Annotated in this window: 53 protein-coding genes, 1 tRNA gene and 1 other annotated feature (1 of these 55 running past the window's edge); of the genes, 37 read left to right on the forward strand and 17 right to left on the reverse strand. The window is 60.2% G+C overall.

Going from position 1 to position 57,039, the window contains the following annotated elements; translation table 11 throughout:
* Positions 1 to 40: 40 nt before the first annotated feature.
* Both FUU19_RS02845 and FUU19_RS02850 read right to left on the reverse strand, forming a co-directional pair.
* Positions 41 to 127: transfer RNA gene (locus tag FUU19_RS02845), tRNA-Leu, on the reverse strand.
* 72 nt (positions 128 to 199) lie between these two features.
* On the reverse strand, positions 200 to 1,144 hold the full coding sequence (locus FUU19_RS02850; RefSeq protein WP_230489576.1) for a LysR family transcriptional regulator: 945 nt from the start codon (positions 1,142 to 1,144) through the stop codon (positions 200 to 202).
* Between the two features lie 118 nt (positions 1,145 to 1,262).
* Between FUU19_RS02850 and FUU19_RS02855 the strand changes: the two genes are divergently transcribed.
* Entirely contained in the window at positions 1,263 to 2,255 is a 993-nt protein-coding gene (locus tag FUU19_RS02855) for an aldo/keto reductase (RefSeq protein ID WP_230489577.1), read from the forward strand.
* 50 nt (positions 2,256 to 2,305) lie between these two features.
* On the opposite strand, the gene rsmC is transcribed toward FUU19_RS02855, so the two are convergent.
* Positions 2,306 to 3,346, reverse strand: coding sequence for a 16S rRNA (guanine(1207)-N(2))-methyltransferase RsmC (gene rsmC / locus FUU19_RS02860; RefSeq protein ID WP_230489578.1), 1,041 nt, complete (start codon positions 3,344 to 3,346; stop codon positions 2,306 to 2,308).
* Positions 3,347 to 3,492: 146 nt separating this feature from the next.
* Here rsmC and FUU19_RS02865 point away from each other — a divergent pair, with 146 nt between their 5' ends.
* From FUU19_RS02865 to yjjJ, 16 genes are all read left to right on the forward strand, one after another.
* Entirely contained in the window at positions 3,493 to 3,930 is a 438-nt protein-coding gene (locus FUU19_RS02865) for a DNA polymerase III subunit psi (RefSeq protein WP_141971082.1), read from the forward strand.
* Positions 3,875 to 4,318: a ribosomal protein S18-alanine N-acetyltransferase gene (rimI, locus tag FUU19_RS02870; RefSeq protein ID WP_202670072.1), complete on the forward strand. Its 444-nt coding sequence runs from the start codon at positions 3,875 to 3,877 to the stop codon at positions 4,316 to 4,318. The genes FUU19_RS02865 and rimI overlap by 56 nt, the downstream gene beginning before the upstream one ends.
* A gap of 154 nt (positions 4,319 to 4,472) precedes the next feature.
* Positions 4,473 to 4,778, forward strand: coding sequence for a helix-turn-helix domain-containing protein (locus FUU19_RS02875; RefSeq protein ID WP_185742328.1), 306 nt, complete (start codon positions 4,473 to 4,475; stop codon positions 4,776 to 4,778).
* Positions 4,779 to 4,781: 3 nt separating this feature from the next.
* Positions 4,782 to 6,047, forward strand: a complete 1,266-nt coding sequence (locus tag FUU19_RS02880; RefSeq protein ID WP_230489579.1) for a type II toxin-antitoxin system HipA family toxin — start codon at positions 4,782 to 4,784, stop codon at positions 6,045 to 6,047.
* Positions 6,048 to 6,193: 146 nt separating this feature from the next.
* Positions 6,194 to 7,783: a peptide chain release factor 3 gene (prfC, locus tag FUU19_RS02885; RefSeq protein ID WP_141971076.1), complete on the forward strand. Its 1,590-nt coding sequence runs from the start codon at positions 6,194 to 6,196 to the stop codon at positions 7,781 to 7,783.
* Between the two features lie 517 nt (positions 7,784 to 8,300).
* Positions 8,301 to 8,915 (forward strand): molecular chaperone OsmY, encoded by a 615-nt coding sequence (gene osmY / locus FUU19_RS02890; RefSeq protein ID WP_141971074.1) that lies wholly within the window; start codon positions 8,301 to 8,303, stop codon positions 8,913 to 8,915.
* Positions 8,916 to 9,076: 161 nt separating this feature from the next.
* Entirely contained in the window at positions 9,077 to 9,238 is a 162-nt protein-coding gene (locus FUU19_RS02895) for a DUF1328 domain-containing protein (RefSeq protein ID WP_004857650.1), read from the forward strand.
* Between the two features lie 68 nt (positions 9,239 to 9,306).
* Positions 9,307 to 9,492 (forward strand): CsbD family protein, encoded by a 186-nt coding sequence (locus FUU19_RS02900; RefSeq protein ID WP_060422311.1) that lies wholly within the window; start codon positions 9,307 to 9,309, stop codon positions 9,490 to 9,492.
* A 10-nt stretch (positions 9,493 to 9,502) separates the two neighbouring features.
* Entirely contained in the window at positions 9,503 to 10,621 is a 1,119-nt protein-coding gene (locus tag FUU19_RS02905; protein ID WP_202670069.1) for a patatin-like phospholipase family protein, read from the forward strand.
* Positions 10,618 to 11,400: a TatD family hydrolase gene (locus FUU19_RS02910; protein ID WP_230489580.1), complete on the forward strand. Its 783-nt coding sequence runs from the start codon at positions 10,618 to 10,620 to the stop codon at positions 11,398 to 11,400. Before FUU19_RS02905 ends, FUU19_RS02910 begins: the two co-directional genes overlap by 4 nt.
* 184 nt (positions 11,401 to 11,584) lie before the next feature.
* Positions 11,585 to 12,862 (forward strand): NupC/NupG family nucleoside CNT transporter, encoded by a 1,278-nt coding sequence (locus FUU19_RS02915; RefSeq protein WP_038630188.1) that lies wholly within the window; start codon positions 11,585 to 11,587, stop codon positions 12,860 to 12,862.
* Between the two features lie 370 nt (positions 12,863 to 13,232).
* Positions 13,233 to 14,012, forward strand: coding sequence for a deoxyribose-phosphate aldolase (gene deoC, locus FUU19_RS02920; protein ID WP_197833285.1), 780 nt, complete (start codon positions 13,233 to 13,235; stop codon positions 14,010 to 14,012).
* Positions 14,013 to 14,078: 66 nt separating this feature from the next.
* Positions 14,079 to 15,404 carry a thymidine phosphorylase gene (gene deoA / locus FUU19_RS02925; RefSeq protein ID WP_197769292.1) on the forward strand — a complete coding sequence of 442 codons (1,326 nt, stop codon included), beginning with the start codon at positions 14,079 to 14,081 and terminating at the stop codon, positions 15,402 to 15,404.
* A 193-nt stretch (positions 15,405 to 15,597) separates the two neighbouring features.
* Positions 15,598 to 16,821: a phosphopentomutase gene (gene deoB / locus FUU19_RS02930; protein WP_141971065.1), complete on the forward strand. Its 1,224-nt coding sequence runs from the start codon at positions 15,598 to 15,600 to the stop codon at positions 16,819 to 16,821.
* Positions 16,822 to 16,987: 166 nt separating this feature from the next.
* Entirely contained in the window at positions 16,988 to 17,719 is a 732-nt protein-coding gene (gene deoD, locus FUU19_RS02935) for a purine-nucleoside phosphorylase (protein WP_141971063.1), read from the forward strand.
* A 137-nt stretch (positions 17,720 to 17,856) separates the two neighbouring features.
* Complete coding sequence (gene yjjJ / locus FUU19_RS02940) at positions 17,857 to 19,200, forward strand: type II toxin-antitoxin system HipA family toxin YjjJ (protein WP_230507070.1); 1,344 nt, start codon at positions 17,857 to 17,859, stop codon at positions 19,198 to 19,200.
* Between the two features lies 1 nt (position 19,201).
* Here yjjJ and FUU19_RS02945 read toward each other — a convergent pair whose 3' ends face one another.
* Entirely contained in the window at positions 19,202 to 19,885 is a 684-nt protein-coding gene (locus tag FUU19_RS02945) for a YtjB family periplasmic protein (protein ID WP_197833287.1), read from the reverse strand.
* Positions 19,886 to 19,995: 110 nt separating this feature from the next.
* Between FUU19_RS02945 and serB the strand changes: the two genes are divergently transcribed.
* From serB to FUU19_RS02965, 4 genes are all read left to right on the forward strand, one after another.
* Positions 19,996 to 20,973: a phosphoserine phosphatase gene (gene serB, locus FUU19_RS02950; protein ID WP_016929162.1), complete on the forward strand. Its 978-nt coding sequence runs from the start codon at positions 19,996 to 19,998 to the stop codon at positions 20,971 to 20,973.
* 19 nt (positions 20,974 to 20,992) lie between these two features.
* Positions 20,993 to 22,378, forward strand: coding sequence for a DNA repair protein RadA (radA, locus tag FUU19_RS02955; RefSeq protein WP_230489582.1), 1,386 nt, complete (start codon positions 20,993 to 20,995; stop codon positions 22,376 to 22,378).
* Between the two features lie 58 nt (positions 22,379 to 22,436).
* A complete protein-coding gene (gene nadR / locus FUU19_RS02960; RefSeq protein WP_141971058.1) occupies positions 22,437 to 23,708 on the forward strand; it encodes a multifunctional transcriptional regulator/nicotinamide-nucleotide adenylyltransferase/ribosylnicotinamide kinase NadR in 1,272 nt (423 codons plus the stop codon).
* Between the two features lie 134 nt (positions 23,709 to 23,842).
* On the forward strand, positions 23,843 to 25,276 hold the full coding sequence (locus tag FUU19_RS02965; protein WP_141971057.1) for a glycosyltransferase family 39 protein: 1,434 nt from the start codon (positions 23,843 to 23,845) through the stop codon (positions 25,274 to 25,276).
* Positions 25,277 to 25,307: 31 nt separating this feature from the next.
* Here the strand turns inward: FUU19_RS02965 and FUU19_RS02970 are convergent, their stop codons facing one another.
* Complete coding sequence (locus tag FUU19_RS02970) at positions 25,308 to 26,309, reverse strand: zinc-binding alcohol dehydrogenase family protein (protein ID WP_202670067.1); 1,002 nt, start codon at positions 26,307 to 26,309, stop codon at positions 25,308 to 25,310.
* A 97-nt stretch (positions 26,310 to 26,406) separates the two neighbouring features.
* On the opposite strand from FUU19_RS02970, the gene FUU19_RS02975 reads away from it, so the two are divergent.
* Entirely contained in the window at positions 26,407 to 27,318 is a 912-nt protein-coding gene (locus FUU19_RS02975; protein ID WP_141971053.1) for a LysR family transcriptional regulator, read from the forward strand.
* Positions 27,319 to 27,344: 26 nt separating this feature from the next.
* Here the strand turns inward: FUU19_RS02975 and FUU19_RS02980 are convergent, their stop codons facing one another.
* Positions 27,345 to 28,352: an NADP-dependent oxidoreductase gene (locus FUU19_RS02980; protein WP_202670066.1), complete on the reverse strand. Its 1,008-nt coding sequence runs from the start codon at positions 28,350 to 28,352 to the stop codon at positions 27,345 to 27,347.
* A 14-nt stretch (positions 28,353 to 28,366) separates the two neighbouring features.
* Positions 28,367 to 29,335: an SDR family NAD(P)-dependent oxidoreductase gene (locus tag FUU19_RS02985; RefSeq protein ID WP_197833291.1), complete on the reverse strand. Its 969-nt coding sequence runs from the start codon at positions 29,333 to 29,335 to the stop codon at positions 28,367 to 28,369.
* A 162-nt stretch (positions 29,336 to 29,497) separates the two neighbouring features.
* Here FUU19_RS02985 and FUU19_RS02990 point away from each other — a divergent pair, with 162 nt between their 5' ends.
* A complete protein-coding gene (locus FUU19_RS02990; RefSeq protein WP_141971048.1) occupies positions 29,498 to 30,403 on the forward strand; it encodes an AraC family transcriptional regulator in 906 nt (301 codons plus the stop codon).
* Positions 30,404 to 30,433: 30 nt separating this feature from the next.
* Here the strand turns inward: FUU19_RS02990 and ettA are convergent, their stop codons facing one another.
* From ettA to yfiR, 4 genes are all read right to left on the reverse strand, one after another.
* Positions 30,434 to 32,101, reverse strand: coding sequence for an energy-dependent translational throttle protein EttA (gene ettA, locus FUU19_RS02995; RefSeq protein ID WP_063991457.1), 1,668 nt, complete (start codon positions 32,099 to 32,101; stop codon positions 30,434 to 30,436).
* A 142-nt stretch (positions 32,102 to 32,243) separates the two neighbouring features.
* Positions 32,244 to 32,741 (reverse strand): outer membrane lipoprotein YfiB, encoded by a 498-nt coding sequence (gene yfiB, locus FUU19_RS03000; RefSeq protein ID WP_019455003.1) that lies wholly within the window; start codon positions 32,739 to 32,741, stop codon positions 32,244 to 32,246.
* Between the two features lie 38 nt (positions 32,742 to 32,779).
* Positions 32,780 to 34,027, reverse strand: coding sequence for a diguanylate cyclase DgcN/YfiN (gene dgcN / locus FUU19_RS03005; protein ID WP_230489584.1), 1,248 nt, complete (start codon positions 34,025 to 34,027; stop codon positions 32,780 to 32,782).
* Positions 34,024 to 34,629 (reverse strand): regulatory sequestration protein YfiR, encoded by a 606-nt coding sequence (yfiR, locus tag FUU19_RS03010; RefSeq protein WP_141971042.1) that lies wholly within the window; start codon positions 34,627 to 34,629, stop codon positions 34,024 to 34,026. Before yfiR ends, dgcN begins: the two co-directional genes overlap by 4 nt.
* A 639-nt stretch (positions 34,630 to 35,268) precedes the next feature.
* Between yfiR and sltY the strand changes: the two genes are divergently transcribed.
* Both sltY and trpR read left to right on the forward strand, forming a co-directional pair.
* Positions 35,269 to 37,197: a murein transglycosylase gene (gene sltY / locus FUU19_RS03015; protein WP_237731038.1), complete on the forward strand. Its 1,929-nt coding sequence runs from the start codon at positions 35,269 to 35,271 to the stop codon at positions 37,195 to 37,197.
* 54 nt (positions 37,198 to 37,251) lie between these two features.
* Complete coding sequence (gene trpR, locus FUU19_RS03020) at positions 37,252 to 37,581, forward strand: trp operon repressor (protein ID WP_202670062.1); 330 nt, start codon at positions 37,252 to 37,254, stop codon at positions 37,579 to 37,581.
* Between the two features lie 10 nt (positions 37,582 to 37,591).
* Here trpR and yjjX read toward each other — a convergent pair whose 3' ends face one another.
* Positions 37,592 to 38,110 carry an inosine/xanthosine triphosphatase gene (gene yjjX, locus FUU19_RS03025; protein WP_230489585.1) on the reverse strand — a complete coding sequence of 173 codons (519 nt, stop codon included), beginning with the start codon at positions 38,108 to 38,110 and terminating at the stop codon, positions 37,592 to 37,594.
* Positions 38,111 to 38,211: 101 nt separating this feature from the next.
* Between yjjX and gpmB the strand changes: the two genes are divergently transcribed.
* A complete protein-coding gene (gene gpmB, locus FUU19_RS03030) occupies positions 38,212 to 38,859 on the forward strand; it encodes a 2,3-diphosphoglycerate-dependent phosphoglycerate mutase GpmB (RefSeq protein WP_038878534.1) in 648 nt (215 codons plus the stop codon).
* On the opposite strand, the gene robA is transcribed toward gpmB, so the two are convergent.
* The gene (gene robA / locus FUU19_RS03035) at positions 38,856 to 39,725 is read right to left on the reverse strand and encodes an MDR efflux pump AcrAB transcriptional activator RobA (RefSeq protein WP_126179571.1); all 870 of its coding nucleotides are present in this window, start codon (positions 39,723 to 39,725) and stop codon (positions 38,856 to 38,858) included. The genes gpmB and robA overlap by 4 nt on opposite strands.
* Before the next feature lie 340 nt (positions 39,726 to 40,065).
* Between robA and creA the strand changes: the two genes are divergently transcribed.
* Entirely contained in the window at positions 40,066 to 40,545 is a 480-nt protein-coding gene (gene creA / locus FUU19_RS03040; protein ID WP_141971039.1) for a protein CreA, read from the forward strand.
* A gap of 52 nt (positions 40,546 to 40,597) precedes the next feature.
* On the opposite strand, the gene arcA is transcribed toward creA, so the two are convergent.
* Positions 40,598 to 41,314, reverse strand: a complete 717-nt coding sequence (gene arcA / locus FUU19_RS03045) for a two-component system response regulator ArcA (RefSeq protein ID WP_004933003.1) — start codon at positions 41,312 to 41,314, stop codon at positions 40,598 to 40,600.
* Between the two features lie 629 nt (positions 41,315 to 41,943).
* Here arcA and FUU19_RS03050 point away from each other — a divergent pair.
* The 5 genes from FUU19_RS03050 to thrC all read left to right on the forward strand — a co-directional run bounded on the left by FUU19_RS03050 (position 41,944) and on the right by thrC (position 47,680).
* On the forward strand, positions 41,944 to 42,630 hold the full coding sequence (locus FUU19_RS03050; protein ID WP_230489586.1) for a tRNA/rRNA methyltransferase: 687 nt from the start codon (positions 41,944 to 41,946) through the stop codon (positions 42,628 to 42,630).
* A 212-nt stretch (positions 42,631 to 42,842) separates the two neighbouring features.
* Positions 42,843 to 42,911: a thr operon leader peptide gene (thrL, locus tag FUU19_RS03055; protein ID WP_099785730.1), complete on the forward strand. Its 69-nt coding sequence runs from the start codon at positions 42,843 to 42,845 to the stop codon at positions 42,909 to 42,911.
* Positions 42,850 to 42,967, forward strand: a sequence feature (Thr leader region). (Overlaps the previous gene by 62 nt.)
* Before the next feature lie 29 nt (positions 42,968 to 42,996).
* On the forward strand, positions 42,997 to 45,456 hold the full coding sequence (gene thrA / locus FUU19_RS03060) for a bifunctional aspartate kinase/homoserine dehydrogenase I (RefSeq protein WP_141971035.1): 2,460 nt from the start codon (positions 42,997 to 42,999) through the stop codon (positions 45,454 to 45,456).
* Position 45,457: 1 nt separating this feature from the next.
* Positions 45,458 to 46,387, forward strand: coding sequence for a homoserine kinase (thrB, locus tag FUU19_RS03065; RefSeq protein ID WP_230489587.1), 930 nt, complete (start codon positions 45,458 to 45,460; stop codon positions 46,385 to 46,387).
* Positions 46,388 to 46,390: 3 nt separating this feature from the next.
* Positions 46,391 to 47,680, forward strand: a complete 1,290-nt coding sequence (gene thrC / locus FUU19_RS03070; RefSeq protein WP_230489588.1) for a threonine synthase — start codon at positions 46,391 to 46,393, stop codon at positions 47,678 to 47,680.
* A gap of 46 nt (positions 47,681 to 47,726) precedes the next feature.
* Here thrC and yaaA read toward each other — a convergent pair whose 3' ends face one another.
* Together yaaA and FUU19_RS03080 are read right to left on the reverse strand one after the other, a co-directional pair.
* Complete coding sequence (gene yaaA, locus FUU19_RS03075) at positions 47,727 to 48,503, reverse strand: peroxide stress protein YaaA (RefSeq protein WP_230489589.1); 777 nt, start codon at positions 48,501 to 48,503, stop codon at positions 47,727 to 47,729.
* A gap of 106 nt (positions 48,504 to 48,609) precedes the next feature.
* Positions 48,610 to 50,046: an alanine/glycine:cation symporter family protein gene (locus tag FUU19_RS03080; protein WP_025301518.1), complete on the reverse strand. Its 1,437-nt coding sequence runs from the start codon at positions 50,044 to 50,046 to the stop codon at positions 48,610 to 48,612.
* Between the two features lie 382 nt (positions 50,047 to 50,428).
* Here FUU19_RS03080 and tal point away from each other — a divergent pair, with 382 nt between their 5' ends.
* The 3 genes from tal to FUU19_RS03095 all read left to right on the forward strand — a co-directional run bounded on the left by tal (position 50,429) and on the right by FUU19_RS03095 (position 53,553).
* Positions 50,429 to 51,382 (forward strand): transaldolase, encoded by a 954-nt coding sequence (gene tal, locus FUU19_RS03085; RefSeq protein ID WP_004932982.1) that lies wholly within the window; start codon positions 50,429 to 50,431, stop codon positions 51,380 to 51,382.
* 151 nt (positions 51,383 to 51,533) lie between these two features.
* The gene (mog, locus tag FUU19_RS03090) at positions 51,534 to 52,121 is read left to right on the forward strand and encodes a molybdopterin adenylyltransferase (RefSeq protein ID WP_141971032.1); all 588 of its coding nucleotides are present in this window, start codon (positions 51,534 to 51,536) and stop codon (positions 52,119 to 52,121) included.
* A 124-nt stretch (positions 52,122 to 52,245) separates the two neighbouring features.
* On the forward strand, positions 52,246 to 53,553 hold the full coding sequence (locus FUU19_RS03095; RefSeq protein WP_230489590.1) for an MFS transporter: 1,308 nt from the start codon (positions 52,246 to 52,248) through the stop codon (positions 53,551 to 53,553).
* Positions 53,554 to 53,597: 44 nt separating this feature from the next.
* Here the strand turns inward: FUU19_RS03095 and satP are convergent, their stop codons facing one another.
* Entirely contained in the window at positions 53,598 to 54,197 is a 600-nt protein-coding gene (gene satP / locus FUU19_RS03100) for an acetate uptake transporter (RefSeq protein WP_025301520.1), read from the reverse strand.
* 324 nt (positions 54,198 to 54,521) lie between these two features.
* Here satP and dnaK point away from each other — a divergent pair, with 324 nt between their 5' ends.
* Complete coding sequence (gene dnaK, locus FUU19_RS03105) at positions 54,522 to 56,435, forward strand: molecular chaperone DnaK (RefSeq protein ID WP_230489591.1); 1,914 nt, start codon at positions 54,522 to 54,524, stop codon at positions 56,433 to 56,435.
* A 106-nt stretch (positions 56,436 to 56,541) separates the two neighbouring features.
* Positions 56,542 to 57,039, forward strand: the start of a protein-coding gene (gene dnaJ / locus FUU19_RS03110; RefSeq protein WP_004932969.1) for a molecular chaperone DnaJ. 627 nt of this gene lie beyond the right edge of the window; 498 of the gene's 1,125 nt are visible here — the first part of the coding sequence; the start codon lies at positions 56,542 to 56,544; its stop codon lies beyond the right edge, outside the window.

Here is a 57,039-nt window from a genome sequence, read left to right on the forward strand (position 1 = left end):
AGTCGATGTTGTTGCTTTGATTTATATTACGTCGCCAGCTTGGTGCGAAGAGAGGGACTTGAACCCTCACGTCCGTAAGGACACTAACACCTGAAGCTAGCGCGTCTACCAATTCCGCCACCTTCGCGTACCAGAAACATTACCGGAGTAACGTTACCACGGAGGCGAATTCTAGAGATTTTGGCGGACACGTCAACAGTTATTTCCCCGCTTTGCGGGCGTTTGCTGGAAAAACAGCCATATCGCCGTTTTTCTGCTGGTCAAACAGCCAAATCAGCCAATCAATCAACACCCTGACCCGTGGCGCCAGGAAACGGCCGGGCGGATACATGATGTAAATCGGCATCGGCGGGGGCGGCGTGTCCGCCAACACTTCCACCAGTTCGCCCCGTTCCAGCCAGGGGGCAAGCGAATAGCGCGCCGCCTGAATCAATCCCATGCCGGCCCGCGCGCCGGCGATGTAGGCGTCGGCGCCGCTGACGCTCAGCCGGGCGGGGAGTTCGCGCCGTTCCACCTTGCCGCCGCGGCAGAATTCCAGCGGATAATCGCGGTTGCTGGCCAGGGAGAAATACCCCACCGCGCGATGCGGCTGCAGGCTATCGATGTCGAGCGGCGTGCCGCAGGCCTGCAGGTAAGCGGGGGAAGCGCAGGTGACCTGCGGCAACTGGACGATGCGCCGCGCCACCAGGCTGTCGTCTTCGGTTTCCCAGGCGCGCAGCACGCAGTCAACGCCTTCTCGCAGCAGATCGACGTGGGTGTCGTTGGCGCCCAGCGCCAGGGTGATGTCGGGGTAACGCCGGTAAAAGTCGCCCAATGCCGGAATGACGATCTGGCGCGCCAGCGAATGGGGCATATCGATGCGCACCTTGCCGGACGGCTGCAGCTTATGGTGGCTGAACAGCGTGTCCGCCTCCTCCAGCGCCCCCAGCAGCTGCACGCAGCGTTGATAGTAGAGGCTGCCTTCGCTGGTCACCTGCACCTGGCGGGTGGTGCGGATCAGCAGGCGCACGCCAAGCCGCTGCTCCAGCCGTTTTAACGCGTTGCTGACCGTGGCGCGCGGCAGCTGCAGGCGTTCGGCCGCCCGACTGAAGCTGCCCAGTTCGACGATGCGGGTAAAAATGCGCATGGCTTGAACCTGATCCATGTCCACTCCGGATTGTTGGTGATTTTTGAACAGTGATGTGCAATCTGCATTATTTATCTTTGTAGCGTAAACAACCAGACTTTGCTGCGTTATCCATTCACCGCATGAGGGCAGCACAATGCAACAACGTAAACTGGGTTCCCACGGTCCCGTCGTCTCCGCCCTGGGGCTGGGATGCATGGGCATGAGCGACTTCTACTCCACCGGTGCCGATCGGCAAGAAGCCATCGCCACGCTGCACCGGGCGCTGGAGCTGGGCGTCACGCTGCTCGACACCGCCGACATGTATGGCCCGCACACCAACGAAGAGCTGGTGGGGGAAGCGATCAAAGGCAAACGGCAACAGGTGTTCCTGGCCACCAAGTTCGGCATCCTGCGCGATCCGGCGGATCCTTCGGCGCGCGGCGTCAGCAGCCGCCCCGAGTATATCCGGCGCTCTGTCGAGGGCAGCCTGCGGCGCTTGGGCGTGGAGGAGATCGATCTTTATTATCAGCACCGGGTCGATCCGCAGGTGCCGATCGAAGACGTCATCGGCACGATGGCGGATCTGATCCGCGAAGGCAAGATCCGCCATATCGGCCTGAGCGAGGCGTCGGTGGCCACGCTGGAGCGGGCGCACAAGGTACATCCGATCACGGCGCTGCAGACCGAGTATTCGCTGTGGACGCGCGACGCCGAGCAGGGCGTGCTGGCGGCCTGTGAGCGACTGGGGATCGGCTTTGTGCCTTACAGCCCGTTAGGGCGCGGTTTCCTCACCGGCGCTATCCGGCGGCCGGAGGATCTGGCCGAGGACGATTTCCGCCGCGGCAACCCGCGTTTCCAGGGGGAAAACTTCGCCCGCAACCTGGCGCTGGTGGAGAAGGTGGGGGAGCTGGCGGCGCAGAAGGGCGTCAAGCCTTCACAGCTGGCGCTGGCCTGGGTGTTGGCGCAGGGTGCGCACATCGTGCCGATCCCCGGCACCAAACGCCGTCGCTATCTGGAAGAGAACGTCGCGGCGGCGGAGATAACGCTGAGCGCGGCCGAACTGGCGGCGATCGAAGCGGTGTTCCCACTGAGTGCGGCGGCCGGCGAACGCTACGGCGCCGAGTCGATGACCTATATCAACGGCTAAAAAAAAGCGCGGCCTCAGGCCGCGCTCTGTCGTTTTCCGCCAACGGCGAATTATTTCTTCTTCGGCGCGCGCGGCGGGCGGCCGACGGTGGCCTGATACACCTTGAAGCGGCCGTTCTGCGCCAGCACTTCGTGGCTGCCGAAGGTGGCGTCCAGAATGTCCGGGTACGGCAGGAAGGCGTTGGCGACGATGCGCAGCCGGCCGCCGATCGGCAGGTGCTTCACCGCGCCGCGGATCAGGGTCTCGGCGGCGGTCAGGCTGGTCTGCAGCCCGTCGTGGAACGGCGGGTTGGAGATGATCATGTCGAAACGGCCGGTGATGTCGGAGTAAACGTTGCTGACGATCACTTCGCCTTCGATGCCGTTGGCGGCCAGCGTCGCGCGGCTGGACTCCACCGCGGCGGCGTTGACGTCGCTGAGGGTCAGTTTTACCTTCGGCGACAGCTTGGCCATCACCGAGGCCATCACGCCGGCGCCGCAGCCGATGTCCAGCACCTTGCCTTTCATGTGTTTTTCCAGCGTCGACAGCAGCAGTGAGCTGCCGACGTCCAGGCCGTCGCGGCTGAACACGCCCGGCAGCGTTTTCACTTCCAGATCGTGCAGCTGATAGCTGTCCCACCAGTCGTTCAGGTCGAATTCGGTCTGCGCGTCCAGGCGGCCGTGATACAGGCCACAGCGGCGCGCGCTGTCGATTTTCACCAGCGTGGCATGGCCTTCCAGCGTTGGCTCGGCGCTGCGCACGCCGCTGCGGTTTTCACCGACCACGAACACGTCCACGGCTACCGGCAACAGTGCCAGGATGTTGCACAGCTGGAATTGCGCTTCCTGCTTGCTCTTCGGCCAGTAGTAAACCAGCGTGTCGCAGTCGGCGACGAAAGCGGGATCGACGGTCAAACCGAACTGCACGTTATCGCCCATCGTCCGGTTCAGTAACTGCCAGTGATGGTAATGCTGAGTGTGGACGCGCACGTCCGCGGCCTCGAATTGGGCCGGCAGGCTGTCCTGCAGGTCGCCGGCAAACAGCACGCGGCGTTCGATAAATTCATCACTGTGGCGCAGCATGACTTCACTGGCGGGGGTTAATGCAGACATCAGATATTGGCTCCTGGAAATGAGACCGGGGATTATAGAGCTTTGTGGCGATATGTTCGACGGGTTTGTTGGCGCGGGCTGCGCGGGTTTGTTAGCATAGCGCGGCGCATGGCAGGCATGGCGCACCACAACGGGTAGGAATCGGCATGGCATCAAAACGCGACTGGCTGTTACAACAACTGGGTATTACGCAGTGGACATTGCGCCGCCCGAGCGTGTTGCAGGGCGAAGTGGCGGTCAGTCTGCCGCCCGAGGCGCGCCTGCTGGTGGTGGCGCAGACGCTGCCCGCACCCGACGATCCGCTGTTTTGCGACGTGCTGCGCAGCCTGGGGCTGACGCCGGCGCAAACTTACAGCCTGACACCGGAACAGGCGGCGATGCTGTCTGAAGAGACCGCATGCAACAGTTGGCGGCTGGGCGTGGCGGAACCGCTTGCGGTCGCCGGCGCGCAGCTACACAGCCCGGCGCTGGCCGAGCTTTCCCAAGACGCGGGGGCCAAACGCGCCCTCTGGCAGCAGATTTGTCATCATGAACACGATTTCTACCCTGACGGCGGCCGATCTGGCCACGGCCTTCACCATTGAGCAAGCCAGCCACGCTTTTCCCTGGTCGGAAACCACCTTCGCCAGCAATCAGGGCGATCGCTACCTTAACCTGAAGCTGAGCGCCGACGGGGCGATGGCGGGGTTCGCCATCACGCAGATCGTGCTGGACGAAGCCACGCTGTTCAACATCGCCATTCATCCGCAGTACCAGCGCCGGGGCTTTGGCCGCCTGCTGCTCAACGCGGTGATCGAACAGCTGGAGAGCCGCGGCGTGGTTACGCTGTGGCTGGAGGTGCGCGCTTCCAACCAGGCGGCGATCGCACTGTATGAAGATCTCGGTTTCAACGAGGTCACCGTGCGCCGCAATTATTACCCGAGCGCCCACGGCCGCGAAGACGCGATCGTGATGGCGCTGCCGCTGGCGTAATCTAAAACATCCTGTTTATTGTTTGCATTCCCTTTTACAACTAAAAAGTTGTTTCTTCATTAATTTACATCAAAAAAGTTGTTTTTCACTGTCTCGACAACTAATTTGTTGTTTATTGCTGGTGAGACAATCAATGCGTTGTTTGGAGGCGCGGATGAGAAAATTATCCGAAGTATCAGCGTTGCTGAAAGAAAAACGCAGTGAGTTGGGTTGGAGTCAAAAAGACTTTTTAATGAAGATTGGCATGACCCAACAGCAATATCAGCGTATTGAAGCGGGGAGCGATATGCGGGTAAGCACGTTGCTACGCATATTGGCGGCGATGAATTTGGAATATGTCATCGTGCCAAAAAAGTCTGCCCGTGATGTGGAGTGCCTGCTGCAACAGGAAGTGAGTAGCGCACCGGAAGTCGGTAAGCCGCAGGGTTTTGAAAAAAAACTGAAAGATCTCGAGGACTAGCTGATGAAAGGGCTGCGACAGGTTGAATCGGTACAGGCATTAGCCTTGATATTGCATGGCGTGCGTGTTGGCGTGCTGGCGCATTACAGCGGCGGCAGAAACATCCTGACGTTTGATCCACACTACCTCGCTTTGCCGGAGCGTGTTCGTCCTTTGTTTACGCTCAGGCAGAAGGCGCACGCGGGGTATCTTGAGCAAGTTTTACAGTCATCGCAGCGTCTGCCGCCCGTTTTATCCAACTTGTTACCCGAAGGCGCACTGCGCGCTTGGGTGGCTCAGTCATTGAAAGCCCATGTGAATGAGGAGTTTCCTTTAATTGCCTGGGCCGGTGGAAACTTGCCGGGAGCGCTTGAAGCACGGCCGCTGGCTGCCAGTGACATACCCGCCTGGGCGTTAACGTCGCGCGGCGAGTTGGAAGCCGTGCAAATTGATGTTGGGATGGAGGCGCAAAAGTTTTCTCTGGCAGGGGTACAAATGAAATTTTCCTCTGTGCGTAAAGAGGGCCGCTTCAACATTTCTTCTCAGGTGGGCGCTGATAGCTGGATCATTAAAACGCCTTCAACGGTTCATCGTCATCTCCCTGAAAATGAATATACGGCAATGCGTTTGGCGCAAGCCATCGGCGTGGATATTCCTGATATTGAGCTGGTTGAACTGACAAGACTTGAACACTTGCCTGATATTCGCTTGGCGGATGAACCCTATGCTTATGCCATCCGTCGTTTTGACCGCAGCGAAAGCGGGCGAGTGCATACAGAAGATTTTGCCCAGATATTCGAGATTTACGCGCACGATAAATACCGCGGCAAAAATTACGATCAAATAGCGGCTTATCTCTATGAGTATGGCAGTGAATCTTTAGCGGATGTGCAGCAAATGGCGCGCCGTCTGTTGGCGAATATTTTGCTCGCCAATGGCGATGCGCACGTAAAAAATTGGTCCATGTTCTATCCAAACCAGACTGATATTCGGCTTTCTCCCGCTTATGACATCGTCACTACGTTGGCTTATATTCCTGGTGAGTCTGAGGCTGCGCTCAATATGGCGAAGGAAAAGCGCTGGGATAGGATCTCAATGCAAACCTTCGAGCGCTGGGCTGAGCGGGTCGATATTCCCTGGTCTGCGATACGGGTGCACCTGGTGGATGCCATCGACAAGGCGCGAAATTTGTGGCCGGCCTTATTGGAAGAGCTGCCGATGGCGGACGATCACAAATCGGTATTGCGCCGGCATTGGGCCGCTTTGTCTCCCGATTTCCGCCTGCGTTAGCGGGAAATCGGATCCATTGATTGTCACCGGTTGGCAAATCGGCGAAAATGCCCGGCTGTTATCTTTTATTCACCGCTTTGCCCGGCGCCGCGATCGGCGCGTTCTGATGATGTCGCAGGGCGGACTAACCGTAGAACCTGAAAACCATGTCTCCTAGTGAATTTGCCCGCGAAGTCTCCAAAAGAAGAACTTTCGCCATCATCTCGCACCCCGATGCCGGTAAAACCACCATTACCGAAAAAGTGCTGCTGTTCGGACAGGCGATCCAGACTGCCGGTACGGTAAAAGGCCGTGGCTCCAGCCAGCACGCCAAATCCGACTGGATGGAAATGGAAAAGCAGCGTGGGATCTCGATCACCACCTCCGTGATGCAGTTCCCGTACCGCGACAGCCTGGTCAACCTGCTGGACACCCCGGGGCACGAAGACTTCTCCGAAGATACTTATCGCACCCTGACCGCCGTCGACTGCTGTCTGATGGTGATCGACGCCGCCAAGGGCGTTGAGGATCGTACCCGTAAGCTGATGGAAGTTACCCGTCTGCGCGACACGCCGATCCTGACCTTCATGAACAAACTGGACCGCGACATCCGCGATCCGATGGAAGTGATGGATGAAGTCGAGCGCGAACTGAAGATCGCCTGCTCGCCTATCACCTGGCCGATCGGCTGCGGCAAGCTGTTCAAGGGCGTTTACCACCTGTACAAGGATGAAACTTACCTGTACCAGACCGGTAAAGGCCACACCATCCAGGAAGTGCGCATCGTCAAAGGCCTGAACAACCCGGAGCTGGATGCGGCGGTGGGTGAAGATCTGGCGGCGCAGCTGCGCGATGAGCTGGAGCTGGTGCAGGGCGCTTCCCACGAGTTCGATCAGGAGGCCTTCCTGAGCGGCGAGCTGACCCCGGTGTTCTTCGGTACCGCACTCGGTAACTTCGGCGTGGATCACATGCTGGACGGCCTGGTGGCCTGGGCGCCGGCGCCGATGCCGCGTAAAACCGACACCCGTGAAGTGACGGCGGCGGAAGAGAAATTCACCGGCTTCGTGTTCAAGATCCAGGCCAACATGGATCCGAAACACCGCGACCGCGTGGCCTTTATGCGCGTGGTGTCCGGCCGCTACGAGAAGGGCATGAAGCTGCGCCAGGTGCGCACCGGCAAAGACGTGGTGATCTCCGACGCGCTGACCTTTATGGCCGGCGACCGTTCGCACGTGGAAGAAGCCTACCCGGGCGACATCATCGGCCTGCACAACCACGGCACCATTCAGATCGGCGATACCTTCACCCAGGGTGAAGACATGAAGTTCACCGGCATCCCGAACTTCGCGCCGGAACTGTTCCGCCGCATTCGCCTGCGCGATCCGCTGAAGCAGAAACAGCTGCTGAAGGGGCTGGTACAGCTGTCCGAAGAGGGCGCGGTGCAGGTGTTCCGCCCGATTGCCAACAACGATCTGATCGTCGGCGCAGTCGGTGTGCTGCAGTTCGACGTGGTGGTGGCGCGGTTGAAGAGCGAGTACAACGTGGAAGCGTTGTACGAGTCGGTCAACGTGTCGACCGCGCGTTGGGTCGAGTGCGGCGATGTGAAGAAGTTCGAAGAGTTCAAGCGCAAGAACGAGCTCAACCTGGCACTGGACGGGGGGGACAACCTGTCCTACATCGCGCCGACCATGGTGAACCTCAACCTGACGCAGGAACGCTATCCTGACGTGACCTTCCGCAAAACCCGCGAACACTGATAATTCTGCAGGGCGCCCAGTGCGCCCTGCATGCTTCTCCTATCCTCACTGCGATAATTAATAAATCTTCCTCATATTTTATCCTGCAAACCGTTATCGCCAGGCGATGTTCGTTCGGCCTGCGTTTTCCGTCTGATGGTCTATCTTTAACGAGATGTCCGCACATTGCTTGAGAGTAAATCACTGTAATACGTTGCTTGTTTGGTGAGTTATTCTGATGTGTTGCCGATAGGAGACAGTCAGTATCTTTAAATATCAATGAGATAGCTATATTTCAGTTTTGTGTAACTTAGCCTGTCGCCAATAGACGACAGTTTTTTGGCTAAAAATCCGACTTCTGGATTTTTTTCTTTGATTTTTAAAGTGTTTTTTGAGTTGGCACGGCCGTTGCAATACTCCTGTCGTGAACGCTTAATCGTATAGCGATGATGAAGTATTTACCGAGAAGGCCGCGTGAAGGTGGCCGCAGGGTTCCGGCGCTCTGGCGCTGCGGGCCCCCAACAAAAGGAAGAGATCGATGAAAAAGACCAAATTTGCACACTCGCTGATGGCTGTCGTATTGGGTTCTGTTTTGGTAAGCGGCAGTGCGCTGGCCGAAGACAGCCTGCTCAACAAGGCGTCTAACGCCGCGGATAGTGCCGGTGCCAAAATCGATAGCTCCATGAAAAAAGTTGACGGTTACATGGATGACAGCGCGATAACGGCTAAAGTTAAAAGTGCGTTGGTGGACGATAAGAGCATCAAAAGCACTGACATTTCGGTGAAAACCGAAAAAGGCACCGTGACCCTGAGCGGGTTCGTCGGCAGCCAGGCGCAGGCGGAGCATGCGGTCGCGGTCGCCGGTAAGGTGGAAGGCGTCAAGACCGTCAGCGACAAGCTGCATGTGAAAGATGAAGCCAACCAATCGATCAAATCGTATGCAGGCGACACCGCCACCACCAGCGAGCTGAAAGCCAAGCTGCTGGCCGATGACATCGTGCCGTCGCGCAATGTGAAAGTGGAAACCACCGATGGTGTGGTGCAGCTTTCCGGTGAGGTGAAAACGCAGGCGCAGTCTGAACGTGCCGAAAGCATCGCCAAGGCCATCGACGGCGTGAAAAGCGTGAAAAACGACCTGGTGGTCAAGCAGTAATTCCGCCAGGCGCCCGTAACAAGCAACAACAAGCCGCATCTGTCGGGCCGTGAAGGCGGCCCGGCATGTAACACCAAAAAAAGAAACTGATTTGCCGTCGACGTCCCGTTGTTGGGGTGGTAGATGGCAGCGAATTTTTTCACAATGGTAAGGAGAAGCTTATGTTTCGTTGGGGCATTATCTTTTTAGTCATCGCGCTTATCGCTGCGGCGCTGGGGTTCGGTTCGTTGGCGGGCACCGCTGCCTGGGCGGCTAAAATCGTGTTCGTTGTCGGCATCATCCTGTTCCTGGTCAGCCTGTTCACCGGCCGCCGGCGCCCTTAGCCGGCAGGCATTTTCCCGTAAACTGTAACAAAGCTTAACTCCTTTTCTCACGTCGGGGAGGGCCGGCCATGAACAGCGACATCATCGTCGGGCGCTGGAAACAGCTGAAAGGCCAGGTATGGCAGGCGTGGGCAGAATGGTCCGGCAGCGATTATGCCTGGCTGGCCGGCAGCAATGATTTCCTCGCCGGCGTACTGCAAGAGGATTACGGAAGAGAGCGAGACGCGGTATCCTCGGAGAAAACGTCTCACTGAGGATGCCAAGTTGGGATACAGAATACCCATCACGCTCGGCAATATAGAACCGCTGTCGTCTAAACCCTTTCGGCCAGGCAAGATGGCGCTGGTCTGCGAAGGTGGCGGCCAGCGCGGCATTTTCACCGCCGGCGTGCTGGACGAGTTTCAGCGTGCGGGCTTTAACCCTTTCGATCTGCTGATCGGCACGTCGGCCGGTGCCCAGAATCTGTCCGCCTATATCTGCGGGCAGGTGGGTTACGCACGTCGGGTGATCACCCGTTACACCACTTCTGCCCAATTCTTCAATCCGCTGCGCTTTGTGCGCGGCGGGCATCTCATCGATCTCGATTGGTTGGTCGATACGGCAGCGGCGCAGATGCCGCTGGCGATGGACGTGGCGGAACAGCACTTTACCGACGGGCGAGAATTCCTGCTGTGCGCCTGCCGCAGCGATGACTTTGAGCCGACCTATCTGCCGGCGCAGCGCGAACGCTGGCTGCCGGCCATTAAAGCGTCCAGCGCCATTCCCGGTTTTTATCGCCAGGGCGTAGAGTTGGACGGCGTCAGCTATCAGGACGGCGGCATCAGCGATGCTATTCCGGTGGAAGAGGCCTATCGCCGTGGCGCCGACACCATCGTGGTGATCCGCACCGTGCCTTCGCAGATGTACTACACCCCGCAGTGGATGAAGCGCATGGAGCACTGGCTGAGCGACAGCAGCCTGCAGCAGATGGTGCGCATCCTGCAGCATCACGAGCAAAGCTATCACCGCATCCAGCGCTTTATCGAGAAGCCGCCGGGCAAGCTGCGGATCTTCGAAATCTTTCCGCCGAAGCCGCTGGCCAGCAATGCGCTGGGCAGCCGACTGGGGTCGCTCAATCAGGATTATCACCTGGGACGCCGCTGCGGCCGCTACTTCCTGGCCACCGTCGGCCAGTGGATGGCGCAGCCGGAGCCGGACGGCATGAAGGTGAAAAAAGCGCTGTCGCGCCGTCTGATCCAGCCGGAGAACGTCAGAATGCCTTCGCCGATCGTGACCGATATCGCCATGCCGCCCGAGCTGGGTGCGCAGCCGGAGGCCGCGGTGGCGGCGCCGAAGATCATTCTGCCGGGCGATTTGCCGCCGGGTGAAGGGGGCGCGCTGTGAGTTACGCCTTTACCGATACTCACTGCCATTTCGATTTTCCACCTTTTACCGGGCATGAGGCCGAGAGCCTGACGCGGGCGGCAAGCGCCGGCGTACAGCGCATCATCGTCCCGACGGTCACCGCCGATCACTTCGCCCGGGTGCTGCGGCTGGCGCAGGATCACGCGCCGCTGTTCGCCGCGCTGGGTCTGCACCCGCTGTATATCGCGCAGCATCATGAGCCGCAGCTGGAACAGCTGGCGGCGCTGTTGGCCGAACGGCCGCACAAGCTGGTGGCGGTGGGGGAGATCGGGCTCGATCTGTATATGGACAACCCACAGTTCGAGCGCCAGCAAAGCGTGCTGCTGGCCCAGCTGAAGCTGGCGAAACGGCATGACCTGCCGGTGATCCTGCATTCGCGCCGCACCCACGATCAGCTGGCCGCGGCGCTGCGGCGCATGCAGCTGCCGCGTCGCGGCGTGGTGCACGGCTTCGCCGGCAGCCTGTCGCAGGCGCAGGCCTTTATCCGCCTCGGCTATTACATCGGCGTGGGCGGCACCATCACCTATGAGCGGGCGCAGAAAACGCGCGGCGTGATGGCGCAGTTGCCGCTCGAGGCGCTGCTGCTGGAGACCGATGCGCCGGACATGCCGCTGGCCGGCTATCAGGGGCAGCCGAATCGCCCCGAACGCGCCGCCGAGGTGTTTCAAACGCTGTGTGAACTGCGGCCGGAACCGGCCGACGAGATCGCCGCCCACCTGCAACGCAATACCCAAACGCTGTTCGCCATGCCAAATTGAGGTCAACATAACGTGACTTACGTCACGTTATAAGATTTTCATTTGCGTCTCGTTGTATACATTTGTGACATAAATCGGTGCGAGGGTGACCTCGCTCAGTATAATCCCCCCCGAAACACTCCAATAGCAGACCTCTCTTCATGAGCAGGGATGTACTTTATTTTTTGCAACAGGGAAACTTTGCATGCAACTCATCATGAGTCTGGTCGGCATGGCGGTGCTGATCGCCATTGCGGTGCTGCTCTCCAGCAACCGCCGGGCCATCAAACTGCGCACCGTCGTGTGGGCGTTCATCATTCAGATCGGCATCGGCGCGCTGGTACTGTATGTGCCGCTGGGCCGCAGCATCCTCGGCAGTATGTCTAACGGTGTGGCAAACGTTATCGCCTACGGCAATCAGGGCATTTCGTTCATTTTTGGCGGGCTGGTGTCCGACAAGATGTTCGAGGTGTTCGGCGGCGGCGGCTTCGTGTTCGCGCTGCGCGTTCTGCCGGTGATCGTGTTCTTCTCCTCGCTGATTGCGGTGCTGTACTACCTCGGCATCATGCAATTGGTGATCCGCGTTCTGGGTGGCGGCTTGCACAAGCTGCTGGGCACCTCGCGCACCGAATCGCTGTCGGCGACCGCCAACATTTTCGTTGGCCAGACCGAAGCGCCGCTGGTGGTGCGCCCGTATATCGCCACCATGAGCCAGTCAGAATTGTTCGCCGTGATGTGCGGCGGCCTGGCCTCGGTAGCCGGTTCGGTATTGGCGGGGTACGCGCAGATGGGCGTGCCGCTGGAATACCTGATCGCCGCGTCCTTCATGGCCGCGCCGGGCGGGCTGCTGTTCGCCAAGCTGATGGTGCCGGAAACCGAGCAGACCCACGATAAAGACGATGCGATGAAACTGATCGCCGAAGAAGAGCGTCCGGCCAACGTGATCGACGCGGCGGCTTCCGGGGCAGCCTCCGGCATGCAGCTGGCGCTGAACGTCGGTGCGATGCTGTTGGCGTTTATCGCGCTGATCGCCTTGCTTAACGGCATTCTCGGCGGTATCGGCGGCTGGTTCGATTATCCGCAGCTGTCGCTTGAACTGATCCTCGGTTGGGTGTTCTCACCGATCGCCTTCCTGATCGGCGTGCCGTGGAGCGAAGCGATGACCGCCGGTTCGTTTATCGGCCAGAAGATCATCGTCAACGAGTTCGTCGCCTACATGAACTTCGGCGCCTATCTGCGCCCGGACGACGTGGTGGCGGCGGAAGGCCTGCAGGTGCTGTCGACGCACACCAAGGCGATCATCTCCTTTGCGCTGTGCGGCTTCGCCAACCTCTCTTCGGTGGCGATCCTGCTGGGCGGTTTGGGGAGCATGGCGCCCAACCGTCGCCATGACATCGCGCGCTTCGGTCTGAAGGCCGTGGCGGCGGGCACGCTGTCCAACCTGATGAGCGCCACCATCGCCGGTTTCTTCCTGGCGCTGTAAGCCATCCCTGAGCCCGCGACGGCGCGACCGATCGCGGGACTCTGCCTATACTCTAAGCAACGCGGGTGCTTGCCGCACCCGCGATCTTCAGCCGCTTCTTTAGCGAATTTGTGAACGATATCGCGTTATTTTGTGATGCTCTTCACATATAATTCCGGTCTGTTACAGTGCTATTTCATATAGTGTGATGATGAACGCGAATCGCCCTCGGCATTCGTGTTCAAATAGCTATTACTGGCCGGCCGCAAGGCGGGTGGCCATGTGCGGTGAGAAGGATCTCAGTTGCCGCCGCGGGAACGGCGTTCCCCAGCGCTATCTTCATGGAACCAAGTCCGCTCGCCAACACCCAGGTACTCAGTTGGAGAGTTTTATGACCGAATTAACCGCAGCAGCGCAACGTGCGCTGAACCTGATGGATTTAACCACGCTGAATGATGATGACACCGACGAGAAAGTGATCGCCCTCTGTCGTCAGGCCAACAGCCCGGCCGGCCACACGGCGGCCATCTGCATCTATCCGCGTTTTATCCCGGTAGCGCGCAAGGCGTTGCGTGAGCAAGGCACGCCGGACATCCGTATCGCCACCGTGACCAACTTCCCGCATGGCAACGACGATATCGACATCGCGCTGGCGGAAACCCGCGCGGCCATCGCCTATGGTGCGGATGAAGTGGACGTGGTGTTCCCTTACCGCGCGCTGATCGCCGGCAACGAACAGATCGGCTTCGAACTGGTGAAACAGTGCAAGCAGGCTTGTCAGGCGGCCAACGTGCTGCTGAAAGTGATTATCGAAACCGGTGAGCTGAAGCAGGCCGACCTGATCCGCAAAGCGTCCGAGATCGCCATCAAGGCTGGTGCGGACTTTATCAAGACCTCCACCGGCAAGGTGCCGGTCAACGCCACCTTGGAGAGCGCCGAGCTGATGATGTCGGTGATCCGCGATATGGGCGTGGCGAAGACGGTGGGCTTCAAGCCGGCCGGCGGCGTGCGCACTGCGGAAGACGCGCTGCATTATCTGCAACTTGCCGATCGTATTCTGGGCGAAGGCTGGGCCGACGCGCGGCATTTCCGCTTTGGCGCTTCCAGCCTGTTGGCCAGCTTGCTGACCACGCTGGGCCACCAGACCCAGACCGCCGGCGGCGGCTACTGATCGATTTCGTTGGCGGGCGCCAGGCGCGCCCGTCTGCACCGACTCTCGGCGACACAGGGGGATGCCTTGTTCCTGGCTCAAGAAATTATTCGTAAGAAACGCGACGGCCAGCCGTTAAGCGAAGCGGAAATCCGCTTTTTCATCAACGGCATTCGCGACAACGTGGTGTCGGAAGGGCAGATCGCCGCGCTGGCGATGACCATTTATTTCCATGACATGAGCATGCCGGAGCGCGTGGCGCTCACCATGGCGATGCGCGATTCCGGCACCGTGCTGGACTGGAAGAGTCTGGCGCTGAACGGCCCGATCGTCGACAAACATTCGACCGGCGGCGTGGGCGACGTGACCTCGCTGATGCTTGGCCCGATGGTGGCGGCCTGCGGCGGCTATGTGCCGATGATCTCCGGCCGCGGCCTGGGGCATACCGGCGGTACGTTGGACAAGCTGGAAGCCATTCCGGGCTTCAATATTTTCCCGGACGATAACGCCTTCCGCAAAATCATTCAGGACGTCGGCGTGGCGATCATCGGCCAGACCAGCTCGCTGGCGCCGGCGGACAAACGTTTCTACGCCACCCGCGACATCACCGCCACCGTGGATTCGATCCCGCTGATCACCGCCTCTATTCTGGCCAAGAAGCTGGCGGAAGGGCTGGATGCGCTGGTGATGGACGTGAAGGTTGGCTCCGGCGCCTTTATGCCGACCTATGCCCTGTCGCAAGATTTGGCGCAGGCGATCGTCGGCGTGGCCAACGGCGCGGGCTGCAAGACCACCGCGCTGCTGACCGACATGAACCAGGTGCTGGCCTCCAGCGCCGGCAACGCGGTGGAAGTGCGCGAAGCGGTGCGCTTCCTGACCGGCGAATACCGCAACCCGCGCTTGCTGGAAGTGACGCTGGCGCTGTGCGTGGAGATGCTGCTGTCCGGCGGCCTGGCGCAAGACGAGGCCGACGCGCGCGCCAAACTGCAGGCGGTGCTGGACAACGGCAAGGCGGCGGAGGTGTTTGGCCGCATGGTGGCGGCGCAGCAAGGGCCGATAGACTTCGTCGAACGCTACGATAGCTATCTGCCGGCGGCAACGCTGAGCAAGCCGGTGTATGCTGAAACCCCGGGCATCATCAGCGCTATGGATACCCGCGCGCTGGGCATGGCGGTGGTTTCGCTGGGCGGCGGCCGCCGCCGGGCGAGCGACACCATCGATTACAGCGTTGGCCTGACCGAGGTGGCGCGCCTGGGCGATAAGGTGGATACCCAGCAACCGCTGGCGATGATCCACGCCAACGATGAAGAGAGCTGGCAGCTGGCGGCCGATGCGGTGCGCAGCGCAATGACGCTGAGCGACAAGGCGCCGGAAGCGACGCCGGTGGTGTATAAGCGCATCACTCAAGCGTGATGACCCTCGTCTTTCAAGCCGTAGCGTTGTTGGCTGCACGCGTGCACCCCAGTCACTTACTTGAGTAAGCTCCTGGGGATACACGCACTAGCCGCCTAGCTACAATTTGAAATCCATTGGGTATAAATTTAGAGAATAAGGGCGATTGCAGTTTTGCGGTCGCAATAGCGTGAGAACACGCAGGAGAGCACAAATGAAACGTACATTTATTATGGTATTGGACTCCTTCGGTATCGGTGCCAGCGAAGACGCCGAACGTTTTGGCGACCAGGGTTCCGACACCCTGGGCCACATTGCCGAAGTTTGCGCGCGCGGTGAGGCCAACGTGGGCCGCCAGGGCCCGCTGACGCTGCCTAACCTGAGCCGTCTGGGCCTCGGCAAAGCGGCGGAAGAGTCCACCGGCAACTTCCCGCAGGGGCTGGATCGCAATGCAGACATCATCGGCGCTTACGCTTACGCCAGCGAGCTCTCTTCCGGTAAAGACACGCCGTCGGGCCACTGGGAAATCGCCGGCGTGCCGGTGCTGTTCGACTGGGGCTACTTCACGGAAGAGCACAACAGCTTCCCGCAGGCGCTGCTGGACAAGCTGGTCGAGCGCGCCAAGCTGCCGGGTTACCTGGGCAACTGCCACTCGTCCGGCACCGTGATCCTCGATCAGTTGGGTGAAGAGCACATGAAAACCGGCAAGCCGATTTTCTACACCTCCGCCGACTCGGTGTTCCAGATCGCCTGCCATGAAGAAACCTTCGGCCTGGATCGCCTGTATGAGCTGTGCGAAATCGCACGTGAAGAGCTGACCGAAGGCGGTTACAACATCGGTCGCGTGATTGCGCGTCCGTTCGTCGGCGATAAGCCGGGCAACTTCCAGCGCACCGGCAACCGTCACGATCTGGCGGTAGAGCCGCCGGCGCCGACCGTGCTGAAAAAGCTGGTGGACGAGAAGGGCGGCGAAGTGGTGTCGATCGGTAAAATCGCCGACATCTACGCCAACGTCGGCATCACCAAGAAGGTGAAGGCGACCGGTATCGATGCGCTGTTCGACGCGACCCTGATTGAAATGGAAAAGGCCGGCGACAACACCATTGTGTTCACCAACTTCGTGGACTTCGACTCCTCCTATGGTCACCGCCGTGACGTGGCCGGCTACGCCGCCGCGCTGGAGCTGTTCGATCGCCGCCTGCCGGAGCTGCTGAAGCTGGTGAAAGACGAAGACATCATCATCTTCACCGCCGACCACGGCTGCGACCCGACCTGGCCGGGCACCGACCATACCCGCGAGCACATCCCGGTGCTGGTTTACGGCCCGAAAGTGAAGCCGGGCTCGCTGGGCCACCGCGAGACTTTCGCCGACATCGGCCAGACCGTCGCCAATTACTTTGGCCTGTCGCCGATGGATTACGGTAAGACCCTGTTCTAAGCCCTGTCTTTCAAGCCGCAGCGTTGTTAGCTTCACGCGTGAACCCCAGTCACTTACTCAAGTAAGCTCCTGGGGATTCACCCGCTAGCTGCCTGGCTGCAACTCGACATTCAAGGCTTAGATGTTTGACGTTTTTATTAAATAAGATTTCTAAAGGAAGAAAATTATGGCTACGCCGCACATTAATGCTGAGATGGGTGATTTCGCTGACGTAGTACTGATGCCGGGCGATCCGCTGCGTGCAAAATACATCGCCGAAACCTTCCTGGAAGGCGCGGTGGAAGTGAACAACGTGCGCGGCATGTTGGGCTTCACCGGCACCTACAAAGGCCGTCGCATCTCCGTAATGGGCCACGGCATGGGCATCCCGTCCTGCTCCATCTATGCGCGCGAGCTGATTGCCGAATTCGGCGTGAAGAAGATCATTCGCGTCGGTTCCTGCGGCGCGGTGCGTGACGATATCAAACTGCGTGACGTGGTGATCGGCATGGGCGCGTGCACCGACTCCAAGGTGAACCGCCTGCGCTTCAAGGACAACGACTTCGCGGCAATCGCCGACTTCGACATGGTGCGCAACGCGGTCGACGCGGCGGCGGCGCAGGGCATCCCGGCGCGCGTGGGCAACATCTTCTCCGCCGATCTGTTCTACACCCCGGATCCGGACATGTTCCAGGTGATGAAGAAGTACGGCATCCTGGGCGTGGAAATGGAAGCGGCCGGCATCTACGGCGTGGCGGCGGAGCTGTACGAAGAGTTCGGCTGCAAGGCGCTGACCATCTGCACCGTGTCCGACCACATCCTGCGTCACGAAGCGACCACGGCGGCGGAACGCCAGACCACCTTTAACGAAATGATCGTTATCGCGCTGGAATCCGTGCTGCTGGGCGACAAAGCGTAATACCCCGGCGGGCGTCATCATGGCGCCCGCCCGTCAATCTATTCATTCCGCTTGGCCAGTTTTGGCTAACGCTTTACCTTTCTGCCGTTTAACGCTATTACTTCCTCTATCAATCTATTCACCAATCTATTCATCTGATGATCACCGTTGAACAAGTTTTGCGCCATGGGCCGGCTACGGCTCGTCAACTGACAGAAGCGTTAGGCATCAGCCAGCCGACGCTATCGCGCCGTATCCGCGAACTGGCGGGCGCGGTATTGATCCTTGGTAAAGGTAAGGCGACGCGCTATGTATTGCGGCGCGGGATCGGCGGTGAGAGGCAGTTTCCGATGTATCGGGTTGATGAACGGGGTAAGGCGCACCTGTTTGCCACGCTTTGCCCGCTGTATCCTGCCGATAACTGTGCGGTGTGCGATGAGCGCAGCGGAGAGTGGCAGCTCTATGATGGTATGCCATGGTATTTGAACGACCTGCGGCCGATTGGCTTTCTCGGGCGAGCCTGGGGAAAAGCAGCGGCGCGCGAGTTGAATTTGCCGGAGGATGTGCGGCGATGGGATGAAGGCCAACGCTTGTTGGCGCTCTGCCGTTATGGCGAAGACATGACCGGCGATCTGCTGCCTGGTGCCGATAGCTATCAGCGCTGGTTAATGCGGGATACTGCCCTCGCCATCACGGTGGAAGATAAAGCCGAGCGTTACGCCGCATTGTCTGTCCAGGCGCTGGCCGGGGAACTGGTGGGCTCTTCCGCCGGTGGCGAGCAGCCCAAATTTGCCGCCTATGCTGAGCTGGCGTCTGGGCGCCGCGCGCATGTTTTGGTGAAGTTCAGCCTGGCGCCGACGCATGTCATTGCACAGCGCTGGAGCGATTTGCTGATCGCCGAGTCGCTGGCGTTGCAGACGGTCGCCGCTGCGGGATTGCCTGCCGCATCGGCGCAAATCCTGTTCGGTGCCGACCGGCAATGCTTTTTAGAGATTGAGCGCTTTGATCGCATCGCTGAAGAAGGGCGGGTAGCGATGGTGTCGCTGGAGGCGTTGGATGCCGAGTTCAGCGGCAGCGGCCATGCCAACTGGGTCGTGGCCGCCGAGAGGCTATTACAGCAAGGGGTGATCAATCACTCTGCCTACCAACGGATTGCCCTGTATTGGGCCTTTGGCCGGTTGATCGCCAATAGCGATATGCACCAAGGCAACCTGTCGTTCTTGCGGATAACCCAGCGGCCGGTCATGTTGGCGCCTTTGTATGATATGTTGCCGATGGCTTTTGCCCCGGCAAGCAGCGGTAATCTGCGCCACGACGCGGTGGAGATCCGTTTGAGCAACGAGGTGAGCGGCGCCGTCTGGCGGCAAGCGGAGCGATTGGCTCTCGAGTTCTGGCGGCAAACGGCGCAACATGACGACATCAGCGAGGCGTTCCGGGCGATTGCCGAGCAAATGTTGGTGCAACTGCAGAAGCTGCACGAGCGCATTCAGCGCCTGGCCTGAGTTACTCCTTCTTCGGCGCTTCCTGTTTTTTCTCCGGCGCATCCTCTTCGTCATCTTCCACCGTATTGCCTTCTGCCAAGGGCGTGTTGGCGGTCAACAGGTACGGCGACTGCTGCCAGCGGCTGCGGCGGTGTTGCAGCAGGGTGCGCGCCAGAATGATGCCGATCGCCAGCGCCAGCAGGATCATCAGGCGCAGCAGGTTGGTGGTGTTGTCCACCTGCTTGGATTCGGTCGCCAGCACGTGGGTGTCGAGGGTGATGCGGATAAAGCCGATCGGGCCGTCTTTGCCCTGAATGGATTCGACCAACTGATGGTTGAAATAGCTGCCGGCGCGCTTGCCGTCGAGCGACAGGCGATCGCGTATACTTATCTGTTCCCCGGCGTGGGAGACCAGCGTGCCATCCTGCTGATACACGCTGACGTCGAGAATGCGGCTGTGATCGGTGAGCTGCTTGAGGATGGCGTCGATGCGCGGGGTGTTGCCGTCGTCGTCCAGCAGCGGCGCCAGGCTGTAGGCGACCTGTTTGGTCAGCGTCTGCGCCAGCTCTTCAACCTGCTCGGATCGCGCCATTTGGTGACTCAGGCTAAAATAAGAGGCGCCCTGCATCAGCAGCACCAGCAAAGCCAGGCAAATCAGGATAATAGCGGTGCGGTGCAGGCGAAATTTCAGTTTAGCGCGAGCCATGCAGGTTCCTTGGGCATCGGGGACACTTTATGTTGCCAGAACCGCTGGCGATAGGATAGCTTGATGCGTCGTTTTATCATGCAGCGTTTTTGTCCATTCAGGAGTCAATGATGTCAAACAGTCTGACCTATTGCGATCTTCCGGCGGAGATCTCTCAATGGCCGGGTCTTCCCCTTTCGCTCAGCGGCGACGAAGTGATGCCGCTGGACTACCGGGCGGGCAATACCGGGTGGCTGTTATATGGCAGGAAGCTGGACAAGGCGCGCATTACGCAATTCCAACGCAAGCTGGGCGCGGCGATGGTGATCGTCACCGCCTGGGGCGTGGACGACTATCAGGTGGTGCGCCTGGCGGGCACGTTGACGCCGCGCGCCAAGCTGCTGGCGGCGGAGAGCGGACTGGACGTGGCGCCGCTCGGCAAGATCCCGCACCTGCGCACGCCGGGGCTGCTGGTGATGGACATGGATTCGACGGCGATCGAGATCGAGTGCATCGATGAGATCGCCAAGCTGGCGGGCGTCGGCGAACAGGTGGCGGAAGTCACCGAACGCGCGATGCGCGGCGAACTGGACTTTACCGCCAGCCTGCGCCAGCGCGTCGGCACGCTGAAAGGGGCCGACGCCAACATCCTCAAGCAGGTGCGCGACGAGCTGCCGCTGATGCCGGGGCTGACCAGCCTGGTGGGCAAGCTGCAGGCGATGGGTTGGCATGTGGCGATCGCCTCCGGCGGTTTCACCTACTACGCCGAATACCTGCGCAACCGGCTGCGGCTGGTGGCGGCGGCAGCCAATGAGCTGGAGATCCGCGACGGCAAGCTGACCGGCGAAGTGCTGGGGCCGGTGGTGGACGCGCAGTTCAAAGCCGATACGCTGCTGCGGCTGGCGGAGAAGCTGGAGATCCCGCTGGCGCAGACCGTGGCCATCGGCGACGGCGCCAACGATTTGAAAATGATGCAGGCGGCGGGGTTGGGCATCGCCTACCACGCCAAGCCGAAAGTGTATGAAAAAGCGCAGGTGGCGATCCGGCATGCGGATCTGATGGGCGTGCTGTGTATTCTCACCGGCAGCCTGAAACACGAAGTGCGATAACGAAAGATTGAGGTAAGACGTGGCAAAAGCGGCAAAACGGGCATTTGTGTGCAATGAGTGCGGGGCGGACTATCCGCGTTGGCAGGGGCAGTGCAGCGCCTGTCATGCCTGGAACACCATCACGGAAGTGCGTTTGGCCGCGTCGCCGGCCGCGGCGCGCAACGATCGCCTCAGCGGCTATGCCGGCAACGCCGGCGTCAGCAAAGTACAGAAGCTGTCGGAAATCAGCCTTGAGGCGCTGCCGCGCTTTACCACCGGCTTTCTCGAGTTCGACCGCGTGTTGGGCGGTGGCGTGGTGCCCGGCAGCGCCATTCTGATCGGCGGCAACCCCGGCGCCGGCAAGAGCACCCTGTTGCTGCAGGTGCTGTGCAAACTGTCTGAACAGATGAAAACCCTGTACGTCACCGGCGAGGAGTCGCTGCAGCAGGTGGCGATGCGCGCTCACCGTTTGGGGCTGCCGACCGGCGGCCTGAACATGCTGTCGGAAACCAGCATCGAGCAGATCTGCCTGATCGCCGAGCAGGAGCAGCCGAAGCTGATGGTGATCGACTCGATTCAGGTGATGCACATGGCGGACATTCAGTCTTCGCCGGGCAGCGTGGCGCAGGTGCGGGAAACCGCCGCCTACCTTACGCGCTTCGCCAAGACGCGCGGCGTGGCGATCGTCATGGTCGGCCACGTTACCAAAGACGGCTCGCTGGCCGGGCCAAAAGTGCTGGAACACTGCATCGACTGTTCGGTGCTGTTGGACGGCGACGCCGATTCCCGCTTCCGTACCCTGCGCAGCCACAAGAACCGCTTCGGCGCGGTCAACGAGCTGGGCGTGTTCGCCATGACCGAACAGGGGCTGCGCGAAGTCAGCAACCCTTCGGCAATCTTCCTTAGCCGCGGTGATGAAGTCACTTCCGGCAGCTCGGTGATGGTGGTGTGGGAAGGTACCCGGCCGCTGCTGGTGGAGATCCAGGCGCTGGTGGATCACTCGATGATGTCCAACCCGCGCCGCGTGGCGGTGGGCCTGGAGCAGAATCGGTTGGCAATCCTGCTGGCGGTGCTGCACCGGCATGGCGGGCTGCAGATGTCGGATCAGGACGTGTTCGTCAACGTGGTCGGCGGGGTAAAGGTCAGCGAGACCAGCGCCGATCTGGCGCTGCTGATGTCGCTGGTCTCGAGCCTGCGCGATCGCCCGCTGCCGAACGATCTGGTGGTGTTCGGCGAAGTGGGGTTGGCGGGGGAGATTCGCCCGGTGCCGAGCGGCCAGGAGCGCATCTCCGAAGCGGCCAAGCACGGCTTCAAGCGCGCCATCGTGCCGCACGGCAACATGCCGAAGAAGCCGCCGGCCAACATGCAGGTGTTCGGGGTCAAGAAGCTGGCGGACGCGCTGGACGTGCTGGAAGAGTTTTATTAATGTCGCCGACGGCGAGAAAGATATGCTATTTTGTTTAGCATACTAAACGGAGGTGGCCATGCCGCAATTTGATTATCTGAAGACGTCCATCAAGCAAAAGGGCTGTACTTTGCAGCAGGTGGCGGATGCCAGCGGCATGACCAAAGGCTATCTCAGCCAGCTGTTGAACGACAAGATCAAAAGCCCGAGCGCGCAAAAGCTCGAGGCGCTGCACCGTTTTCTCGGGCTGGAGTTCCCGCGTAAAGAGGTTAAAGTCGGCGTGGTGTTTGGTAAATTTTACCCGCTGCACACCGGCCACATCTATCTGATCCAGCGCGCCTGCAGCCAGGTGGACGAGCTGCACGTTATCTTGTGCCATGACGAGCCGCGCGATCGCGAGCTGTTCGAGAACAGTTCGATGTCGCAACAGCCGACGGTCAGCGATCGCCTGCGCTGGCTGCTGCAGACCTTCAAGTACCAGAAAAACATCCATATCCACTCGTTCGACGAGCAGGGCATCGAGCCCTATCCGCACGGCTGGAACGTGTGGAGCGATGGCATGAAGGCCTTTATGGAGCAGAAGGGCATCGTGCCGAGCTTCATCTATTCCAGCGAAGCGCAGGACGCGCCGCGGTATCGCGAGCATCTGGGCATCGAAACCATTTTGGTCGACCCCGAGCGTTCGTTCATGAACATCAGCGGCAATCAGATCCGTCAGGATCCGTTCCGTTATTGGGACTACATCCCGACCGAGGTGAAGCCGTTCTTCGTGCGTACCGTGGCGATCCTCGGCGGTGAGTCGAGCGGCAAGTCGACGCTGGTCAACAAGCTGGCCAACATCTTCAACACCACCAGCGCCTGGGAATATGGCCGCGATTACGTGTTCTCGCACCTGGGCGGCGACGAGATGGCGCTGCAGTATTCCGATTACGACAAAATTGCCCTCGGGCAGGCGCAATACGTGGATTTCGCGGTCAAGTACGCCAACAAGGTGGCGTTTATCGATACCGATTTCGTGACTACGCAGGCGTTTTGCAAAAAGTACGAAGGGCGTGAACACCCCTTCGTGCAGGCGCTGATCGACGAATACCGTTTCGATCTGGTGATCCTGCTGGAAAACAACACGCCGTGGGTGGCGGACGGCCTGCGCAGCCTCGGCAGCAGCGCCGATCGCCTGGCGTTCCAGCGCCTGCTGGAGGAGATGCTGCGCGCCAACAACATCGAGTACGTGCATGTTGAATCCAGCGATTACGAAGAGCGTTTCCTGCGCTGCGTCGAGCTGGTGCAACAGCTGCTGGCGGCGGATGCCGGCAGGTTGAGCGCGCCCGCCCATCGCCACGCCGCAGGCTGAGGGAAATTAGCGTAATGTGCGATCGCGGCGGCAGAAACGGCCGCCCTGGCGCACATTTAACGGCTTGTTTAAACATGGTTCATTCGAGAACGACTACGTTAAGGTTTTCTTTACAATAACGCTCAGAAGAAGACATGTCTTATCGCTTACTTGCTCTCTGGTTGGTCTGCTATGCCGCAGCCTGGACGCTGCTGACTGTTCATCTCGATCCTACCCTGCCTTACGACGCCGTCGAGGCGCTCAACTGGGGCCTCAACGGCGAATGGGGCTCACCGAAAAATCCGTGGCTGGTCGGTGCGGCGATGCATCCGGCGATCTGGCTCTCGTGGCTGCCGCTGAACGTTTACTGGTATGGCGGGCACTTCATCGCCATCGCCATCGGCATGTTGGGCGTCTGGCTGTTGGCGCGGCGCCTGAGCGGCAGCACCTCGCTGGCCTGGATGGCGCTGCTGACGCTCAACCTGTCCGGCATCATCAATTTCGACATTATTCCCTACAACGACAACTACCTGTTGGTGATGCTGTGGCCGTGGATGGCGCTGTTCTTCCACATGGCTATCTCGCGTTCGGCCAACTGGTGGCCGGCCTTCGCGTTGGTGGCCGGCCTGGCGATGATGGCGAAATACTCGACCTTCGCCTTCGTCTATTTCGTGGCGCTGTCGACGCTGTTCGTGCCGCAGGTTCGGCGCTGCTATCGGCAGCCGCAGTTCTATCTGGCGGTAGCGATCTGGCTGGCGCTGGTGCTGCCGAACGTGTTCTGGCTGTGGAATCACGACTTTGCCGCCTTCAAATGGGTGGATTCGCAGATCAAGATGCAGCTCAACCTCGACATGCTGCAGTCGCTGCTGCTGGTGTTCTATCCGTCGCTGGTGTTGTGGGCGATCCTGCGGCGCAGCGGGGCGGTGCTGGCCTGGCCATCGGCGTTGCCGATGCGGGTGCTGCTGTGGATCTATCTGTTGCCGCTTGGCATTATCACTTTCTGGTTCTCCTTCAACGTCGGCGGCCGGTTGACCGAATGGCTGCAGCCGTTCTTCATGCTGGCGCCCGCGCTGCTGGTTGGCTGCGTGCGTCAGCCGCCGGTGCGTTCACTGCGCGCGGCGACCCTCGGGCTGATGTGCGCAGCGCTGGCGGTCTATCTGGGGTATGCCGCGGTGATGTTGGGCAACGTGCGCAACGCCGGCCAGAAGATGGTGGGTATCAAGGCGTTCAGCGCCGGGGTGGAGCGGCTGTGGCAGGAGCGGTATGGCGTCGACCTACGCTACGTCGGCGGCGAATACCTGTCGCAGTGGATGACGGTGTACGCCGATTCACGGCCGCAGACCATTACGCGCTGGTCCAATCATACGCGGCCGAATATCTACAACGTCAACATCAGCTATCCGCAGATTGCCCAGCACGGCGTCGCCCTGTTTGGGCGGTTGGGTGAAGACTGCGCGCACAGCGACTTCGGCGGTGAGTTGGCCCACTGGCCGAAGATGCGCCTCGATTGGCAGCAGACGCTGACCTTCCGCGCCGATCCGCATGCCGACGAGCAGACGCTGTGCGTCGGCTTCGTTCGTCCGCAGTAACGGCGGCGCAGGGCGCCGCCGCGATTCAGACTTAGTAAGCGATAACCAGCTTGCCTTGCATATGGCCGCCGAGCAGCTGTCGATGCGCGGCGGTCAGCGTGTCTACCGACAGCCCGTGCAGGGTTTCGCTCAGCGTGGTGCTCAGCTTGCCCTCGTCCAGCAACTGCGCCATCTGCTGCAGGATCTTGCCCTGTTGCGCGATGTCCGGGGTGGTGAACATGCTGCGGGTGAACATGAATTCCCAGTGCAGCGCGGCGCTTTTCAGCTTCAGCGCGTTTTGATCCAACGGCTGCGCGTTCTCGACGATGGTGCAGATATGGCCCAGCGGCGCGACCAGCTCGGCCATCGCCGGCCAGTGACCGTCGGTATCGTTCAGGCATAGGATGTAATCCACCTGCTCGATGCCGTGCTGCGCCAGGTTGCCTTTCAGATCGCGGTAGTCCACCACCAGGTCGGCGCCGCGTTCACGGCACCAGGCGGCGGACTCCGGCCTTGAGGCGGTGGCGATCACTTTCACCTTGCTGCGCAATGCGGCCAGCGGAATGGCCAGCGAGCCGACCCCGCCGGCGCCGCCGATGATCAGCAGCGTCTTGTGCTCGGGCGCGTCCTGAATGTTCAAGTGTTCGAACAGTGCCTCCCAGGCGGTGAGGGCGGTGAGCGGCAGGGCGGCGGACTCGGCCCAGTTCAGGCTGCGCGGTTTGTGCGCGGCGATGCGTGAGTCGATCAGCTGATGGCTGCTGTTGCTACCCGGACGGGTGATGTCGCCGGCGTACCACACCTCATCGCCGGGCTTGAAGCCGCTGACGCCGCAGCCCACGCTCACCACGATGCCGCTGGCGTCCCAGCCGAGGACGCGTGGCTGCTGCAGGCCGCTTTTCTGCAGACCGGCGTGCACTTTGGTGTCCACTGGATTGACCGACGCCGCTTTCACTTCCACCAGCAGATCGTACTGGCCGGGAACCGGCATCTCCGGTGAGATTTCGATGAAACCGGCGGGGTTCTGCGGGTCTACGGCAATGGCTTTTATCGACATGATTGTACTCCTTTCAAATGATGCTCCCAGTGTAGACCCGCGGCAGTAGGGTGATAAGATGGACAATATCTAACTGAGTGTTCGTTTAAGGTGAACAATGGAATTCAAACAGCTGCAGGACATGGCGCTGTTCGCGCTGGTGGCGGAGTGCGGCAGCTTCACCGCCGCCGCGCAGCGCGTCGGGCTGCCGAAGTCCAGCGTCAGCCAGCGCATCAGCCAGCTTGAACAGACGCTGGGGCTGCGCTTGCTCAATCGCACTACGCGCCAGTTGAACCTGACCTTCGCCGGTGAGCGCTATCTGGAACATTGTCAGGCGATGATGTCCGCCGCCGAGCGGGCCGATCTGGCGCTGCAGCGGCTGCGCGATAACCCGAGCGGCCGCCTGCGCATCTCGACGCCCGCCGGGCTGGGGGCGACCCTGGTGGCGCGGCTGGCGGCGGATTTTCAGCGCCAGTATCCGGACGTTTCGCTGGAGGTGTCGGTGTCCGATGCCATGGTGGATCTGGTGCAGGAAGGCTTCGACGCCGCGTTGCGCACCGGCAAGCCGCAGGATTCTTCGCTGATCGGTCGCCGTCTCGGGTATGCGCCGCGCTATTTGTTGGCGGCGCCGTCCTATCTGGCGCAGCATCCGCCGATCGAACATCCGCAGCAGTTGCAGCAGCACCGCTGCATTGCCCACCGCGCCTGGACGGCCTGGAACCTGCGCTGCGGTGACGACTATTACCGCTGGCAGCTGCCGCTGGCGCACACCACCGACAACCTGCTGTATGCGCGCGAATGCGCCATCGCCGGTGCCGGCATCACGCTGCTGCCGGCGTTTCTCAGCCGTGAGGTGGTGGCGCAGAAACTGTTGGTGGAAGTGTTGCCGACATGGCGCGCGGAAGGGAACGAGCTGTATCTGGTCTACCCGAGCCGCAAGCTGAATTCCCCGGCGCTGGCCTGTTTCATCGATGTGGTGCTGCAGCACCCGGCGTTCGACGACTATGCGCGCGAGCTGGCGCGGGAATGATGGCCGGGGCGCGCAGAGCCTTCTCTTCAGGCGGAGGGCCGCGCCACCTGAACGATGCGCTTCCCTCTATTTTTGCCCGCCAGCAGGCCGACCAGCGCAGCGGGCAGCAGCTCGAAACCGGTGATCAGGTCTTCGATGACCGCAAGTTTTCCTTCAGCGATCCAGACCGTGAGCGCCGCCAGCGCCTGTTCTTGGCGGTGAAGGAAATCGGCCAACAGGAACCCACGCATCGTCAAGCTGTTGACGATCAACACACCGGGGATCCCGGCAGGTGCTGCCGGCGGAGAGGCCGTATCGTACTGCGATACCGCGCCGCAGCAAACGATGCGCCCCTGTTTTGCCATGTGCCGCAGACTGGTCGCCAAAATATTGCCGCCGACGTTGTCGAACAGCACATCGATGCCGTTGGGGCACGAGCGGCGCAGGGCGTCATGCAGATTTTCCGCTTTATAATCTATCGCCGCGTCGAACCCCAGCCTGTCCGTCAGCAGCGCCGTTTTGGCGCCGCCGCCGGCAATGCCCACCGTGCGGCAGCCGTGAAGCCGGGCGATTTGTCCGGCGAACATGCCTACCGCCCCCGCGGCGGCGGATACGACGACGGTTTCACCGGCCTTGGGGCGTCCGCATTCCAGCAGGCCGAAGTAAGCGGTGAGTCCAGGCACGCCGTAAACGCTGAGCAAGTGCGTATGCGGAACGATATCCGACTGCTTGAGCGCGCCTGCCGCCGGTACGACTGCGAAGGTTTGCCAGCCGGTTTCTGCCAGCACTAAATCTCCGGCGGCCAGCAGGGGAGAGCGCGACTCGACGACTTCGGCCAGCACGGTCGCAGCCATGACGTCTCCCGCCTGCAGTCCGGAACGATAGGTGACGCCCTGCATCCAGGCTCGGCTGGCCGCATCCAGAGGCACGTAAAGCGTGCGCAACAAAACCTCTTCAGGGCCGGGGATCGGCATGGGGGCCTCCCGAGTCTGAAAACAATCGACGGTCAGTTTTCCTTGCGGGAGTTTGACGAGGATGATTTGGCGATTCTGCATCGGTGGGCTCCTGATTAAATCTTGCCGAAGGCATCGACGCCGGTGAGTTGCGCCGAGAGTTTCCACAGGCGTTGGGCCTGTTCAGGATTGACGGCGTAGCTTTTTACGCCGCTGAAGGAAAAGCCGGTGTCATCGTTGCGCCGGGCGACATCGCAATCTTCGCAATACAATCCGCCAAGGCCATTGAGTTGGGGCGATGTCGCCGCCCAGACCTGGGTTGCCGCTCCTTGTTGCGGGGTCTTCAGCATTTCCGGGTGGGCGGGTTTGCCGTTGGCGTCGATCCAGTCCAATGCGAGCATCTCTTCCTGCGAGAGATAGCGCTGTAGCGGCGTTGGGATCATGCCGGGATGCAGCGAGAAGGCGCGCACGCCGGCGTTTTTCCCCAGCTTGTCAAGCTGGAGGGCGAAGAGCGCGTTAGCGGTTTTCGATTGGCCATAGGCCAGCCACTTGTCATAGCCGCTGTGAAACTGAACGTCATTCCAGCGTATGGCGCTGGCATGGTGACCGGAAGAGGAGATGACGACAACGCGGGCGCCGCCCGCCAATGCCGGCCAGAGGTGGCTCACCAGTGCGTAATGCCCCAGGTGGTTGATCGCGAATTGTGCCTCCCAGCCTGGGCCGATACGGGTTTCAGGACAGGCCATAATGCCGGCACCGCAGATCAACATATCGAGGTGGACGCCGGTCGCCAGAAGTTGTTGCGTGAACTTTCTGATGTTGCTCAGATCGGCCAAATCAAGCTCATAAATGTCGATGTTGCTGATACCGGCGATGGCCAGACGGGTACGGGCGATGACGGGATCGCGGGCGGCGACGATCACCTGTGCTCCCGCTTGCGTCAATGCGCGAGTCGTTTCCAATCCCAGGCCGGAATGACCGCCGGTTATCAGCGCCGTCATGCCGGCCAGTTGCCGATCTTTGAGCACGTCGGCGGCGGTGGTGGTGGCGTTAAAGCTGGTGTTGAGGGGCATTTGTCGGTTCATTGGGCGTTCCTCGCTGCGGTTGGCTGTGACACTGGGAGTGTAAGTCGGCTCTATCAGCGGCTGAATGCAACAAAAACCTAATTTCTGTCGCCATCGTCCTAAGGCCTTTGGCTGGAACATCGCACGGGCTATGCTCTTGAAAGGGCCTTGGGGGGAGAGGGTATGGATCCTTTATCGGAAGTGCTGGCGCCACTGAACAGCCAGAATGCGTTTTTCGGCGGCCTGAAGGCCGGCGGCGACTGGGCCGTTCATTTTCCCGCTCCGCAAGGCGGGAAGTTCAACGCGGTGGTGCGCGGCGGCTGTTGGCTGGCGGCGGAAGGGCTGGCCGAACCGCTGTGGCTGGCGGCCGGCGACTGTTTATTGCTGACTCGCAGCCTGCCGCTGACCGTCGGCAGCGACTTGTCACTACCGGCGCTCGACGCCGACGCGCTCTATCTGCAGGCGAAAAACGGCATGGCGAGCTGCGGCGAGGGGGAAACGTGCCTGTTTATAGGCGGCCGCTTTAGCTTCGGCCAGGAAGTGGAACGGCTGTTTGGCAGCCTGCCCGCGCTGATGGTGATCCGCGGGGGCACGGAAGAGGCAGCCGTGCTGCAATGGGCGTTGCAACGGCTGGCGGATGAGTTGGTTAGGCCTTCGCCGGGCAGTACGCTGATGACGCATCATCTGGGGCAAATCATGTTGACCCAGGCACTGCGGATTTACCTGATGGGGGAGGAGAGTGCGGCGTCGGGTTGGCTGCCCGCCTTGTTCGATCCGCGCATCGGCGCCGCGATGCTGGCGGTGCACGCCGATCCCGCCCGGCGCTGGACGGTGGCGGCGTTGGCCGACGCGGCGAGCGTTTCCCGTTCGACGTTGGCGCTGCGCTTCAAGCAGAAGGCCGGCATGGCACCGCTTGAATACGTGTCGCGCTGGCGCATGTTACTGGCGGCGCGGGCTTTGCGTACCGGCAGCGAACCGGTGTCCGTCATCGCGCAGCGTTTGGGATACGACTCAGACAGCGCGTTCAGCCACGCCTTTAAGCGCATGATGGCATGCTCGCCGCGCGACTATCGGCGGGCGCGGGCATAAAAAAAGGCGCCGCATGCGGCGCCTTTCGTATTACTTGGCGATCTTCTTGTACTTGATGCGGTGCGGCTCGAGCGCATCGGCGCCCAGCGTACGCTTCTTGTACTCTTCGTACTCGGTGAAGTTGCCTTCGAAGAATTCCACCTTGCCCTCGTCCTGGTAATCCAGGATGTGGGTGGCGATGCGGTCGAGGAACCAACGGTCGTGCGAGATCACCATGGCGCAGCCAGGGAATTCCAGCAGGGCGTTTTCCAGCGCGCGCAGGGTTTCGATATCCAGGTCGTTGGTCGGTTCATCGAGCAGCAGTACGTTGCCGCCAACCTGCAGCAGCTTGGCCAGGTGCAGACGGCCACGCTCACCGCCCGACAGCTCGCCCACGCGTTTGCCCTGATCGACACCTTTGAAGTTGAAGCGGCCGACATAGGCACGGCTCGGCATCTCGGTGTTGCCGATGCGCATGATGTCCTGCCCGCCGGAGACTTCTTCCCACACGGTTTTCGAGCCGTCCATGCTGTCGCGGAACTGATCGACGGACGCCAGCTTGACGGTATCGCCCAGCACGATGCTGCCGGAATCAGGCTGTTCCTGACCGGACATCATGCGGAACAGCGTGGATTTACCCGCGCCGTTCGGGCCGATGATGCCGACGATTGCCCCTTTCGGCACCGAGAACGACAGATCGTCGATCAGCAGGCGGTCGCCGTAGGACTTGCGCAGGTTGCTGACTTCGACCACTTTATCGCCCAGGCGTGCGCCAGGTGGAATGAACAGTTCGTTGGTTTCGTTACGTTTTTGGTATTCGGTGTTGTTCAGCTCTTCGAAGCGGGCCAAACGGGCCTTGCCTTTGGACTGACGACCTTTGGCACCCTGACGCACCCACTCCAGCTCTTTCTCGATCGACTTGCGGCGAGCGGCTTCGGCGGACGCTTCCTGCGCCAGACGCGCGTCTTTCTGCTCCAGCCAGGAAGAGTAGTTGCCTTCCCATGGAATGCCTTCGCCGCGGTCCAGTTCGAGGATCCAGCCGGCTACGTTATCCAGGAAGTAACGGTCGTGGGTGATCGCCACCACGGTGCCTTCGAAGTCGTGCAGGAAGCGTTCCAGCCAGGCCACGGACTCGGCGTCCAGGTGGTTGGTCGGTTCGTCCAGCAGCAGCATGTCCGGCTTTTCGAGCAGCAGGCGGCACAGCGCTACGCGGCGGCGCTCACCCCCGGACAGATGGGCGATTTTGGCGTCCCAGTCCGGCAGGCGCAACGCATCGGCGGCGCGTTCCAGCTGCGTATTGAGGTTGTGACCGTCGTGCGCCTGAATGATCTCTTCCAGGCGGCCCTGTTCGGCGGCCAGCTTGTCGAAGTCTGCGCCTTCTTCCGCGTACAGCGCGTACACTTCGTCCAGGCGTTTCAGCGCGCCGACCACTTCCGCCAGCGCTTCTTCCACCGACTCACGCACGGTGTGTTCAAGGTTAAGCTGCGGCTCCTGCGGCAGGTAACCGATCTTGATGCCCGGCTGCGGGCGCGCTTCCCCTTCGATATCGGTATCGATGCCGGCCATGATGCGCAGCAGGGTGGACTTACCGGCGCCGTTCAGGCCCAGTACGCCGATTTTGGCCCCAGGGAAGAAGCTCAGGGAGATGTTTTTCAAAATATGACGCTTCGGCGGTACGACCTTGCCGACGCGGTGCATGGTATAGACGTATTGAGCCACGTTGCTCTAAGCCTCTCTATATCAGTATTTATAGGATGTCTGGCGGCATGAGTGTAGCCCGTTTCGATCTCGGATCCCAGACATCGCTCAGCGATCGCTAAGTATAACCGTTTATGCGCCGATAAAGGCGCATATTGGTGGCTTATGGCGTGACGACGATCGCGACGCGGCGGTTTTCCGCGCGGCCGCTGGAGGTGCGGTTGTCGGCAACGGGATCGCGCTTGCCCATGCCGCGGGTTTCGATATTGGCGCGCGGAATGCCGACGCTGGCCAGCAGATCGGCCACCGCATCGGCGCGGCGCAGGGAGAGCTGGTCGTTATAGCTGTCTTCACCGTAGTTGTCGGTATGGCCGTCCAGGCGGAACTTGGTGATGCCGACGCTCAGCAACGCACGGCCCATCTTCTGCACCGTCTCGGTGCTTTCCGGGTTCAGCTTGCCGATGTTGTTGCCGAACAGCACTTTATCCGACAGACCGAACTCCCAGCCGTTGTCAGTCAGTTTGAAGCCCTGCGATTGCAGCAGCGCAACCTGCTCGGGTGTCAGGCCCTGCGGCTTGCTCTGGCAGCCGGCGAGCGCCAGCAGGGCGACGAACACCATCGTCAGCAGTGAAAAACGACCTTTAAACAGTTGCTGTATCATAGTCAAAATCCCTAGTTCAAGTGTTATAGCCGGGGCTCTTATTTATGTATAGCCAGCCGCCAGCCTCCGTTATAACGATGCTTTGCCTGATACATCGCATCGTCAGCTTCGTGCAAAAGACCCTGAGGCGTTGACGCGTGATCAGGGTACAGCGCAATACCGATACTCAGAGAGGTAATGACCGCCTCGTCGTTCGGCAAAATGACCGGTTGTGTCATGCAGTCGATGATGTTGTCGGCGATCTGCAGAACATCTTCCGTGCCGTGAACCGGCGCCAGCAGCACGGCGAATTCATCCCCGCCCAGACGCGCGACCAGATCGGTCTCGCGCAGCTGCGCGCGAATGCGTCCGGCAATGGTGGTCAGCACCGCATCGCCTGCGGCGTGGCCGTAACTGTCGTTCACCTCCTTGAAGCGATCGCCGTCGATAAACAGCACCGCCAATTTTGCCGGTGGCGCGATATCGCCCAGGGCGCGGCTCAGCCGTCCTTCGAAGAAGGCGCGATTCGGCAAGCCGGTCAGGCTGTCGTGCGTCGCTCGGTGGGGCAGCGAGTCGTTCTCCTGCTTCAGGTGGGCCTGCCAGGCTTCCAACTCGTCGAGCAAGCCGTTGAAATCGTTGCTGAGCTCATGCAGCTCGGCGATGGGCGCCGACGGCACTCGCAGGCCGAAGGTGCGATCGCGACGCACCGCGTGCGCCACGTTGGCGATATCGTCCAACGAACGGACGATGCCGGCCAGCATGCGGCGCGATAACACCAGGGCGCATAGGGTACTGAGCACCATGCAGGCGATCATGCCGACCAGGCCGCGCAACAGGAAACGCAGCAGGCTGCCACCGTTGCCGCTCAACCAGACCTGGCCGACCTGTTTGCCCTCGTGAGAGATAGGCAAGATGACCGGCTCGGGCAGCGCCCAGTGAGCAACGATTTGTTCCAGACCGTGCAGCGGGCCGTCGGTGGGATGACGCCAACAGGCCAACATCTTGCCTTTATTATCCAGAATGCGCGCCTCCAGGATCTCTTCGTTGGAGGAGATCAACATCAGCGCCTCACGCGCGGCGGTGCGGTCTTCAAACACCACGGCGGCCTCGACGGTATAGCTGATGGAGCGCGCGATCAGGTGCAGGTTGTGGTTGGCGTAAGCCCGCAGCGCAAACAGCGCCACCAGCGTCAGAAAGATGCCGGCGGTGCCGACGGCGATCAGCGCCAGTCCAAGATGCACCCGCTGCAGCACCCGGCCCAATGTCGGGCGCGCATTGCCGGAACGGTTTCTACGCAACAGCCTCATAGCGGCGGCGCCTGTTTGCGTGCCAGCTGCAGCACGTTGGGGTGAACGCGCACGCCGCTGCGTGCCAGAGCGTCCAGGTTGACCTTGAAACTGGCCTGATCCCCATCGATAAGCAGGCAAAATGCGCTGCCGGCGGAGCATTCGCTATCGTTCTCGCTGATGCTGAGAATGGAGTTGCCGGAAATGCGCTGCATGAAATTTTGTCTCTGCGCGGCGTTGATGTTCCCTAAATAGATGACATCACAGCCGGTACTCAACGTCGGGCTGTCGAACGGCACGCGTTCGGTTTTAATCGGACGCGGCGCGCTGAGCAGGATCGGATCGAACAGCCCTTCGGCATACTGGGTGGGTGCGGTCACGCACAACCGGATCGGATTGGGTTCACGCGACCAGCGGGCGTAGCTGATGATGCCGACCACTACGGTCGTCACGGCATGCGTGCGCTTTTGATAGGGATCATCGGCGGCGCGCGCAGGCCCGGGCAACGTCAGCAGCACCAACAAAACGATCAGCAACAGGCGGCCGATATTCAGGCGTGCGGCATGGAAGCCCGGTACGGGGCTTTTTGCGCAACGCATCGCTATCGCGGTCTTACTCGCCATTTTCACCCGCCATTCCGGCCTGATCTACCGCCCGCAGGCCGTGGCCTGACAAGGAAAAATCCGGTCCGCTTGAAGGGACAATCGTTTTGCTGAAAGCTGTCAGTCGCACTGCCTAATGAACACTATCTAACCCATAATTGGCGCGGATTGTATTATAAGATGTCTTCGTTGGGCGCTTTATGTGCTGTTTTCTCGGAATTATCCTACTTATTTTTGATAGTATAAAAATGCCTACCCGGGTTTGCCACCGCTTTTCTGCAAAGTTGGCGCGTTTGGCCAGCTGTCAGGCGATTTGCGCAACGGCTGTACCCTCTATCAAATGAAATAATGTGATAGCTAATAATTAAAAGGTATTTTACTTCTCCAATAAACGCCGCTGCGGCTAATAAAAATCCGGTGGCCGTAAATATCCCGTCGGCCTGATTTGTCAGCCAAAGTAAACGTTTTTTACCTGACTCCGGTCATGGCGATACACTTCTTCTTCTACAGTATTGAATGGATAAGCGATTGCGCTGTCTATGGTAGATATCTGCGTCCGGGCCGTGTGCCCGGCTTTATTTTGTCCCGCGGCGCCGTGGCGCGGCGGTCACCGGGGAGCTGGGCGGCTCCTGCGGTATAACCAGTGAGGAAAGAGCGAGGATGGTCAAGGTGGACAAGCGACGGCTGTTGGCGATGGGGCTGTGCCTGACGGCGTTTTCAGGCGCGGCGCTGGCGGATTCTCTGGATGCGCAACGTCAGCGCTACCAGCAGATCAAACAGGCGTGGGACGGCAATCAGATGGACGTGGTGGCGCAGCTGATGCCGACACTGCGCGATTACCCGCTTTATCCTTACCTGGAATACCGCGAGCTGACTCAGGATCTGAGTCAGGCGGGGTTCTCCGAGGTGAACGACTTTATCAAACGCAACCCGACGCTGCCGCCGGCGAAATCACTGGCGCCGCGCTTCGTCAATGAGTTGGCGCGTCGCGAGGACTGGCGCACCCTGCTGGCCTTCAGCCCGCAGCCGCCCAAACCGGTGGCGGCGCGCTGCAACTATTACTATGCCAAGTGGGCCACCGGCGATCAGCAGGCGGCCTGGAGCGGCGCTGACGAGCTGTGGCTGAACGGCAAAACGCTGCCGGGTGCCTGCGATCGGCTGTTCAGCGTCTGGCGCGGCGCAGGCAAGCAGACGCCGCTGGATATTCTGGCGCGCATGAAGCTGGCGCTGAAAGAGGGCAACAGCTCGCTGGTCAGCAACCTTTACAGCCAGCTGCCGGCCGACTACCAGACCATGGGCAACGCACTGGTGCGTTTGCAAAACGATCCGACCACCGTGGAAGCCTTCGCCCGCAGCGTGGGGCCGACCGACTTTACCCGCGCCGCCACCGGCATCGCCTTTGAGCGCCTGGCGCGGCAGGATGTGGAAAACGCGCGGGCGATGATCCCGACGCTGGCGCGGCTGCAAAAAATGAGCGACGACGAGCGGCTGGGGCTGGAAGAGGCGGTGGCCTGGCGCCTGATGGGCAGCGATGCCACCCTTGAACAGGCGCAGTGGCGCGATCAGGTGATTCTGCGCAGTCGTTCGCCGTCGCTGCTGGAGCGCCGGGTGCGCATGGCGCTGGGCAACGGCGATCGGCAGGGCGTGGCGACCTGGCTGGCGCGCCTGCCGGAAGCGTCGCGCAACAAGGATGAGTGGCGCTATTGGCGCGCCAGCCAGCTGATGGACGAGGGCAAACGCGCCGAAGGCGAGGAGATGTTGCGCAACCTGATGACCGAGCGCGGCTTCTACCCGATGGTGGCGGCGCAGAAGCTGAACGCCACCTACCCGGTGATGGTGGCGGTGGCGGCCAAGCCGCGCGCGTCGCTGACCGACGGGCCGGAAGTGGCCCGGGTACGCGAGCTGATGTACTGGAATATGGACAACCTGGCCCGCAGCGAGTGGGGCTCCTACGTCGCCAGCCGCAGCCAGCCGGAACAAGAGGCGCTGGCGCGTTACGCCTTTGAGCAAAAATGGGCCGATCTGAGCGTGCAGGCGACCATCGTCGGCAAGCTGTGGGATCATCTGGAGGAACGCTTCCCGGTCGCCTGGCCACAGGAGTTCCGCCGCGCCACCGATGACAAGGGGATCACCAGCAGCTATGCGATGGCGATAGCGCGTCAGGAGAGCGCCTGGAATCCGAAGGCGCAGTCGCCGGTTGGCGCTTCCGGCCTGATGCAGGTGATGCCGCGCACTGCGCAGCATACGGTGCAGATGTTCAACATTCCCGGCTATGTCGGCCCGAGCCAGCTGTTCGATCCGCAGACCAACATCACCATCGGCACCAGCTATCTGGAGTCGGTCTATCAGCAGTTCGGGCGCAACCGCATTCTGTCGAGCGCCGCTTATAACGCCGGCCCGTCGCGGGTGAATACCTGGCTGGGCAACAGCGCGGGGCGGATCGATCCGGTGGCGTTCATCGAAAGCATTCCGTTTTCGGAAACTCGCGGCTACGTGAAGAACGTGCTGGCTTATGATGCGTTTTACCGTTATCTGACGCACCGGCCGGCCAAGGTGCTGACCGACGCCGAGTGGCAGAGACGTTATTGATTTTGACGGCCCTATGGTATGCTGCTGTACTAGTTAAATAGTATGGTGGCTGCCATGACGCAATTATCGTTAAACGACCCCGCTCTTTCAGAACAAGGCAATGAGGATTGGCTGCGCTTCGTCGCGCTGCTGCAGAATTCGTTTGCGCAAGAGTTGCATCAACCGCTGTTGCAACTGATGCTGACGCCGGACGAACGCACCGCGCTGGGCACTCGGGTGCGGATCATTCAGGAATTGATGCGCGGCGAGATGAGCCAGCGCGAGCTGAAAAATGAATTGGGCGCGGGGATCGCCACCATCACCCGCGGCTCGAACAGCCTGAAAGCGGCGTCACCCGCGCTGAAACAGTGGCTTGAGCAGCAGTTGCTGCGTGACGCGCCCTAGCAGGCTCGGGTTATTGCTGATAGATGGCGTTGTGGAACGGCACCAGCGCCAGCAGCAGCGCCTGATGATAAACGCTGGTGCGGCTCAGCCGGCCGTCGGTGAAGACGCCGATGGCACCGCCCTGACGCTTCACCTCGGCATTGCCGGTGATTGTCGCCATTTCGCTGCCCAATTCGCGGCCGCCGCGAATACCTTGTAAGATGACTTCCGGCAGCATCAGGCTCGCCGAGCGGGATTCACCGCGGATGGATGGGTTCTCGATGGTCATCCAGGCGAAGGTCATATTCTCTTCAATCCCGGCTTCCACGCCGACCCAAAAATCGGCCTCGGGCCTGACCTGGCGAGCTTCCATCACGCGTTGACGCGCGCCGGTGCGCGTTTCGTGATTGCCTATCGGCTGTAGCGAGACGCCGCTGGCGACGTCGACGGGTTCAATGCGATATTGGCCCGCGCCGAAGACGTCGTCGAAGGCCAGTTGAATAGCCTTGATCTTTGCCGGGTTGGTAGTTGCAGCGACAACATGGTACATAACGGGTTTGATATCCTTCTGGCCGATACGCCGGGCAGCGGCGAAGGCGCCGCCGGGCCGGGGATAAACGCAAATTTCACGCAGTATAACGGAAAACAAAAATGTTACAGGTATACCTCGTTCGCCATGGCGAAACGGAATGGAACGCGGCTCGCCGCATCCAGGGTCAGTCCGACAGCCCGTTAACCGCCATGGGTGAACACCAGGCCCGTCTGGTCGCCAGGCGCGTCAGCAAAGAAGGCATTACGCATATCATTACCAGCGACCTGGGGCGCACACGCCGCACCGCGCAGATCATCGCCGAAGCCTGTGGCTGCGAAGTGATTTGCGATCCGCGTTTGCGTGAGCTGCACATGGGGGTTCTGGAAGAACGCCTGATCGACAGTTTAACGCCGCAGGAAGAGCAGTGGCGCAAACAGATGGTCGATGGTACTCCTGACGGCCGTATCCCTCAAGGCGAATCCATGGAGGAGCTGGGCGAGCGCATGCGCGCCGCGCTGGAGAGCTGCCTGATGCTGCCTGAAGGCAGTAAACCGCTGCTCGTCAGCCATGGCATTGCGTTGGGGTGTTTGATCAGTACGGTGCTTGGGCTACCGGCCTATGCGGAACGCCGCCTGCGCTTGCGCAACTGCTCATTGTCGCGCGTCGATCACCAGCAGAGCCCGTGGCTGGCTTCCGGCTGGATCGTGGAAACGGCGGGCGATGTCACGCACCTGGACATGCCCGCGTTGGACGAACTGCAGCGTTAACGCCGAATCGGGATCAGGTAATCGCACTTGATCTCGATAGGCGCCTGATGCGGACGGCGCTCGCCTTTCGGGTAGAAACGCTCGATGTCGTGCCCCTTGCGACGCGTCAGCTGGAGCGCCGGCAGGCAGGTGCCATACACCGTCAGGATGAAGTCTTGCAGCCCCTCGGTGGGCCCTTCGTAGCTGAACATCGCAAATTCGCCGCCCGGCAACACCAGTGGCTGGCCTTCCTGCACCTTGTCAGGCACCTGATCCGGCTCCAGCGCCGTGGTATACAGCACTTCCTGTTCGTCGTCCTTCTCCTGGCTCGGGCGCGAGTGGTGCAGCCCGTATAGCACCGGTGGCAGGGTATCGACGTCACCGAGGAACTGGCGCCAGAACTGCGAGCGCAGTTCGGTGCGCACGGTGGTGATCTGTTCCAGCGTACAAGAGTAGCTTTGGGTCAGGCCGACCAGAGGCTTATCCGGCAACGAGACGAATTCCGGCTGCGGCAGGGTGAAGGCCCCCAGACGGATCGGCGGACAGATGCCGAACGCGTTCCAGTCTTCGGCGCGGCGGTATAGCGCCGGCGTTTGCGCAAACTGTTTCTTGAAGGCGCGGGTGAAGGTCTGCTGCGAGTCGAAGCGATATTGCAGGGCGATATCCAAAATCGGCCGGCCGGTCAGGCGCAGCGCGACGGCGGCTTTGGACAGTCTCCTTGCCCGGATGTAAGCACCGATGGCGTTACCGGTAATATCTTTGAACATCCGTTGCAGATGCCATTTGGAGTAGCCAGCCTTGGCCGCTACGTTATCCAGCGACAAGGGTTGGTCCAAATGGCTTTCCAGCCAGCTAAGCAGATCACGAATGATACCGGCTTGATCCATAGATCTTCCTCGTAAAGCTTGGGGTAGGAACCCGAACTGTTGATTTGTCACGCTGGTGCTGCGCTATCAGACCGATCCATGAGCCATTATGCGTTGCACTCTTTGCCTCTGCTGCGCATGCCGCGCCAGAGTTGGATTGGGGTACACCGTAGTGGGCGCAAAGAAATAACGACGCCGCATCATAGCAATTTTTTTACTCCGCGACTCTCAAAGATTTTTGTCACGCTCTGTGCTAAAACGGTCGGTGCGGACCCGTAAAAACCGATTCCGTGAGCTTAGACATAAATAATGGCGATCGCCGAACCTATTTTTGCGGCAAGGTTACATCGGAGTTAAGTAAATGAAAAAAGGCTGGATATTTTTATTCGGTTTGGTTTGCGCAAGCGTTGGCAGCGCGCAGGCGGAGCAGGTGGGCTCCGTTGATACTGTGTTTAAATTGTTGGGGCCGGACCACAAAATCGTGGTGGAGGCGTTCGACGATCCGGATGTTAAAAATGTAACTTGTTATATCAGCCGCGCCAAAACCGGCGGCATCAAAGGCGGCCTGGGGCTGGCGGAAGACACCGCCGACGCGGCCATTTCCTGCCAACAGGTGGGGCCTATCGAGCTGAGCGACAAGATCAAAAACGGCAAGGCGGAAGGCGATGTGGTGTTCCAGAAACGCACCTCGCTGGTGTTCAAGAAGCTGCAGGTGGTGCGCTTCTACGACGCCAAGCGCAATTCGCTGATTTACCTGAGCTACTCTGACAAGGTGATCGACGGCTCACCGAAGAATGCGCTGAGCGCGGTGCCGATCATGCCGTGGGCCGAGGCGAAATAAAAAAAACGGGGTTCAGCATGCTGAACCCCGTTTTCATGACGGCAGGCCGGAATTACTCTTCCAGATCGCCGCAGAAGCGGTAGCCTTCGCCGTGAATGGTGGCGATGATTTCCGGCGTGTCCGGCGTCGATTCGAAGTGTTTGCGAATGCGACGGATGGTGACGTCCACGGTACGATCGTGCGGCTTCAGTTCGCGGCCGGTCATTTTCTTCAGCAGTTCGCCGCGGGACTGGATCTTGCCCGGGTTTTCGCAGAAGTGCAGCATGGCGCGGAATTCGCTGCGCGGCAGCTTGTATTGTTCGCCGGCCGGGCTGATCAGCGAGCGGCTATTGATGTCCAGCTCCCAACCGTTGAACTTGTAGCTCTCGACCAGACGGCGCTCTTCGCCGAGGCTGCCCAGGTTCATGGTACGCGACAGCAGGTTGCGTGCGCGGATGGTCAGCTCACGCGGGTTGAACGGTTTGGTGATGTAATCGTCGGCGCCGATTTCCAGGCCGAGGATTTTATCCACTTCGTTATCGCGACCGGTCAGGAACATCAAGGCGACGCTGGCCTGTTCGCGCAGTTCGCGCGCCAACAGCAGGCCGTTTTTGCCTGGCAGGTTGATGTCCATGATGACCAGATTGATATCATTTTCAGACAGGATATTGTGCATCTCTGCACCATCATTGGCTTCATGAACAATGTAGCCTTCCGCCTCGAAAATGCTCTTCAGGGTGTTACGAGTGACTAACTCGTCTTCGACAATCAGAATGTGCGGGGTCTGCATATTTGCTACCTAAAATTGCCAACAAAATAGAAAATCGGAAGTACAGAAGTCTCTGTTTTCTTAGAGGAGGGCAGAGATAGCGCCACGTTCCCTCTCAGCAAATGACTAAAGTACGTAAACTCGTTCTTGATGCACTTTCCATCTCATGTCAACAAGATCGCTAGCCTGGTGGGGATGCTGTTCCCTACAACCCCTGGGGGGCCAAATTGGCGCATATCCTAACCCCATTAACAGCAATATAACAGCGCGTGCCGAATTCATCACCCAACAAAACTACGCTTTGTTGACATATATCAAATTCAATTGTAGCACGTTAACAGATTTGTGAAAAACACTTACAGAAATGCCAGTTTAAGTCACAGAACGTCAAATTCTGTGAACGATTCAGCATTATCCGGCCCGATAGGATACAATTATTCGCTTATTGATCATCGCGTTGCTTTAACTCATTGATAAATAAATGCAGTAAAACATAAGCAGGAATAATGACTATTACGACGGGTTTATTAGCTCAACGAGCCGTTTAATCTTGTTTGTTGCTATTAACGCGTTTATTGTTGCGTAATTGTAAATATAAGCGGGCGCTGCGCCACCGTCAAAAACGCAGGCCCGCATTCGGTGGAAGAGTGATGCAGCTTCATATTGTTTTAGTGGCTCCGGCGCGGCCGGAAAATGTCGGCGCGGCGGCGCGCGCGATGAAAACCATGGGCTTCACGTCGCTGCGCGTCGTCGACAGCGAGGCGCACCTGCAGCCGGCTGCGCGTTGGGTCGCGCACGGGGCCGGCGAGATCCTCGACGGCGTGCAAACGTTCGCCACGCTGGAGCAGGCGTTGGCGGATGTCGACTTCACCGTTGCTACCACCGCCCGCAGCCGCGCGCGCTTTCACTACTACTGCACGCCGCCTGAGCTGCTGGAGCAGTTGAGCGAGCGCCGGCAATGGGTCGGTCAGACTGCGCTGGTGTTCGGTCGCGAGGATTCCGGCCTGACCAACGAAGAGCTGGCGCTGGCGGATTTGCTGACAGGGGTGCCGATGCAGGCGGACTATCCGTCGCTTAACCTGGGCCAGGCGGTCATGGTTTACTGCTACCAGTTGGCGAGCTTGATGGGCGTCAGCACGCCGCAGGAAACGGCGGCCTCTGAAGGGCAGCTCAGAGCGCTGCGCCACCGCGCCGATGCCTTGTTGGACACCTTGGATGTCGGCGATGACCAAAAATTGCGCGACTGGCTGCACCAGCGCCTCGGGGCGTTGCAACAGCGAGATACGGCGATGTTGCATACGTTGCTGCACGACATCGAAAAAAAACTCGCCAAGTGATAGCGGCTTTATCAAGCAGTTACCCAGCGTAATCAACTGGTAAGTAGGCTTTAATTTGTTTTTTTGTTCTGTCGTTTTGCTTTTCACCTGTTGCATCGCGCATTACCGCCGCTGAACGGAAAATAAGCAAAAAAAAGAAATCGTTTGACTTGGGATAGCGATTGCTTTAACCAATAGAGGGGACAGAGTATTTCATGAGACAGACAGACAACATGCGCAATATCAGCCTGACTACCACAATTATTACCACCACCGATACCACAGGTAACGGGGCGGGCTGACGCGCACAGGAAACACAGAAAAAAGCCCGCACCTAATCAGTGCGGGCTTTTTTTTTTTTTCGGCTTAAATTCGGAGAGATCACACATGCGAGTGCTGAAATTTGGCGGAACCTCGGTGGCGAATGCAGAACGTTTTCTGCGCGTCGCCGACATCATGGAGAGTAACGCGCGTCAGGGACAGGTAGCCACGGTCTTGTCCGCCCCCGCAAAAATCACCAACCATCTGGTGGCGATGATCGACAAAACGGTGGCGGGCCAGGACATTCTGCCGAATATCAGCGACGCCGAGCGGATCTTTGCCGATCTGCTGAGCGGCCTGGCGCAGGCGCTGCCGGGCTTTGAGTACGATCGCCTGAAGGGCGTGGTCGATCAGGAATTCGCGCAGCTCAAGCAGGTGCTGCACGGCGTCTCGCTGCTGGGGCAGTGCCCGGACAGCGTGAACGCGGCGATCATCTGCCGCGGCGAAAAGCTCTCCATCGCCATCATGGAAGGGGTGTTCCGCGCCAAGGGCTACCCGGTCACGGTGATCAACCCGGTGGAGAAACTGCTGGCGCAGGGTCACTATCTGGAGTCCACCGTGGACATCGCCGAGTCCACGCTGCGCATCGCCGCAGCGGCGATCCCGGCCGATCACATCGTGCTGATGGCCGGTTTCACCGCCGGTAACGACAAGGGCGAACTGGTGGTGCTGGGCCGTAACGGCTCCGACTATTCCGCCGCCGTGCTGGCCGCCTGCCTGCGCGCCGACTGTTGCGAGATCTGGACCGACGTCGACGGCGTGTATACCTGCGATCCGCGCACCGTGCCGGACGCCAGGCTGCTGAAATCGATGTCGTATCAGGAGGCGATGGAGCTCTCCTATTTCGGTGCCAAAGTGCTGCACCCTCGCACCATCACGCCGATTGCCCAGTTCCAAATCCCTTGCCTGATTAAAAACACCTCCAACCCCCAGGCCCCCGGCACGCTGATCGGCAAAGACAGCACCGATGACGCGATGCCGGTGAAAGGCATCACCAACCTGAACAACATGGCGATGATCAACGTCTCCGGCCCGGGCATGAAAGGCATGGTCGGCATGGCCGCGCGGGTGTTCGCCGTGATGTCGCGCGCCGGCATTTCGGTGGTGCTGATCACCCAATCCTCTTCCGAATACAGCATCAGCTTCTGCGTGCCGCAGGGCGAACTGCAGCGCGCTCGCCGTGCGCTGGAGGAGGAGTTCTATCTGGAGTTGAAAGACGGCGTGCTGGATCCGCTGGACGTCATGGAACGCCTGGCGATCATCTCGGTGGTCGGCGACGGCATGCGCACCCTGCGTGGCATCTCCGCGCGCTTCTTCTCCGCGCTGGCGCGCGCCAACATCAATATCGTCGCCATCGCCCAGGGCTCTTCCGAGCGTTCAATTTCGGTGGTGGTCAGCAATGATTCCGCCACCACCGGCGTACGCGTCAGCCACCAGATGCTGTTCAACACCGATCAGGTGATCGAAGTTTTTGTCATCGGCGTCGGCGGCGTCGGCGGGGCGCTGATCGAGCAAGTCTACCGCCAGCAGCCGTGGCTGAAGCAAAAACATATCGACCTGCGGGTGTGCGGCATCGCCAACTCACGCGTGATGCTGACCAACGTGCACGGCATCGCGCTGGACAGCTGGCGCGACGAGCTGGCCGGCGCGCAGGAGCCATTCAATCTCGGCCGCCTGATCCGGCTGGTGAAGGAGTATCACCTGCTGAACCCGGTGATCGTCGACTGTACCTCCAGCCAGGCGGTGGCCGATCAATACGTGGACTTCCTGGCGGACGGTTTCCACGTGGTGACGCCGAACAAAAAGGCCAACACCTCGTCGATGAACTATTATCAGCAACTGCGCGCGGCCGCTGCCGGTTCGCACCGCAAGTTCCTCTATGACACCAACGTCGGCGCCGGTCTGCCGGTGATTGAGAACCTGCAAAACCTGCTGAACGCCGGTGATGAGCTGGTGCGCTTCTCCGGCATCCTGTCCGGGTCGCTGTCCTTTATCTTCGGCAAGCTGGACGAAGGGCTGTCGCTGTCGGCGGCGACCCTGCAGGCCCGGGCCAACGGCTACACCGAGCCGGATCCGCGCGACGATCTGTCCGGTATGGACGTGGCGCGCAAGCTGCTGATCCTGGCGCGCGAGGCCGGTTATAAACTGGAGCTGAGCGATATCGAGGTCGAGCCGGTGCTGCCGCCGTCCTTCGACGCGTCGGGCGACGTGGAGCCGTTCCTGGCGCGGCTGCCGGAGCTGGATAAAGAATTCGCGCGCAACGTGGCCAACGCCGCCGAACAAGGCAAGGTGCTGCGCTATGTCGGCCTGATCGACGAAGGGCGCTGCAAGGTGCGCATCGAGGCGGTGGACGGCAACGATCCGTTGTATAAAGTGAAGAACGGCGAGAACGCGCTGGCCTTCTACAGCCGCTACTATCAGCCGCTGCCGCTGGTGCTGCGCGGCTACGGCGCCGGTAACGATGTGACCGCAGCAGGCGTGTTCGCCGATCTGCTGCGCACACTGTCATGGAAGTTGGGAGTTTAATATGGTTAAGGTGTATGCACCGGCCTCGATCGGTAACGTCAGCGTCGGTTTCGATGTGCTGGGCGCGGCGGTTTCGCCGATCGACGGCACGCTGCTGGGCGACTGCGTCAGCGTCGAAGCCGCCGAGACGTTCAGTTTGCAAAATGCCGGGCGCTTCGTCAGCAAGCTGCCGGCCGAGCCGAAAGAGAACATCGTTTATCAATGTTGGGAGCGCTTCTGCCAGGAGATCGGCCGCGAAGTGCCGGTGGCGATGCGGTTGGAGAAGAACATGCCGATCGGTTCGGGGCTGGGTTCCAGCGCCTGTTCGGTGGTGGCCGGGCTGATGGCGATGAACGAATTTTGCGATCGCCCGCTGGATAAGATGACGCTGCTCGGCCTGATGGGCGAGCTGGAGGGGCGCATTTCCGGCAGCGTGCATTACGACAACGTGGCGCCATGCTATTTGGGCGGCCTGCAGTTGATGCTGGAAGAAGAAGGCATCATCAGCCAGGAGGTGTCGTGCTTCGACGATTGGCTGTGGGTCATGGCCTATCCGGGTATCAAGGTCTCTACCGCCGAAGCGCGCGCCATTTTACCCGCCCAATACCGTCGTCAGGATTGCATCAGCCACGGCCGCTATCTGGCCGGCTTTATCCATGCCTGCCACACCCGGCAGCCGCAGCTGGCCGCCAAATTGATGCAGGACGTGATCGCCGAACCGTACCGCACCCGTCTGCTGCCGGGCTTCGCCGAAGCGCGCAAGGCGGCGCAGGAGATCGGCGCGCTGGCCTGCGGCATCTCCGGTTCCGGCCCGACGCTGTTCGCCGTCTGCAACGACGGCGCCACCGCGCAACGCATGGCCGCCTGGCTGCAACAACACTATCTGCAAAACGACGAAGGTTTTGTTCATATTTGCCGTCTGGATACCGCAGGCGCTCGACTACTGGGATAACGCATGAAACTGTACAACCTTAAGGATCACAACGAGCAGGTCAGCTTCGCGCAGGCGATCAAACAAGGCCTGGGCAAGCAACAGGGGCTGTTCTTCCCGCTGGAGCTGCCGGAGTTCGAACTGACCGAGATCGACCAGCTGCTGGAGCAGGACTTTGTCACCCGCAGCAGCCGCATTCTGTCGGCCTTTATCGGCGAAGAGGTGCCGGAAGCGGCGCTGAAGAAACGCGTGCAGGCCGCCTTTGAGTTTCCGGCGCCGGTGGCGAAAGTGACGGAAGACGTCTCTTGCCTGGAGCTGTTCCACGGCCCGACGCTGGCGTTCAAAGACTTCGGCGGCCGCTTTATGGCGCAGATGCTGGCGGAAGTGGCCGGCGATCAGCCGGTGACCATTTTGACCGCCACCTCCGGCGACACCGGCGCCGCCGTGGCGCACGCCTTCTACGGCCTGAAAAACGTCCGGGTGGTGATCCTCTACCCGCAGGGCAAAATCAGCCCGTTGCAGGAGAAACTGTTCTGTACCTTGGGCGGCAACATTCACACCGTGGCGATCGACGGCGACTTCGATGCCTGTCAGGCGCTGGTGAAGCAGGCGTTCGACGATCAGGAGTTGAAAGATGCGCTGCACCTGAACTCGGCCAACTCGATCAACATCAGCCGCTTGCTGGCGCAGATCTGTTACTACTTCGAAGCGGTGGCGCAGCTGCCGCAGGAAGCGCGCAATCAGCTGGTCATTTCGGTGCCGAGCGGCAACTTCGGCGATCTGACCGCCGGGCTGCTGGCCAAGTCGCTGGGTCTGCCGGTGAAGCGCTTCATCGCCGCCACCAACGCCAACGACACCGTGCCGCGCTTCCTGACCAGCGGCCAGTGGCAGCCGCACGCCACGGTCGCGACGCTGTCCAACGCCATGGACGTCAGCCAGCCAAACAACTGGCCGCGCGTGGAAGAGCTGTTCCGGCGTAAGGTCTGGCAGCTGAAAGAGCTGGGTCACGCGGCGGTCAGCGATGAGACCACCAGGGAAACGATGCGTGAATTGGCCGAGCTGGGCTATATCTCAGAACCGCACGCGGCCATTGCCTATCGCGCGCTGCGCGATCAGCTGCAGGAAGGAGAGTTTGGCCTGTTCCTCGGTACCGCGCATCCGGCCAAGTTTAAAGAGAGCGTAGAAGCGATCCTCGGCCAGGAACTGCCGTTGCCGAAAGCGCTGGCGCTGCGGGCCGATCTGCCGCTGTTGTCGCACACGCTCCCGGCCGGCTTCGGCGAGCTGCGCAAGTTCCTGATGGGACTGCCGGCCTGAAGTTCAGCAGGCTAGAATGCGAAAAGCCGTCTTGCGACGGCTTTTTTTATGCCTGCTCCGGGCGTTTGAACACCAGTTCATTACCCTGCGAGGCACCTTCGTCGAAGGCGTAGCCTTCCAGGTTGAAGTCCACCAGCTGTTCGCTGCGCGTCAGGCGATTTTTGATGATAAAGCGGCTCATCAACCCGCGCGCTTTCTTGGCGTAGAAGCTGATGACCTTGTACTTGCCGTTCTTCTCGTCGAGGAACACCGGTTTGATCAGCGCGCCGTGCAGTTTGGCCGGCTTCACCGCCTTGAAATACTCGTCGGACGCCAGATTGACCACCACGTCGTCGCCCTGCTGCTCCAGCGCTTCGTTGAGCTTCTGGGTGATTTTATCGCCCCAGAAGCTGTACAGGTCTTTGCCTTTCGGGTTTTCCAGCTTGATGCCCATCTCCAGCCGGTACGGCATCATCAGATCGAGCGGGCGCAGCACGCCATACAGGCCGGACAGCATGCGCAGATGCTGCTGGGCGAAGTCGAAATCGGCTTCGTTGAAATCCTGCGCCTGCAGGCCGGTGTAAACGTCGCCCTTGAACGCCAGCAGCGCCTGACGGGCATTGTCCGGGGTAAATTTCGGCTGCCACTCGCTAAAGCGCGCGGCGTTCAGCCCGGCCAGCTTGTCGCTGATGCTCATCAGGCTGGCGATTTGCGCCGGTGTCAGCTCGCGGCAAATGTTGATCAGCTGTTTCGACTTGTCCAGCAGTTCGGGCTGCGTGAAGCGTTCTGTCGCCAGCGGGCTTTCGTAATCGAGAGTTTTTGCAGGGGAAATAATAACGAGCATGGCCAGATCCTGTTTATCCAAGTGCGGATACTGTAGCAAAAAGCGCGGGAAAAAGGGGCAATCGGTCCAATAGGCCGGGGCGCGTACCGCAGGCGCCCCGGAAAACTCAGCGCGGCGGCTTTTGGTCGTCCCACACGCCCGGCTCCAGCTGCGACTTCAGCTCCGGATAACGGGTGGCGTCGAAGGTTGGCAGCTTGCCCAGGCGGCGTTGGCGATGGTAGTCGTCGGCCAGTTTCAGCGCCACCCGCGACAGCAGCAGGATCGCCGTCAGGTTGGTGATCGCCATCAGGGCCATGGAGGTATCTGCCATTTTCCACACCAGCGGCAGCTCCGCCAGCGCGCCGAACATCACCATGCCCAGCGCCACGCAGCGGAAAATCAGCAGGCCGCCCGGGTGGTTGTGCTCGAGGAACACCAGGTTGCTCTCGGCATAGGCATAGTTGGCGATGATCGAGGTGAAGGCGAAGAAGAAGATGGCGATGGCGACGAACGGTGCCCCCCAGCTGCCGACGGCGGTCGACAGCGCGCGCTGCGTCAGATCGATGCCGCTGATGCTGTCGGTCGGCTGATCGAGTATGCCGGAAGAGAGGATGATCGCCGCAGTGGCGCTGCAGATGACGATGGTATCGATAAACACCCCGAGCATTTGCACATAGCCTTGCGAAGCCGGATGCGGCGGATAAGGCGAGGCGGATGCCGCCGCGTTGGGCGCCGAGCCCATGCCGGCTTCGTTGGAGAACAGGCCACGCTGCACGCCCTGGGTCATCGCCTGGGAGATGCCGTAACCGACGGCACCGGCCGCGGCTTCCTGCAGGCCGAAGGCACTTTTGAAGATCAGCGCCAGGATCGCCGGCATGTGTTCGATGTTATGGCCAATCACCCAGAGAGCCAGCAGCAAGTAGGCGCCCGCCATCAGCGGCACCACCAGCTCGGCCACTTTGGCGATGGAACGGATGCCGCCGAAGATCACCACGCCGCTCAGCAACACCAGGCCGATGCCGACGTGCAGCGGCTGCAAATGGAAGGCGACGGCGGAGGCCTGGGCGATGGAGTTGGCCTGCACGGCGTTGAATACCAGGCCGAACGCGATGATCAGGAAGATGGAGAACAGCACGCCCATCCAGCGCATGCCGAGGCCCTTTTCCATGTAGTAGGCCGGGCCGCCGCGGTAGTTGCCGTTATCGTCTTTAGTTTTGTAGAGCTGAGCCAGCGAGCTTTCCACAAAGGAGGTGGCCATGCCGATAAACGCCACCACCCACATCCAGAAGATGGCACCGGGGCCGCCGGCGGTCAGGGCGATGGCGACGCCGGTCAGGTTGCCGGTGCCGACGCGCGCCGCCAGCGTAGTGCACAGCGCCTGGAAAGAGGAGATGCCGGCGCTGTCGCTTTTATTGCTGTTTTTCAACACCGAGAACATGTGGCTGAAGTGGCGGAGCTGGATAAAACGGGTGCGCAACGTGAAGTAGATGCCGGTGCCGAGCAGCAGATAAATCAGCACCGACCCCCACAAAATGTTGTTTATAAAGTTCATCAGGTCCGTCAAGGGATCCCTCCTTTTATCGAAATTTAATGCGCACCTTGCAGCATCCACCGCAGGTGAAAAACATTGGCCTATTTTTACAAGAGCTTAGCTGGAATCGGTCCGGCGTCAGTCGATTAAGATTTTTCGCAGATTAGCGGACGAATTGCATCAATTTTTTCGAATTTAACATAATTTATTCGGACAATAGCACGTTATTGCCTTTCCATCCGTTCGGTTATGGCGAAAGATATCGGCGTAAACGGTTGCTCGCCCAAGGATAAAACAGATGCTTGCGCGCCGCGGTTTTCCAGCCTTGCACCGGGCTTGGCGCATGTTATTATCAGGGTAGGGCATGGTTGAACAATGCCAAAAGTTCATGCACAAACGATGAGATAATGCCAACATGACCGACAAATTAACTTCCCTGCGCCAGCTGACCACGGTGGTTGCAGATACGGGTGATATCGCGGCAATGAAGCTGTATCAACCGCAGGACGCTACAACCAACCCTTCGCTGATCCTCAATGCAGCCCAAATTCCTGAATACCGCAAACTGATTGACGAAGCCATCGCCTGGGCGCGCGGCCAGAGCAGCGATCGCGAGCAGCAGATCGCCGACGCCGCCGACAAGCTGGCGGTCAACATCGGTCTGGAAATCCTCAAACTGGTTCCGGGCCGCATCTCCACCGAGGTGGATGCGCGTCTGTCTTACGACACCGTCGCCAGCGTGGCCAAGGCCAAGCGCCTGATCAAACTGTACAACGAAGCCGGCATCAGCAACGATCGCATCCTGATCAAACTGGCCTCGACCTGGCAGGGCATCCGCGCGGCGGAGCAGCTGGAGAAAGAAGGCATCAACTGTAACCTGACGCTGCTGTTCTCCTTCGCTCAGGCTCGCGCCTGTGCCGAAGCCGGCGTTTACCTGATCTCGCCGTTCGTTGGCCGTATCCTCGACTGGTACAAAGCCAACGGCGACAAGAAAGAGTTCGCCCCGCACGAAGATCCGGGCGTGATCTCCGTGACCGAAATTTACCAGTACTACAAACAGCACGGTTACAACACCGTGGTGATGGGCGCCAGCTTCCGTAACGTCGGCGAAATCATCGAACTGGCCGGCTGTGACCGCCTGACCATCGCCCCTGCGCTGCTGAAAGAGCTGGCGGAGAGCGAAGGCGCGCTGGAACGTAAACTGTCTTACACCGGTGAAGTGAAGGCGCGTCCTGCCGCACTGACCGAACCTGAGTTCTACTGGCAGCACAACCAGGATCCGATGGCGGTTGAAAAACTGACCGACGGCATCCGCAAGTTCGCCGTAGACCAGGGTAAACTGGAAAAAATGATCGCCGACCTGCTGTAATTCCCGCAGATCGCGCAGTAAAAAGGTGGCTCAGGCCACCTTTTTTTATGCCCGGCGCTCCCGCCGGCGGGGGAAGCCCTTATACTCTCGGCAATGACAACAGAACGGGAGACGAACCCGTTCGAACCCCATCAGGCTGTAGAGGTTACGCATGGATATTTTACGTATTGGTTTGGTTTCCGTTTCCGACCGCGCTTCCGGCGGCGTTTACCAAGATAAAGGCATTCCGGCGCTGGAAGAGTGGCTGAGCGGCGCGCTGGCGACGCCGTTCAAGCTGGAAACCCGGCTGATCCCCGATGAGCAGACGCAAATTGAACAAACGCTGTGCGAGCTGGTGGACGAAATGGGCTGCCATCTGGTGCTGACCACCGGCGGCACCGGGCCGGCGCGCCGCGACGTCACCCCCGACGCCACGCTGGCGATCGCCGATCGCGTGATGCCCGGCTTCGGCGAGCAAATGCGTCAGATCAGCCTACACTATGTGCCAACGGCAATTCTTTCTCGCCAGGTGGGCGCGATCCGCAAACAGGCGCTGATCATCAACCTGCCCGGCCAGCCGAAGTCGATCAAGGAAACGCTGGAAGGGGTAAAGGATGAGCAGGGCAAGGCGGTGGTGCACGGTATCTTTGCCAGCGTGCCTTATTGCATTCAACTGCTCGATGGGCCCTATGTCGAAACGCACGCCGCAGTGGTAGCAGCATTTCGGCCAAAGAGCGCGCGTCGCGAGATAAACCTCTAAATTTCAGCATTCTGCGAGATCGGCCTCAGCCCGTCTGGTGTGAAAATAATTTGCCGTTATAGTAAGGATTCTTTTACAGAAAGCCTGCGGCTTTTATTTTTACAGCCTTTACCGACGGTGCCCTATGCCTCACGACACTAATCGCCGGCTGAACCGGCAAGACTACAAAACGCTGACGTTGGCCGCGTTGGGCGGTGCGCTGGAGTTTTACGACTTCATCATCTTCGTGTTCTTCGCCGCCGTGGTCGGCGATCTGTTCTTCCCGGCGGATATGCCGGAGTGGCTGCGGCTGGTGCAAACCTTCGGCATTTTCGCCGCCGGCTATCTGGCCCGCCCGCTGGGCGGCATCGTGATGGCGCACTTCGGCGATCTGGTCGGCCGCAAGAAGATGTTTACCCTGAGCATTCTGCTGATGGCGTTGCCGACGCTGGCGATGGGCCTGCTGCCGACCTACGCCAGCATTGGCATCGCCGCGCCGCTGTTGCTGCTGCTGATGCGCGTGCTGCAGGGAGCGGCGATCGGCGGTGAGGTGCCGGGCGCCTGGGTCTTCGTCGCCGAACACGTGCCGCGTCGACGTATCGGTTTCGCCTGCGGCACGCTGACCGCCGGGCTGACGGTGGGCATCCTGTTGGGCTCGCTGGTGGCGACGGTGATCAATACTACGCTCAGCCCGCAGAACATTGCCGGCGGCGGCTGGCGCATTCCTTTCCTGTTGGGCGGCATGTTCGGCCTGGTGGCGATGTACCTGCGCCGCTGGCTGCAGGAAACGCCGATCTTCATCGAGATGCAGGCGCGTAAAGCGCTGGCCGAGGAGCTGCCGCTGAAGTCGGTGGTGCTCAACCACAAGCGGGAAGTGGTGGTATCGATGCTGCTGACCTGGCTGCTCTCCGCCGGTATCGTGGTGGTGATCCTGATGACCCCGACCTATCTGCAAAAGCAGTTCGGCATTGCGCCGGCCTTGACGCTGCAGGCCAACAGCATCGCCACCATCATGCTGATCGCCGGCTGCATCGTCGCCGGCTTATCGGCCGATCGCTTCGGCGCCAGCAAAACGCTGGTGGTCGGCAGTGTGCTGCTGGCCGGCTGCAGCTGGCTGTTCTATCAGACGGTGGGCGTGCGCCCGGAAATGTTGTTCGCCTGCTATGCGCTGGTGGGGTTCAGCGTAGGCGTGGTGGGGGCCGTACCGTACGTGATGGTGCGGGCGTTCCCGGCGGAAGTGCGGTTTACCGGCATCTCGTTCTCATATAACGTCTCGTACGCTATTTTTGGCGGTTTAACCCCTATTTTTGTGACGCTGATCATGAAATTGACCCCGTTAGCGCCCGCTTACTATGTGCTGGCGCTGTCGCTCATCGGGCTGTTGCTCGGTGTCTACCTGCATCGCGATCTGAACAGCGAAGCCGGGGAGCGGCGAGCCGATTCCTACAGCTAAAAAAAAGCCCTGCACTGCAGGGCTTTTTCATCAGGGAAGGGCGATTACGCCGTGACCGGCGAGGCCGCGACGCGGGCCGGAGCCGGCTCGCCAATCGGCAGCACGGTGCGGCCGTATTGCTCGTTGAGCACTTCGGCCATCGCGAGGTAAATGGCGCTGGCGCCGCAGATGATGCCCTCATAACCGGCGAAGGTCAGCAGTGCGTGATTGCCGGTGATGTTGCCGACGGCCAGCAGGGCGAACAGCAGCGTCAGGCTGGCGAACACGAACTGCAGCACGCGGTTGGCGGCCAGGGTGCCGAAGAACATGAACAGGGTGAAGACGCCCCACAGCGCCAGGTAGATGCCCAGCACGTGCGCCTCGGTGGCCTCAGCCAGGCCCAGACGCGGCAGCAGCAGCAGGCCGACCAGGCTCAGCCAGAAGCTGCCGTAGGCGGTGAACGCGGTCATGCCGAAGGTGTTGCCCTTCTTGTATTCCAGCAGACCGGCCAGGATCTGGGCCAGGCCACCGAAGAAAATCCCCATGCTGATGATGGCGGAGTTCAGTGGGAAAAAGCCCGCGTTGTGCAGGTTCAGCAAGACGGTGGTCATCCCGAAGCCCATCAGGCCGAGAGGGCCGGGATTCGCCAACTTGTTGGTGTGCATAAGTCCTCTGCGATAACAGAAAATTAACGGAAACAGCGAAGTAAAATAATAAATGGTCTGAATGGCCAAAAAATCGAAGTTTTCCATCAGAGCGCGCGCATCATAATGATCCCCGCAGCCGGAAACAATGATCTGAATGACGATAAAAAAAGAAATTTTTTTCGCCTTGCCCCTTGATGCCGAGTTGGATGGCCCCATCTTATTTGCAACCGCAGTTGCTAACCGCGGGTCGCACTGAGATATCGGGCAGTTGAAAAGCAAAAAATCGCCCGCATATAGGTTAGCAACCTGACTGATTATGAATTTTTTAGTGGAGACGTTTAGATGGGCAAAATTATTGGTATCGACCTGGGTACTACCAACTCTTGCGTAGCAATTATGGATGGTGCCAAGGCACGCGTGCTGGAAAACGCCGAGGGCGACCGCACCACTCCTTCTATTATCGCATATACCCAGGACGGTGAAACTCTGGTTGGCCAGCCGGCTAAGCGTCAGGCAGTGACCAACCCTGAAAACACCCTGTTCGCCATCAAGCGCCTGATCGGCCGCCGCTTCCAGGATGATGAAGCGCAGCGCGACAAAGCGATCATGCCGTACAAAATCGTCGAAGCCGACAACGGCGACGCCTGGCTGGAAGTGAAAGGCCAGAAAATGGCTCCGCCGCAGATCTCTGCGGAAGTGCTGAAAAAAATGAAGAAAACGGCGGAAGATTACCTGGGCGAACCGGTAACTGAAGCGGTTATCACCGTACCGGCCTACTTCAACGACGCCCAGCGTCAGGCGACCAAAGACGCCGGCCGCATCGCGGGTCTGGAAGTCAAACGCATCATCAACGAACCAACCGCTGCGGCCCTGGCCTATGGCCTGGACAAAGAAGTCGGCAACCGCACCATCGCGGTTTATGACCTGGGCGGCGGTACTTTCGATATCTCCATCATCGAAATCGACGACGTTGACGGCGAAAAAACCTTCGAAGTGCTGGCGACCAACGGTGACACCCACCTGGGTGGCGAAGATTTTGACAGCCGTCTGATCAACTACCTGGTGGAAGAGTTCAAGAAAGATCAGGGCATCGATCTGCGCAACGATCCGCTGGCGATGCAGCGTCTGAAAGAAGCCGCTGAGAAAGCGAAGATTGAACTGTCTTCCGCTCAGCAGACCGACGTTAACCTGCCGTACATCACGGCAGACGCGGCCGGTCCAAAACACATGAACATCAAAGTGACTCGCGCCAAACTCGAGTCGCTGGTTGAAGATCTGGTTGCGCGTTCCATCGAGCCGCTGAAAGTGGCGCTGAAAGACGCAGGCCTGTCGGTTTCCGATATTCAGGACGTGATCCTGGTGGGCGGCCAGACCCGTATGCCAATGGTGCAGAAGAAAGTTGCAGACTTCTTCGGCAAAGAACCGCGTAAAGACGTGAACCCGGACGAAGCGGTTGCCGTGGGCGCTGCGGTACAGGGCGGCGTGTTGGCCGGTGATGTGAAGGACGTTCTGCTGCTGGACGTGACCCCGCTGTCGCTGGGTATCGAAACCATGGGCAGCGTGATGACGCCGCTGATCACCAAAAACACCACGATCCCGACCAAGCACAGCCAGGTGTTCTCTACCGCTGAAGACAACCAGTCTGCGGTAACCATCCACGTGCTACAGGGTGAGCGTAAGCGCGCCAGCGATAACAAATCTCTGGGCCAGTTCAACCTGGACGGCATCCAGGCGGCACCGCGCGGCATGGCGCAGATCGAAGTGACCTTCGATATCGATGCCGACGGCATCCTGCACGTGTCTGCCAAAGACAAGAACACCGGTCGTGAGCAGAAGATCACCATCAAGGCATCTTCTGGCCTGAACGAAGACGAAATCCAGAAAATGGTGCGCGACGCCGAGCTGAACGCTGAAGCTGACCGCAAGTTCGAAGAGCTGGTACAGACGCGTAACCAGGCGGATCACCTGATCCACGGCACGCGTAAGCAGCTGGAAGAAGCGGGCGACAAACTGCCGGCGGAAGATAAGACGGCGATCGAAGCGGCGCTGAAAGATCTGGAAGCGGCGGCGAAAGGCGAAGATAAAGCCGAGATCGAAGCGAAGACTCAGGCACTGGTGCAGGTTTCCGGCAAACTGCTGGAAATGGCCCAGGCGCAGCAGGCTCAGCAGGGTGCTGACGCCGGCGCGGACAACGCGGCGCAGAAAGATGACGACGTGGTTGACGCTGAGTTCGAAGAAGTTAAAGACAAAAAATAATCGCCCTTAAGCGGGCACGGGGCGGCCGCGATGCCGCTCCCGGAAACCAGCACGGGCGTCGAGGCAACTCTGCGCCCGTGCACGCATGTTAAGGGTAAGCGAAAGAATGGCGAAGAAAGACTATTACGAGATTCTCGGCGTCAGCAAGACGGCGGATGAACGTGAGATCAAAAAGGCGTACAAACGCCTGGCGATGAAATACCATCCTGACCGCAACCAGGAACAAGACGCCGAAACCAAGTTTAAAGAAGTTAAAGAAGCTTACGAAGTCCTGACCGACGACCAGAAACGCGCGGCCTATGACCAGTATGGCCACGCGGCCTTTGAGCAAGGCGGCATGGGCGGCGGCGGCTTTGGCGGCGGCGCCGACTTCAGCGATATCTTTGGCGACGTGTTTGGCGACATCTTCGGCGGAGGCCGCCGTCAGCGCGCCAGCCGCGGTTCCGATCTGCGCTATAACATGGAGCTGACCCTCGAGGAAGCGGTACGTGGCGTCACCAAAGAGATCCGCATCCCGACGCTGGAAGAGTGCGACGTCTGCCACGGCAGCGGCGCCAAGCCAGGCAGTTCGCCGGTAACCTGTCCAACCTGTCACGGTCAGGGC

The sequence above is a fragment of the Serratia montpellierensis genome (assembly GCF_020858655.1).
Taxonomy (GTDB): Bacteria; Pseudomonadota; Gammaproteobacteria; order Enterobacterales; family Enterobacteriaceae; genus Serratia; species Serratia montpellierensis.

Bases quoted from the DNA above. Each gene is read 5' to 3' on its own strand.
- FUU19_RS02850 (WP_230489576.1), bottom strand. From the start codon at position 1,144: ATGGATCAGGTTCAAGCCATGCGCATTTTTACCCGCATCGTCGAACTG.
- FUU19_RS02855 (WP_230489577.1), top strand. From the start codon at position 1,263: ATGCAACAACGTAAACTGGGTTCCCACGGTCCCGTCGTCTCCGCCCTG.
- rsmC (WP_230489578.1), bottom strand. From the start codon at position 3,346: ATGTCTGCATTAACCCCCGCCAGTGAAGTCATGCTGCGCCACAGTGAT.
- FUU19_RS02865 (WP_141971082.1), top strand. From the start codon at position 3,493: ATGGCATCAAAACGCGACTGGCTGTTACAACAACTGGGTATTACGCAG.
- rimI (WP_202670072.1), top strand. From the start codon at position 3,875: ATGAACACGATTTCTACCCTGACGGCGGCCGATCTGGCCACGGCCTTC.
- FUU19_RS02875 (WP_185742328.1), top strand. From the start codon at position 4,473: ATGAGAAAATTATCCGAAGTATCAGCGTTGCTGAAAGAAAAACGCAGT.
- FUU19_RS02880 (WP_230489579.1), top strand. From the start codon at position 4,782: ATGAAAGGGCTGCGACAGGTTGAATCGGTACAGGCATTAGCCTTGATA.
- prfC (WP_141971076.1), top strand. From the start codon at position 6,194: ATGTCTCCTAGTGAATTTGCCCGCGAAGTCTCCAAAAGAAGAACTTTC.
- osmY (WP_141971074.1), top strand. From the start codon at position 8,301: ATGAAAAAGACCAAATTTGCACACTCGCTGATGGCTGTCGTATTGGGT.
- FUU19_RS02895 (WP_004857650.1), top strand. From the start codon at position 9,077: ATGTTTCGTTGGGGCATTATCTTTTTAGTCATCGCGCTTATCGCTGCG.
- FUU19_RS02900 (WP_060422311.1), top strand. From the start codon at position 9,307: ATGAACAGCGACATCATCGTCGGGCGCTGGAAACAGCTGAAAGGCCAG.
- FUU19_RS02915 (WP_038630188.1), top strand. From the start codon at position 11,585: ATGCAACTCATCATGAGTCTGGTCGGCATGGCGGTGCTGATCGCCATT.
- deoC (WP_197833285.1), top strand. From the start codon at position 13,233: ATGACCGAATTAACCGCAGCAGCGCAACGTGCGCTGAACCTGATGGAT.
- deoB (WP_141971065.1), top strand. From the start codon at position 15,598: ATGAAACGTACATTTATTATGGTATTGGACTCCTTCGGTATCGGTGCC.
- deoD (WP_141971063.1), top strand. From the start codon at position 16,988: ATGGCTACGCCGCACATTAATGCTGAGATGGGTGATTTCGCTGACGTA.
- yjjJ (WP_230507070.1), top strand. From the start codon at position 17,857: ATGATCACCGTTGAACAAGTTTTGCGCCATGGGCCGGCTACGGCTCGT.
- FUU19_RS02945 (WP_197833287.1), bottom strand. From the start codon at position 19,885: ATGGCTCGCGCTAAACTGAAATTTCGCCTGCACCGCACCGCTATTATC.
- serB (WP_016929162.1), top strand. From the start codon at position 19,996: ATGTCAAACAGTCTGACCTATTGCGATCTTCCGGCGGAGATCTCTCAA.
- nadR (WP_141971058.1), top strand. From the start codon at position 22,437: ATGCCGCAATTTGATTATCTGAAGACGTCCATCAAGCAAAAGGGCTGT.
- FUU19_RS02965 (WP_141971057.1), top strand. From the start codon at position 23,843: ATGTCTTATCGCTTACTTGCTCTCTGGTTGGTCTGCTATGCCGCAGCC.
- FUU19_RS02970 (WP_202670067.1), bottom strand. From the start codon at position 26,309: ATGTCGATAAAAGCCATTGCCGTAGACCCGCAGAACCCCGCCGGTTTC.
- FUU19_RS02975 (WP_141971053.1), top strand. From the start codon at position 26,407: ATGGAATTCAAACAGCTGCAGGACATGGCGCTGTTCGCGCTGGTGGCG.
- FUU19_RS02980 (WP_202670066.1), bottom strand. From the start codon at position 28,352: ATGCAGAATCGCCAAATCATCCTCGTCAAACTCCCGCAAGGAAAACTG.
- FUU19_RS02985 (WP_197833291.1), bottom strand. From the start codon at position 29,335: ATGAACCGACAAATGCCCCTCAACACCAGCTTTAACGCCACCACCACC.
- FUU19_RS02990 (WP_141971048.1), top strand. From the start codon at position 29,498: ATGGATCCTTTATCGGAAGTGCTGGCGCCACTGAACAGCCAGAATGCG.
- yfiB (WP_019455003.1), bottom strand. From the start codon at position 32,741: ATGATACAGCAACTGTTTAAAGGTCGTTTTTCACTGCTGACGATGGTG.
- dgcN (WP_230489584.1), bottom strand. From the start codon at position 34,027: ATGAGGCTGTTGCGTAGAAACCGTTCCGGCAATGCGCGCCCGACATTG.
- yfiR (WP_141971042.1), bottom strand. From the start codon at position 34,629: ATGGCGAGTAAGACCGCGATAGCGATGCGTTGCGCAAAAAGCCCCGTA.
- sltY (WP_237731038.1), top strand. From the start codon at position 35,269: ATGGTCAAGGTGGACAAGCGACGGCTGTTGGCGATGGGGCTGTGCCTG.
- trpR (WP_202670062.1), top strand. From the start codon at position 37,252: ATGACGCAATTATCGTTAAACGACCCCGCTCTTTCAGAACAAGGCAAT.
- yjjX (WP_230489585.1), bottom strand. From the start codon at position 38,110: ATGTACCATGTTGTCGCTGCAACTACCAACCCGGCAAAGATCAAGGCT.
- gpmB (WP_038878534.1), top strand. From the start codon at position 38,212: ATGTTACAGGTATACCTCGTTCGCCATGGCGAAACGGAATGGAACGCG.
- robA (WP_126179571.1), bottom strand. From the start codon at position 39,725: ATGGATCAAGCCGGTATCATTCGTGATCTGCTTAGCTGGCTGGAAAGC.
- creA (WP_141971039.1), top strand. From the start codon at position 40,066: ATGAAAAAAGGCTGGATATTTTTATTCGGTTTGGTTTGCGCAAGCGTT.
- arcA (WP_004933003.1), bottom strand. From the start codon at position 41,314: ATGCAGACCCCGCACATTCTGATTGTCGAAGACGAGTTAGTCACTCGT.
- FUU19_RS03050 (WP_230489586.1), top strand. From the start codon at position 41,944: ATGCAGCTTCATATTGTTTTAGTGGCTCCGGCGCGGCCGGAAAATGTC.
- thrA (WP_141971035.1), top strand. From the start codon at position 42,997: ATGCGAGTGCTGAAATTTGGCGGAACCTCGGTGGCGAATGCAGAACGT.
- thrB (WP_230489587.1), top strand. From the start codon at position 45,458: ATGGTTAAGGTGTATGCACCGGCCTCGATCGGTAACGTCAGCGTCGGT.
- thrC (WP_230489588.1), top strand. From the start codon at position 46,391: ATGAAACTGTACAACCTTAAGGATCACAACGAGCAGGTCAGCTTCGCG.
- yaaA (WP_230489589.1), bottom strand. From the start codon at position 48,503: ATGCTCGTTATTATTTCCCCTGCAAAAACTCTCGATTACGAAAGCCCG.
- tal (WP_004932982.1), top strand. From the start codon at position 50,429: ATGACCGACAAATTAACTTCCCTGCGCCAGCTGACCACGGTGGTTGCA.
- mog (WP_141971032.1), top strand. From the start codon at position 51,534: ATGGATATTTTACGTATTGGTTTGGTTTCCGTTTCCGACCGCGCTTCC.
- FUU19_RS03095 (WP_230489590.1), top strand. From the start codon at position 52,246: ATGCCTCACGACACTAATCGCCGGCTGAACCGGCAAGACTACAAAACG.
- satP (WP_025301520.1), bottom strand. From the start codon at position 54,197: ATGCACACCAACAAGTTGGCGAATCCCGGCCCTCTCGGCCTGATGGGC.
- dnaK (WP_230489591.1), top strand. From the start codon at position 54,522: ATGGGCAAAATTATTGGTATCGACCTGGGTACTACCAACTCTTGCGTA.